We start from the raw sequence: 42177 nt of genomic DNA on the forward strand, positions 1-42177 counted from the left end.
CCGGGAATTTCATGATGTGAACGAACCCTCTGAAAAATTCAAATCTGGAGAGATCGGTTGCGAGTGCGTGTGGAGTATTTCAGCAGCCTGCTAAGCGGGTCCACTAGGCTGTAGCGGTAACCCTGATTCACAAACTCCACGGCAGCATTGCCGTTGGGGTAGAGGGTGTATGTGAATGCGCCTGCCGGTGGGCGCTTCGCTGACGGGTACGAGAACACCGTCTTGCCTGATTTGGACGCGCGGTACTGCATATAGCCTTGCGTGCGGTTCACAACACGCGAGGAGCACAGCGAATACTCACGCTTGCCCGCCGAGCACGACCATAGGGCGATCTCGTCTTTGGTGCAGAGAAGGCTGCTCGGGTAGTAGCGGCTATACGCCTGCCACGTTGCCTCGCGGATAGAGTCAACTGGTACGGCCCCCTGCGGAAACGCGGCCGACGCAAGCAGTGCCAGTGACGAGAACAGCAACGGCCGGATGATCTTGTTCATGGCGCCTAACGTTCGAGCTCAGCGGATGGCAAAAAACGCAGCTTTTTGACAGTCCGCTGGAGCGCAGTGTTAGCGAGCATTTGCAGCCGCACGAAAACGCCCAGACATTCTCAACCCATCGCGGATGTTCAAGCCCATGAGTGTGAGATTTGCGGCGCCCGCTAGAAGCTCAACACCCTGAACCAGATAGAAGGTGCTGTCGAATGTACCGGCAGCAGCCCAGCGGTTAAGAAAAATGGCGCACGGTATCAGCACTATGAGCCCATTTGCCGCAATGAAGGGCATTCTTTTTTTCTTGGTTTCAACGAGCCGCCCTTGACGAGACTTAGACAGAAAGAAACCGCTGCCTCCTGTTGCTGCAATGGCAGGCACCAGAATAAACAGGCCGGGCAGGACGATCAGGGCTTTGACAGTCGCTATGGCCTCGGTAGTGCCAAACAACTCCACGATGACTGTGGACAGGAAGAAGGTGGCAATTGTCAGCGTGGCCAACAACCCGGCGATGAAATGAACTTGTTTCGGCATCGTGTGATCTCCTGCTCGCTAACGTTCGAGCTAACCGGCCCGCGGAGGCAGGCGCCGCACACCAAGCTTACGCCGCCTGCCGTAGCGGGTCCGGTTGAGCGAGGGGTTATGTGTCACTCAGCCGCTCGCGCCAGTAGCCAGGTTTGCGCCTGGTCGGTGCAACGGCGACGACATAGATTTCACTTTCGTTGTGCAGATATACGAAAGAGAACTTGAACGTTCGGTCTACTATTCGGCGAGTATTTCGCTTGTACTTGGGCCAAGTCTCAGGCACATCCGCCGCCTGCCGCTCTGCGATGTGGACTGCTTTGTCGTACCGATCTGCCAGGCGAGTCTCAATGGAGATGTAGTACTCGACTTGGTTCAGAAACTCGGCACGGGCGTCCGGGTGATACCGGACTGTTCTCACCTTCGGATCAGACGGCGTGCTTCCGCATGGACGTCTTCAGCGGCGATGAGCTTCACGGTGCCCGCTTCGATCTCCGCAACCCGGCGTTCAATCTCAAGGTCCCACGCGGCGTCGGCTTCAGCGTCGGAGTCACCTTGCAGCGATTCCAAGAGTTCCTCGGCGAGCCGTGCACGATCATGGCTTGGTAGTGTCCTTGCGCGGGCAGACAGTTCTTCAACAAGTGTGGTCATGGTGGTCTCCGACGACTAGGGCCTAAGTCTACAGGCGCCGAGGTGCGCTGGCGTGTTCGTGACGCATAACACTTGAGTTAAGCGGCGCGCGGCATTTTCGCGCGTCCGCTTGGACGAACTGTTATGCGGCGTCGTCGGGATCTTTCCGCTCAGCATCAATAACAGTGTAGGTGGTTTTTGGATTCGGCTTTTTGCCGGTGATCTCTTCGTAAAGCACACCGGCGAACGCGGCGCCCGCGCCGAAGACGACCCAGAGTGGAACACCAATCGCAGTGCCTAATGCGGCGATGCCAGCACCTTGACCGCCGAATAATGCGATACTGGCGGCAGCACCGCCAAGGCCAAGTCTTGCTTTGAGCCCCCGCTCGTCCCAAGCGAGCCGTTTAGTTTCACGCGCGATCATCTTGACCGTAGGCAGCACTACCTTGCTCTGCGCAGTAAGCGAAATTGCTTGCTTCGCTTTTTGGACGACAGGCAGATCGATTGCCTTGAGCTCCAGTAAGCGCTCGATCCAGATTCGGAGAGCCTCCTTTTCTGCAGCATTGGCCGAGGCCGCAATTTTTACGGCAAGTTGCCTCCTTGTTTTCGAACTTTGGTCAGCCATGGATTTCCCCTGCCGCATAACGTAATGTAGATCGTCGGATAACTCGTGAGTCCGATGTTATCCGACAAAATAATCTTTGAGCTGCACTCTTGCCTGAGAGGGCCGCCCTCTGGAAGCCGCTTGATAACTGGCTTGCGGGCGATGTACTGATCATAAAAACAGCATCCAAATCGCCATGAACCCGGTCGCCTATCCTCCCCAGTCGCCACGCCTACTCGATCAGTTGAGCGAGGTGATGCGGTCCAGGCACGAGTGGCCGAGGAGTACGAATGCAGCACCCTCGGGACATGAGCGCTGCGGAGATACAGCCCGCCCGCTGGGCTGACTGCTCGCCCACTGAATCCTTGGTCATTCTGTTGCTACGCAAACAAAAAACCCGCACAAGGCGGGTTTCTGTAAGCAGCAAAGCGCGAAAACGTATCAGCGCTTGGAGAACTGCTTGGCGCGACGGGCGCCGCGCAGGCCCACTTTTTTCCGCTCCACTTCGCGGGCGTCGCGGGTGACGAAGCCTGCCTTGGAGAGTGCGGGTTTGAGGGTGGCCTCGTAGTCGATCAGCGCGCGGGTGATGCCGTGACGCACCGCACCGGCCTGGCCGGTTTCGCCGCCACCGTGGACGTTGATCTTGATGTCGAAGCTTTCGACGTTCTCGGTGAGAACGAGGGGTTGCTTGACGATCATGATGGAGGTCTGACGGCCGAAATACTGCTCGACGTCTTTCCCGTTGACCGTGATCTTGCCGGTGCCCTTCTTGATGAAGACGCGGGCCACGGAGCTTTTGCGACGGCCTGTGCCGTAATTCCAGTTTCCGATCATCGCCTGTCCTTAGATGTCGAGAGTCTTGGGCTGCTGGGCGCTGTGCGGATGCTCTGCACCCCCATAGACCTTGAGCTTCTTGATCATGGCGTAACCGAGCGGGCCTTTGGGCAGCATGCCCTTGACTGCCAGTTCCAGCGCACGGCCGGGGTGACGCGCCTGCATATCCTTGAATTTGGTGGCGTAGATGCCGCCGGGATAGCCGGTATGACGGTAGTAGGTCTTGTCGTTGGCTTTGTTGCCGGTCACGCGAATTTTGGAGGTGTTGACGACAATGATGAAGTCACCGGTATCGACGTGCGGGGTGTAGATGGGTTTGTGTTTGCCACGCAGACGGAGGGCCACTTCGCTGGCGACCCGACCGAGAACCTTGTCTGCGGCGTCAATCACGAACCACTCATGCACGACTTCGGCCGGTTTGGCGCTGAAGGTTTTCATGGTTGTTCCTATGAACGATGTTTGAGCGAGATATGAAGGAGCCCACCAGTGATGTGCCGCCACGAATCTCATCGATCGGTGCCGCGCCCACCGGCATGGGTTTTCTGGCCCCCGCTCGAAGCCAAACGCGCCATTATAGACAGGTGAGCGGGTTTGTCACTGGCAAGTGCTTGATTTTCTGGCGGGTTGTGGCCGGAAGGGGGCGGCAATGTCCCTGCTTCTTGTATTTGCAGGGGCAGGACCTAAACTATGCGGTTGATGCTGCATTGCAGCAATTGTGGTTCTTGCTTCTATTCAACAACATGACTCAGCCTCCCGAGACCGCCCCCTTGCAAGCCACTGGCAGCGCGTCGGCAGTCCCGCCTCGCGCTCAGCGCCTGTCCGCGCCGATCATCCCGATTCGCCCGATCGGGCCGGAACATCGTGCGCAGTTGCTGCGGCATTTTCTGGCGCTGGGGCCGGATGATCGCTATCTGCGCTTTGGCTACGCCGCGAGCGACGAGCGCGTGCGTCTTTATGTCGATTCCATCCGCTTTGAATCGGACGAGATTTTTGGCGTGTTCAACCGCAAGCTGGAGTTGCTGGCGGTGGCGCATATCGCCATCGAGCCGGGGCAGACGGAGCGGGCGGAGTTTGGCGTTTCGGTGCTGCCAAAAGGACGCGGGCTGGGCATCGGCACGCGGTTGTTTGCACGCGCGGCGGTGGACGCGCGCAACCGCGGGCTGCGGGTGCTTTACATGCAGTGTTTGAGCAGCAATGCTGCGATGCTCAAAATCGCGCGCCGCGCCGGCATGAAGGTGCGCAACGAGGGCGGCGAAACCGAGGCGCATCTGGAGTTGCCGGAAGACAACTACCAGAGCCACTTCAATGCGCTGATGGAAAACCAGACTGGCCAGATCGACTACTGGGTGAAGGCGGCAATGCGCCAATGGCGTTGTTTCTGGCTGTTTGGCCGCTGCACCGACACGGCCTGAACCGGCCTCACGGCAGCCAGCGGGCGACGGCCAGGGTGCGCCAGCCGTTGAACTGCTGCCACACGGCCATGGTGCTTCCCACCGCATTGACGGCCAGCGCGGGAAAGCTGGCCTGCACCGTAGCGCTCGGGTCGGACAAGGTCTGCGGCGCCTCCCAGCGCTGCTCGGCCGGGTTGTAGCGCGCGGTCTGCACCTGCATGCCGCCGGGCCCGTCTTGATACCAGGCGCAACGCACATTGCCCGCCGCATCGGTCACCAGCACCGGGTTGCCCGCGCTGCGCAACGCGGGGGCGTCGATCTGCTGCGGCGGCGACCAGCGAGCCGAGGCGGCATCCGTGCCAGCATCGCGCCGGGCGGCGAGTATGGCGTAGCGCACCGGGCCGCCCCGCGCCGACTTGGCCTGCTCCCACACCAACGTGAGATCGCCCGCGGCATCGGCGGTGAGCGCGGGCGAAAGCGCCGGGCCGGTGAAAGCCGTGCTGTGCTGAATCTTCGGCGCGCTCCAGCGAAACGCCGCACCGCTGCCCTCGGGCAGAAGCTGGTTGACGGCAATGCGCCGCATCGCATCCCGGCCCTGCACCCACGCAGCGACGATGGCCTCTTGCGGTGTAGCCGTGAGCGCCGGGGTTGTAGCGGCGACGCCCTCTGCGCTGAGACGCCGTGGCGCTCCCCACGACTGGCCGGAAGGCTGCAACGCCGCGGCAAACACCGCCTCGCGCCCGGAAGACCCCTGTTGCCAGGCGGCCACCACCCGCCCTTGCGGCGTGGCGGCAATCACCGGGTTGTAGGCATTGGCGGGGCCGCGATCAACGGGCTGCGCGGGCAGCCAGCGCAGCGCCGCCTGCTGCCAATGGGCGGCATAGATGGCGGTGTGATGGCCATCAGGCTGCTGCCAGGCCACGGTGACATTGCCCGCGGCGTCGGCGGCAAGTTGGGGATTGGTGGCGTTGCCGGGCAGCGCAGGTTGGTCGAGCCGCTGCGGGGCCTGCCACGCGCCGCCCTCGCTGCGCGCTGCAAATATGGCGTTGCGACCCGCCTCAGCCTGAAACCACACGACGGTGAGGCGCCCCTGCCGATCCGCCGTGATAGCGGGAATGCTCGATGCCCCGGCTTGCGGCCCTTGCACGTCGATGGCTTGCGGGCGGCTCCAGACCTGCGTGTCCGGGTTGAAGCGCGCGGCCAGAATGGCGCGGCGGCCCGCATCGTCCTGAAACCACACGGCGACGAAGCCACCGTCGGCCGTTGCCGCAACTTGCGTGCCGCTGACGGGCAGATCGACTTTATGCGCGGTGTGGCTGTCGTCGACCTGCACGGGCGCACTCCATGCGCTGCACGTCGTGGTGAAGCGGCTGCGCACGCGCTCTGGCGCATTCAGCAAGAGTGTGTAGGTGGTGCAGCCGACCAGGGGCACTGAGGGCTCGAACACCGCGCGGTCGCCTGAGGTGCGCACCAGACCGCGAACCGCAGCCCCGTCCGGGGCGAGCAACAGCAAGCGGTCTGCCGTGATGGCGGCCGTCTGCGCGGGGGCGGCAAAGCGAAAACCGGGCGTGACCGTGCGGGCCACATCGCTGGCGCCGGGGGCCGGCAAGGGCTCAGGTGCGCTTTGCGCGTTCGCCGTACCCGCAACGGCGCACAGCGCCACGATGAACGCGAACTGCTCGACCCAGCGCCAGCGCATCACAGCCTCCCCATGAACTTCATCAGCCAACGGGTACGCGGCCCGTAAGGCGGCGCGGCGAGGCCGACGCCGGAGAACCGCGTCTGAAACAGCACCGGCTTGAGCTTGCTGAACGTATCGAATCCCCAGCGGCCGTGATAGCTGCCCATGCCAGATGCCCCAACGCCGCCAAAGGGCAACGCGTCTTGCGCGAAGTGCAGCAAGGTATCGTTGACCGTCACGCCGCCGGCATGGGTGTGCAGCAGGGCATCGGCGGTGCGCTGGCGGTCGTGGTCGAACCAGTACAGCGCCAGCGGGCGCGGCTGGCTGCGCATGTGGGCCAGCGCCTGCGCCAGATCGTCATAGGCCACCACGGGCAGCAGCGGGCCGAAGATTTCTTCATTCATCAAGCGCACCGAGGTCGGCGTGTCGCACACCAGCGCGGGCGCGAGGCGGTGGCGCAAATCGTCGGCCTGCACGCCGTCGAACAGGGCATGTACCTGCGCCCCGGCGGCGCGGGCTTCGCCGAGCAGGCCGAGCAGACGGCTGTATTGGCGATGATCGATGATGCTGGTGTAGTCGGGGCTGCGCAGGCCGTCGGGATAGAGCTTTTGCGCCGCGGCGCGGCAGGCGGCAACCCAGTCAGGCTGCTGCGCGCGCGGCACGAGCACATAGTCGGGCGCGATGCAGGTCTGCCCGGCATTGAGCAGCTTGCCGTAGAGGATGCGCTGGGCCGCGTGCGCCAGGTCGTAACCCGGCGTGATGACGGCGGGCGATTTGCCGCCGAGTTCCAGCGTGACGGGGGTGAGGTTGGCCGCAGCCGCCGCCATGACGCGCTTGCCCACCCCGGTGGAGCCGGTGAACAGCAGGTGGTCGAACGGCAAGGCGCTGAAGGCCGCGCCGATTTCTGCATCGCCCTGCACCACCGCCACTTCGTCGGGCGCAAAGGTTTGCGCGGCCCGCTGCGCGAACACGGCGCTGAATGTAGGCGTGAACTCGGAGAGCTTGACCATCGCCCGGTTGCCCGCAGCCAGCGCTGCCGTCAGCGGCGCCACAGCCAGCACCAGCGGGTAGTTCCAAGGCGCAATGATGCCCACCACGCCCAGCGGCTGGGGCAGCACCCGCGCCCGGGCGGGAAAAAACCAGCGTGAAACGGGAGCGGCGCGCGAGCGCATCCAGCGTTTGCCGTGCTTGAGCGCATCGGCGATGCCTGTCAGGCTGGGCACGAGTTCGAGCAGCCCGGTTTCGGGTGGCGGGCGGCCGCCGAAATCGGCGTCGATGGCCTCGGCGAACTCGGCAGCAAAGGTGCGCAGCAAAGCCTGCAGTCGTTGCAGGCGGTCGCGTCGCAGCGTCCAGTCGGGGTAGGGCGCGGCGTCGGACGCCACCCGCAGCACGCTGAAAGTCTGCTGAAGTGAAGCGGCGAAATCAGGGGCGCGATCCATGAGCGGCGACAAGCGACAGGCGGGCGCAGAGCGCCGGAAAGGGCATGGTAAGCCGGTCGTCGGCACGATGCGCAAAGGCTTTCGTGCAGTCCCTGCAAAACCCTATTTCCGAATCGGGTATCAAAAAATAACATAGGCAGTATTTGCCTAAGCAATAAACTGCACGGCATGAATTCTTCCACCCCCACCCACACGACCGCGCCGCGTTTCTACGACGGTTCGGAGTATGCCAAGGACAGCTCGGTCGGCTTTCTGATGAAAGTCGCGCTGGCGGTGCTGGTGCGCAATCTGGAGCATCAACTGCAGGGGCTCGACCTCACCGGCTCGCAATGGCATCCGCTGCTGCATGTGCACCAAGGCTGCGACACCGTGGCGGCCTGCGCCCGCGAAATGCAGACCGATGCCGGCGCCATGACCCGCATGCTCGACCGTCTGGAAGCCAAGGGCCTGCTGGTACGGGAGCGCAGTTGCAGCGACCGCCGCGTGGTCAACCTCACACTCACCCCGCGCGGCGCCGAGGTGGCGGCGCAAATTCCGCACGTGCTCTCCGAGGTGCTCAACGAACATCTGCACGGCTTCAGTCCTAAGGAGTTTGACCAGTTGCTCGACCTGCTGCGGCGCTTCATCGCCAATGGCGAGGCGCTGGCCGAAACCAACAAGGCAGCCCCCGGCCCGCAACTGGTGATGCAGGAACGCGACCCCGAAGAAAACAACGACAACAACCCCTCCTGACCCGTTCTCATCATGCTCAACAGACCTTTAGTTCGATCCGCCGCACTGCGCCGTGCCGCGTTGGCCGCGCCGCTCTTGGCCGCCCTGCTGCTGGCAGGCTGCGCCAGCACCGAAGGCATCGCGCCCACGGCCCAGCTCACGCGTCCGCAGCAACTTGGCTTGCAGCCGGTGCAGACAGCCTTTCCCAAGGCCGACTGGTGGGCCGACTTTCACAACCCTGAACTCGACCGCCTGATCGCCACCGCCCTGACCGACAACCCCAGCCTGCAGGTTGCCCAGGCGCGGCTCGAACAGGCCCGTGCGCAGGTGCAGGGCGCGGACAGCGCGCTCAAACCCAAGCTGGGCGCCGCAGTCAGTTCCACTCGCCAGCAGTTCAGCAACAACTACATCTACGGCCCCTACGGCAGCAACTGGTATTACGACAATTCGGCGTTGCTGCAAGGCAGCTGGGAGCTGGACTTTTTCGGCAAGAACCGGCAGACGCTGCAGGCCGCCATCGGCGAGGCCCACGCCGCCGCGGCGCAGGAGCAGGCTGCGCGGGTGCTGCTCGCCTCCAATGTGGCCAGCGCTTATGTGAACCTTGCGCGGCTGATCGCCATTCAGAACGTGCTGCAGCAAACCCTGCAGCAGCGCGAGCACATGCTCAAACTGGTGCAGGACCGCGTGCGCGCCGGTCTGGAAACCACGGTGCAGGAGAAGCAGGCGCTGGCCGAAGTGCCGCAAATCCGTCTGCAGCTCGACCAGACTGCGGTGCAGATCACGCAGGCGCGCAACCTGCTGGCCGCACTCACCGGCCAAGGCCCGCAGGCCACGGCCACGCTCGCCCCGCAGCTCGCCGCCCTGCCAACCATGAACCTGCCCGACACGCTGCCCGCCTCGCTGATCGGCCGCCGCGCCGACATCGTCGCTGCGCGCTGGCAGGTGGAAGCCGCGCTGCACGGCGTGAAGGCGGCCCGCGCGGCGTTCTACCCCGATGTCAACCTCACGGCGTTCGCCGGGTTCTCTGCGCTGGGCTTCAGCCAATGGCTGACCGGCGGCAGCCAGACTCTGGGCGTCGGCCCCGCACTCACCCTGCCGATCTTCGAGGGCGGCGCGCTGCGCGCCCAGCTTCGCGGCAAATCGGCACAGGCGGACGCCGCCATCGCGCAATACAACGGCACGCTAGTGGACGCAGTGCATGAGGTCGCCGATGCCATCGCGGCGCGGCAATCCATCGGTCAGCAAATCGCGCAACAGCAGCAAGCGCTCGATGCCGCGCAGGACGCGCTGCGCCTGGTCGATCAGCGCTACAAGGCCGGGCTGTCGAACTACCTCACCGTGCTCACGGTTCAGTCGAGCGTGCTCAAGCTGCAGCAGGCCGGGGTGGACTTGAAAGCGCAGGCGCTGGCCGACGACGTGGCGCTGATTCGCGCCCTGGGCGGAGGCTACAGCGCGCCGAAGATGCCCGCGCAGGCTCCTGCGAAATCCTCCTGACCCACGCTTTCACTTCTCCCTCTAAAAACGAATCGAATCCCAACGGAGTGCATCCATGAGTACCCCAGACAACAACAAAACAGAAGGCGCGGCCCAGCCCGCCGAAAACAACAACGGAAATGGCAACGGCAAGGCCGCCAAGCGGCGGCAGTTGATGCTGCTTGCCATCGGTTTTTTCGTGATCGTCGGCGCCGTTTATGGCGGCTATCACTATTGGGAGTCCCTGCGCTACGCCTACACCGATGACGCCTATGTGCAGGGCAATCTGGTGCAGGTCACGCCCCAGGTGGGCGGCACGGTGATCGCCATCGACGCGGACGATACCCAGCTGGTCAAGTCCGGCCAGCCGCTGGTGCAGCTCGACGGCGCCGACACCCATGTGGCGCTGCAACAGGCCGAGGCCCTGCTGGCGCAGGCCGTGCGTCAGGTGCGAGTGAGCTTTGCCAACAACGGCACCCTGGCTGCCCAGGTTGCCGTGCGGCAGACCGATGTCAGCGTCGCGCAGGCCAATGTGGCCAAGGCCCAGGATGCGCTGCGCCGCCGCCAGGAGCTGGCGGGTACCGGCGCGGTCGGGGCTGAGGAACTGCGCCAGTCACAGATTGCCTTGCAGGCTGCCCAAGCCACGTTGACCACCGCGCAGGCCGGAGTGAAGGCCGCGCAGGAGCAACTCGCCGCCAGCGAAGCGCTGACCGCGGGCACGGTCATCGCCAACAACCCCTCGGTCAAGCTGGCTGCGGCCAAGGTGCGCGAGGCCTATCTGGCCTATGAGCGCACCACCATTCCGGCGCCGGTCGGCGGCGTGGTGGCGCGGCGCACGGTGCAGCTCGGCCAGCGCGTGGCGCCGGGCCAGCCGCTGATGTGGGTGGTGCCGTTGAACGATGTGTGGATCGACGCCAATCTGAAGGAAACCCAGCTGCGCGACGTGCGCATCGGCCAGAAGGCCACGGTGACCGCAGACACCTATGGCGGCAGCTTCACCTACACCGGCCATGTGGTCGGACTGTCGGCAGGCACGGGCGCGGCTTTTTCGCTGTTGCCGGCGCAAAACGCCACGGGCAACTGGATCAAGGTGGTGCAGCGCTTGCCGGTGCGCGTGGCGCTCGATCCCAAGCAAGTCGCCAGCCACCCGCTGCGCGTGGGTATGTCCACCGAAGTCACCATCGACATCAGCGACCACAAAGGCCCGCTGGTCATGGACGAGCCGCCCACCAAGCCCGCCGCCCGCACCGACGTTTACGCCGCCGACTGGCAGAAGGCCGACACCCTGGTGAACGCCATCATCGCCGCCAACGCCGGCGGCAAGCGCTAAAGAGGCCAACATGAAACAACCCCCTCGCTCGCTGTGCTCGCTGCCCCCCACGGGGGGTGTCAGCTCCTTCGGAACGGCCGTGCGGAGCAAGATGAAACAACCCCCTCGCTCACTGTGCTCGCTGCCCCCCACGGGGGGTGTCAGCTCCTTCGGAACGGCCGTGCGGAGCTGACATGGCCACTACGCAAGAAATCGAAGAAAGCGCGGCCGGCGCTTTGCCGAGCCCGCCGCCCGCCAAAGGCACGCCGACGCACATGACGCCCTTGACCGGCAGCGCGCTGGTGCTGGGCACCATCGCCCTGTCGCTGGCGACCTTCATGAACGTGCTCGACACCTCGATCGCCAACGTGTCGATTCCCGCCATCGCGGGCGACCTTGGCGTGAGTTCGTCGCAGGGCACCTGGGTCATCACCTCGTTCGGGGTGGCCAACGCCATCGCCGTGCCGCTCACGGGCTTTCTTACCCAGCGCTTCGGCGCGGTGAAGGTTTTTCTCACCAGCATTCTGCTGTTCACCCTGTTCTCGTTTTTATGCGGACAGGCGCCGAGCATCGAAATCCTCATCCTGTTCCGCGTGCTGCAGGGCGCCAGCGCCGGGCCGATGATTCCGCTCTCACAAACCCTGCTGCTCTCCAGCTACAAACCCGCGCGTGCCGGCATGGCCATCGCCATGTGGTCGATGACCACGCTGATCGCGCCCATCATGGGGCCGCTGCTCGGCGGCTGGATCACCGACAACATCTCCTGGCCGTGGATTTTCTACATCAACGTGCCCGTCGGCCTGATTGCCGCAGCTGTGACGGCGTCCATCTACCTGCGACGCGAAACGCCCATCCGCAAACTGCCGATCGACTGGACCGGGCTGGGGCTGCTGGTCATCTGGGTGGGCTCGCTGCAGATCATGCTCGACAAGGGGCAGGAGCTCGACTGGTTCTCCAGCCCGGTCATCATCGCGCTGGCCGCCGCAGCCGTGGTCGGCTTCGTACTGTTCCTGATCTGGGAAATCTACGACGACCATCCGGTGGTCGATCTCACCCTGTTCAAGATCCCGACCTTCACCATCGGCACCATTTTGCTGGCGCTGGCCTACGGCATGTTCTTCGGCAGTCTGGTGCTGCTGCCACTGTGGCTGCAGGAGTTCGTTGGCTACACCGCCACCGATGCCGGCGAGGTGCTGGCCTGGGTGGGGCTGTTCGCGCTGATTCTCTCGCCCATCCTCGGGCGCTATCTCCCGGTGCTCGATTCGCGCTGGGTCACCACGTTTTCCTTCCTGGTGTTCGCCATCGTGTTCTATATGCGCTCGCAGTTCACCACGGGCGACAGCTATTGGGAATATTCCATCCCCACGGTGATTCAGGGCATCGCCACGGCGACTTTCTTCATTCCGCTGCTGGGCATCATCCTCGGCGGATTGCCGTCGCACCGCATCGCGGCGGCGTCGGGGCTATCGAACTTCGCGCGCATCACCGCAGGTTCGTTCGGCACCTCGATCTACACCACCTGGTGGACCGACCGCGCCGATCTGCACCATGAACAACTGGTCACGCACATCTACGCGGGCAGCCCGGTGGTCGAACCCGTTTTGCACGGCATGCAAGCTCAGGGCTTCAGTTATGAGCAGGCCTTGGGTGTGATCAACCGCCTGATCGACCAACAGGCGTACACCATCGCTGTGGACGACATGTTCCGCCTCAGCGCCTGGCTGTTTGTCGCCATGATCGTGCTGGTCTGGTTCATCAAACCCTCCAAGAGCAGCGCCGGCGGTGAGGCCGCAGCAGGCGCACACTAAAAACAACTTTTTTCAAGAACCCCAAAGAGGTCTCCGATGAAAAAATCAACGTCTCAAAATTCCCCTCTTTTCAAGCAAGGTGCGAAGCGGCCCGGGCTCACCACGGCGGCGCTGCGCCGCGCGGCCCTCGCCGCCGCTCTGCTGTTCACCACGGGGCTGGGGTCGGCGCAGGCCGCCGAGCTTTCCGCGCTCTGGGGCATCGACAAGGGCGACAGCTACAGCAATGCGACGCTGGCCCTTCAATCCGGCCCGCTGTGGCAGCACGATTTCGCGCATAGCCGCCTCGACGTGGTGCTTGAAGCCTCGTTGGGACAAGTGAGCAGCTCGGAAGGCCCTGGCAGCCGTCACCTCACCCACCTCGGGCTCACGCCCTTTGCGCGCTGGTGGTTTGCGCCGCAGACGGCGATCGAATTCGGCATCGGCGCCAACCTGTTTTCGGGCACGACCCTGGGCGCCAAGCAAATCTCCACCGCCTACCAGTTCGGCGATTCCATCGGCCTGCTGCATCGCTTCGCGGGCACGCCCTGGACGCTGGGCGCGCGCCTGACCCATTACTCCAACGCCGATATCAAGCGCCCCAACCCCGGGCAGGACTATGTGCAACTGCGGGTAGGCTACAGCTTCTGAAAGGCCGGCGCAGGGCTGCGGCACAATGCAGTCGCCATGCTCGACAACCCGCCAGAACCGACCCGCATCATCGCCATCCGTCATGGTGAAACCGACTGGAACGCCGCTTCGCGCATCCAGGGCCATACCGATATTCCCCTGAACGCGCGCGGGCTGGAACAGGCCCGGCTGGCCGCCGGCGCCTTGGCCGATGAGCCCTTGGCGGCCGTGTACGCCAGCGATCTGCAACGGGCCTGGCAGACGGCGGAAGCGATTGCCGCGCCGCACGGCCTGAGCGTCGTGCGCGACCCCGGCCTGCGCGAGCGCTGCTTCGGCGCTTTCGAGGGCCACAGCTTCGCCGCGCTGGAGCCGCTGCACCCCGAACTGTGCGCCCGCTGGCGTCACCGCGACCCGGCCTTCGCCGCCCCCGGTGGAGAAACCCTGCGCGACTTCGCCGCCCGCGCCCAGACCGCCTTGCGGCAAATCGCCGCGCGCCACCCCGGTCAGCTCATCGTCGTCGCCGTGCATGGCGGCGTGCTTGACGCCTTCTACCGCGCCGCCACCGGGCAGGAACTGCAGGCGCCGCGCAGCTTCGAGCTGCGCAACGCCGCGCTCAACCGCCTGCTCTACGCCCAGGGCCAGCTCACCCTGGTGGGTTGGGGCGATACCGCTCATCTTGATCGCAGCCTGAACGAAGGTGTGGAATAGTGCCTGCTTCACCGTCTTTTCTGCGTCAAATCCAACAAGAAGAGTGTCACGAGTCGTTAGACTGCGAGCTTTGATCCCCATTCACCTCATCACGCCATGGCTGCTGCCCGCCCCCGACTGCTTTCATCCCTCTTGGGGCTCACCCTTGCGCTGAGCAGCCTTTCGGCCCAGGCCGGGCTGGGCCGTCCGTTGTCGGAAGCGACCCAGGACGGCACTCCGGTCAGCCAGGTGCAACGCATCGCAGCGCAGGCGGCGCCTGGCGCGGCCGCAACCAGCAATGCGTCGGCGGTTCAATCGCAAACCGTGCAAACCCCGCAGGGCGTGAGCGTGACAGAATATGCCAACGCGGCGGGCACCGTGTTCGCCATCACCTGGAAGGGGCCGTTCAAGCCCAATCTGCAACAACTGCTCGGCAGCTATTTCGCCCCCTACGTCCACGCCGCCCAGACGCAGACGCAACAGCTCAATGTCTCGCAGGTGGCGGGCAGCGACATCGTCGTGCACAGTGCGGGCCGCATGCGCGGCTTTCTCGGCGTCGCCTGGGTGCCCTCGCTGGTGCCCGCCGGGTTCGACCCCGCCAGCCTTCAGCCCTGAGGCCGCGCCGCCATGTTGACCGGACTGCGCTCCTGGCGCCTTTGCCGCCGCTTGATGCGTCTGGCCGCCCCCGCTGCGCTGGCTGGACTGCTGTTGACCGGCTGCGGAGGCGGCGGCAGCAGCGCGCCACCACCGCCACCTTCTGTCGCTCTGACCAACCCCGCAACGGGCAGCAATGTGGCGGCGGTCAGCATTCGCCAGCTCGAAAGCAATCAGGACACCATCACCGCCAATACGCCCTATGTCGATGTGAAGGTCTGCGATGCCAGCGGCAACTGCCAGACCATTCCCGACGTGATGGTGGATACCGGCTCGGCGGGGCTGCGGCTTTTTGCCAACAAGGTCGCGCTCAATCTCCCTGGCATTCCCTCGGGCGGCGGCACGCTGGCCGCCTGCGCCCAGTTCGCCTCGGGCTATGCCTGGGGCAGCATGCACCTGGCCACGGTGCAAATCGGCGGCGAGGTCACGACCACGGCGATCCCCGTTCAGTTCATGAATGACCCTTCCCTGCCCGCCGCGCCATCCGCCTGCGCAGCACAGGGCATCGACTTCGCCACCCGCTTCGCCCCGGTGGCCAACGGCATTCTGGGCATCAGCAACTTCATTCACGACTGCGGTGCTGGCTGCACCGCCGCCACCCCGGCCGCCGACCGACCTGCGATGTATTACCGCTGCGCGGGCGGCGCTTGCAGCGAGACCAGTGCCGAACTTTCGCAACAGGGCACCAACCCCATTTCCGCGTTTGCCGTGGACAATAACGGCAGCATCCTGAACCTGCCCGTAGTTGCGTTCGGTGGCGCTGCCAGCGCGACCGGCACGCTGGTGTTCGGCATCGGCACGCAACCCAACAACGCGCTGCCTGCGGGCGCCGAAATTTTCCCCATCGGGCAAGATGCCTACATCGACGGTCGCATTGATGGCGTGATGGGCCGCGGCTTTATCGACAGCGGCTCCAACGGCTACTTTCTCGACCTCGACCCCAGCGTCACCCGCTGCGCACCCAACGCCGCATTCAGCTGGTACTGCCCCAGCAGACCGGTTCCGCTCACCGTTCAGCTCAGCGGCGCCTCCAGCGAGCAGACCCTCGTCATCGGCAACGCGCAGACCATGTTCGACCAAAACTTCACTGCACTGCCCGCGCTCGGCGGCACCGCCGCCATCGCGAACTTCGCCGATCTCGGACTGCCGTTCTTCTACGGACGCCCCGTCGCCACCGGGCTCGAAGGCACCAACGCCAGCGCGCCCTATGGCTACTGGGCATTCTGAAGCCGATGGACACTGTCATCTGAGCTGCGGTTCAATGGTTTGGCGATGAACCCCGACTTGTATTTGACCTAGTGCAGTGTTTTACGCTTGATGGAACACATAAAACCGATGGATTTGGCGTCAGGGCAAGGCGCCTACCACAGCGATACCCGTAGGTATCGCGCGGATTGGCAACGCCGCCCTGGCGTCAAAGACGCGGTTTTATGTTCCAGATAGCGTGAAACACTGCACTACCCCCGAGGCCGCAACCATGCCGCAAGCAAGCCGATCCGCCTTTTCCCGCGCGCGATTTGTGATCGCCGCTTTCAGCACGACCCTGCTGCTCGCTGCTTGCGGAGGAGGCGGTGGCTCCGGCGGCACGGACAGCCCCTCACCAACACCGAGCTACAACACCGACCTCAGCAACATCAGCCCCGGCAACAACACCAACCTGGGCGGGGTTGCTGGTTTGCCCACCGCCACGGGCAGCAACGTCGTCCCCGTCAGCATTCGCCAGCTCGGCAACAACACCACCACGCTCACGGCGAACACGCCTTACGTCACCGTCACGGTCTGCGCGCCAGGCGGCAGTCCTTGCCAGTCCATCCCGGACGTGCTGGTGGACACCGGCTCGCAGGGGCTGCGGCTGTTTTCCGCTGCACTCAACAGCACTCAACTGAGTGCTCTGCCCCAAATCACCAACGGCAGCTCCACCTTGGCGGCCTGCGCGCAGTTCGCCTCGGGCTATGCCTGGGGCAGCATGCGACGCGCCATCGTGCAGATGGGGGGTGAGGCCACTACGACCGCGATCCCGATCCAGATCATGGATGACGCCACGCTGCCCGCCGCGCCCAGCAGTTGCAGCGGCACGGGCGGGGTCGATTTCGCCAGCGACTTTTCCGGCATCGCCAACGGCATTCTGGGCGTGAGCAATTTGAAGTACGACTGCGGCAGAGCCTGCGCCCAAAGCACCAACAACCCAGGGGTGTATTTCGCCTGCTCCGGCAGCACCTGCACGGGCGCTACGGTGGACACCTCGCTGCAAGGCATCAACCCCATCGCGGCATTCGCCACGGACAACAACGGCAGCATCCTCGCCCTGCCCGGCGTGCCGCTGCCCAATGGCGCGCCCAGTGTCGATGGCAAACTGATTTTCGGCATCAACACGCAAGCCAACAACACGCTGAGCGGCGCGCAGCTTTACCCGCTCGACAGCGCGGGCAATTTGTCTCTGACCCTGAATGGAACGGCTATGTCGGGCTTTGTCGACAGCGGCTCCAACGGCTACTACCTGGCGCTCAGCGGCGTGACGACCTGTTCACAGGCTTCGGGCTTTTACTGCCCGTCGCAGGCATTCAGCCTGGCGGCCAGTCTGCAGTTGGCTGACCGCTCCTATGGGTCGGCGCAAAACATCGTGATTGGCAATGCGCAAACCCTGTTCCAGACGCAAAACGCCGCCCTGCCCGCGTTGGGCGGAACGGCGGCCATTTCGGGTTTTGTCGATCTGGGGCTGCCGTTTTTCTACGGCCGCTCGATCGCCACCGGCCTCGAAGGCACCAACGCCAGCGCGCCGAACGGCTATCTGGCGTATTGAGCTCGCCGGACCTCAGCCGCCGAACAGATCGCCGCCCGGGCGCTGCGGCGCGGCCAGGCCGAGATGAGCGTAGGTAGCCGCGGTGGCAATGCGCCCGCGCGGGGTGCGTTGCAGATAGCCCTGCTGGATGAGGTAGGGCTCGATCACGTCTTCAATGGTGTCGCGCTCTTCGCCAATGGCGGCGGCCAGATTGTCCAGCCCCACCGGCCCGCCGTCGAAACGGTGCACCACGGCTTCGAGCAGTTTGCGGTCCATCACGTCGAAACCCAGCGGATCGACGTCGAGCATGCGCAGTGCGGCGTCGGCCACGGCGGCGCTGATCTGCCCGGCGGCTTTCATGTCGGCATAGTCACGCACCCGGCGCAGCAGGCGGTTGGCAATGCGCGGCGTGCCGCGGGCGCGGCGGGCAATTTCGGCCGCGCCGTCCGGGTCGATGACCGCCCCGAGCAACTTGGCCGAACGCAGCACGATGCGAGTCAATTCTTCGGCGGTATAAAACTCCAGCCGGGCGACGATGCCGAAGCGGTCGCGCAGGGGGTTGGTCAACATGCCCGCGCGGGTCGTGGCGCCGACCAGGGTGAAGGGCTGCAGGTCGATTTTCACGCTGCGCGCGCCCGGCCCTTCGCCGATGAGAATGTCGATCTGATAATCCTCCAGCGCCGGATACAGAATCTCCTCGACCACCGGCGAAAGACGGTGGATCTCGTCGATGAACAGCACGTCGTTGCGTTCCAGATTGGTGAGCAACGCGGCCAGATCGCCCGCGCGCTCCAACACCGGGCCGGAGGTCGAGCGCAGGTTGACGCCCATTTCCCGCGCCACGATGTGCGCCAGCGTGGTCTTGCCCAGACCCGGCGGGCCGAACAGCAGCACGTGGTCGAGGGCTTCTTCGCGCTTGCGCGCCGCGCCGATGAAAATGTCGAGCTGCTCGCGCACCCGTGCTTGGCCGACGTAGTCGTCGAGCTGCTGCGGGCGCAGCGCGCGCTCGGCCACGGCCTCCTGCGGCGACACGGCCGCAGCATCGATCACCCGCGCAGGGCTGGCGGCAAAGGCATCAGGTTGAATGGGCACGGCAGGCGATGCGAAGAACTGGAAATCCGCACAGCATAGATCAACCGCGCAACAACGCTTCTTCCGCCACGGCCAGCGCATCGGGCAGGCCGGAAAGCACCACGGTATCGCCCTCTTGCAACAGCAAGGTGGGAGCGGGTTTGAGCACCTGACCGTTGTTGCGCCGCACCTGCGTGACGCGCGCGCCCTCGCGGCTGACCGCGCGCAGCATCTGCCCCACGGCGGCGGCCTCGGCGGTGAGGGTGACCGACTGCAGGCGCGGCTGATCGGCGTCTTCCAGCGAGGCATCGTCGCTGCCGTGAAACCAGTCGCGCAGCAGGCCGTAGCGCTGCGCACGCGCATGCCGCACCCGTTTGAGCACGCGCGGCAGCGGCACGCCCACCAGAGCCAGGGTGTGAGAGGCCAGCATCAGCGAGCCTTCGAGAATTTCGGGCACCACCTCGGCCGCACCGGCCTGACGCAACTCTTCCAGCGGGCCGTCGTCCATGGTGCGCACCACCACCGGTACATGCGGCGCATGCTCGCGCATGAGATGCAGGATGCGCAGCGCCGAATGCGTCTCGACATAGGTGATGACCAGCGCACTCGCCCGCTGCAAGCCGGCCGCCTGGAGCGTGGCCAGCCGGGTGGAATCGCCATACACCACGTTCTGCCCGGCGGCCTTGGTCTGCGCCACCCGGTCGGGATCGAGGTCGAGCGCAAGGTGCGCAATGTGCTCGGTATCGAGCAGGCGCGCCAGATTCTGCCCGCAGCGGCCGAAGCCGCAGATGATGACGTGGTTCTGCGCCTTGATGGAACTGCGCGCGATATTGGTCAGCTGCAGCGAGGCGAGCATCCAGTCCGCCGACGACACCTTCAGCACAATGCGGTCGATGTACTGCCCCAACAAAGGGGTGTAGAGCATGGAAATGACCATGGCCGCCAGCACCGGATTGAGTACCTCGGGCGGAATGAGTTTGTTGCCCGAAGCGATATTGATCAGCACGATGCCGAATTCACCCGCGGGCGCCAGCCACAGCGCCACCCGCAGGCTCAGGCCGGGCGGCGTCTTGCGCAGACGCTCGATGCCGAACACCAACGCGGCCTTGACCAGCGGCGGCAGCACGGCCAGCAGCAGCACCAGCCACCACTGCGCCAGCACCAGTCGCCAGTCGAGCAGCATCCCGATGGTGATGAAAAACAGGCCGAGCAGCACGTCGCGAAAGGGGCGAATATCCGCCTCCACCTGCGCCTTGTAGGGCGTCTCGGCGATCAGCATCCCGGCGAGAAAAGCCCCCAGCGCCATCGACAGCCCGGCCATCTCGGTGATCCACGCCAGACCAAGCGTGAGCAGCAGCAGGTTAAGCATGAACAACTCGTCCGACTTGCGCTTGACCACAATGCGCAGCCAGGGCTGCAGCAGCCGACCGCCCGCCAACAGAATGACGCCCAGCACCAGCACCGCCTTGATCAGCGCCAGCGTCAGCAGCCAGGACAGATCGCTGCTGTGCGAGGCCATGGCCGGAATGAGAATCAGCAGGGGCACCACCGCCAGATCCTGAAACAGCAGCACGCCGATGACGTGGCGACCATGCGGCGAATCGAGCTCGATCTTCTCCGCCAGCAGCTTGACCACGATGGCTGTGGACGACATGGCAAACGCGCCGCCAATGGCAATGCCCGCCGCAATCGGTTGCGACCAGAACTTTGGCATGAACCAGGCGAACGCCAGACTGGCCAGCAGCACCACCGCCAGGGCCGAGAGCATTTGCGCCGCCCCAAGCCCGAACACCAGCGAACGCATGGCCTTGAGCTGGCCCAGACTGAACTCCAGCCCGATGGAAAACATCAGGAACACCACGCCGAACTCAGCCAGATGCTGCATGCCCGAAGTATCTCCGGCCAGCGCCAGCGCGTTGGGCCCGATGACCACGCCCACCGCCAGATAGCCAAGCATGGGCGGCATGGACAACGCACGAAACAAGGCCACGCCCAGCACGGCGGCAACCAGATAAAGCAGAGTGAGTTCGAGGCCGGTCATCTGTGAAAAAAAGGGTCGGGCGAAAATTTTGTATCTACTCGATACAGCATAAGTCATGCCCAATATCCCAACGCTGATCACATGCCGGTCAGAAGCCGATTACAATGAAAACGTAGTAACGCAAAAGTAGGTCGTTTTGAAGAAGATCGTCGAAACCCAATCCGTCTGCTCTGCAGCGGTTTGCGGCCTGATTGAATTCCCCAAGTGATTTCTGGCGTGTTTCTGCACTGCGCTGGCATGTTGCTGCGCAGCTCATTCACTTCTTTTTAGGAACTCAAAAATGGCTATGCAAACTGGCTCCGTCAAATGGTTTAACGAAAGCAAGGGCTTCGGCTTCATCGCCCAGGACGGCGGCGATGCCGACCTGTTCGTGCATTTCAGCGAAATTCAAGGCAATGGCTTCAAGACCCTGGCTGAAAACCAGCGCGTGCAATTCGAAGTCAAGCAAGGCCCCAAAGGTCTGCAGGCCTCGAATGTGACACCGCTGTGATCACGATCTGATCCCGCAAGGGCTCAAACAAAAAACCGCAGCCAAGGCTGCGGTTTTTTTATTCCCGATACGGGACAATGCACACAACAAGGAGCGCCATCATGCCCAAAGGTCAGCAACGGACAAACAAGGAAGTCAAAAAACCCAAGGCGGACAAATCTCCTGCCAAGCCGATCTCGCCACAAGCCATACGACCGGAAATTCAAACGATCGTGCCGGATCGTCACAAGAAAAAATGAGCGCCACGCCCTGCCGGGCGTTCTCTTTTCAGGGCGCGGGCTTGAGGCTCAGAATCCATTTCGCCAGATCGAGTGCCTGATGCGGATTCAGATAGCCGTCCGGGGCGTAAGCCGGCATCGGAATCACGCCCCATGTACCTTGATGACCGTTGAGAATCGCGTCTTGCAGAATGGCCGCGGCGTTGGGGTTGTGAGCGTAACGTTGCGCCACCGCGGTGTAAGCCGGCCCGACCTTATTGTGGTTGATGGCATGGCACGAAAAACAACCCTGCGACTCGGCCAGTTTTTGCATGTCGGAAGCCGAGGCGGCCCACGTGACGGAAACCGCCCCCCATGCGAGCGCGCCGCCGATGAGAATTTGACTCAGCTGAATCACTTGAATTGCTGCCCCATCGTGGCGCCCTTGGAGAGCTGGGTGAGATAGGCCACGAGGTCGATCATCTCGGGGCTGTTGTAGGCCGGCGGCTTGCCCATGATGCCGGCGCGCACGCAGTGCACGAGCTGCCGTTCCAGGGTGTAGACGGCATGTTTTTTGGCTTTGTATTTGGGGTATTTGGCCGCCGCTCCGATCAGGCTGGGCAGGTGAGCGCCCGCCGGGGTCGTGCCTTCGGTCTTGCCGCCATCGGTATGGCAGGCGGCGCAGGTCATGGCATGGCTGCTGAAGGCGTTGGGCGGCACCCAGGTCTGCTTGGTGCCGAAAGTGTCGTTGGCGAAGATCTGCGCGCCTTGCGCAGCGGCCTCGTCGATCGACGAGACTTTGGCGGTGGCGGTGAACTTGCCCGGCGGCGCAGTGGCCGCCGAAGCGTTTGCGGCGCCAAATGCCAGTGTGGCGGCAAACAAGGTGCAAGCGACTACGGGTGCGGCGAGCGGGCGTTGCATGATCGGTCTCCTCAAGTAAACGCAGGGGTGCTCAGGGGTGCTTGGCTGCCAACCTGCGCATATGGCCGATTGTGCGGCGTGACCGCGCGCGGCGCGGTGAGCAGATGCGTTCAGATGTTGCAGGGTGTTGTGGCCGACGACACTCCGCGGCGATCTGCCGTGCCTGTCGGTTGCCTAAGCCTGGCGCCGCGCGGCCAGACGTCATAGTCGTGTGGTGAAATGACCGAAGCGATTTTCAAGACCCCATGAACCTCCCGCTGATCTGGCCCCTCGTGCAATTTCTGGGGTGCGCCGCTGCCATTTCGGTGGCCGGATACCGGCTGGCCGTTGAAGGCGAGCGCATCGGGCTGGCCTGGGGCTTGACCGGCAGTTGGGTGGGGCTGGCGATGCTGGCTTCGGTCACCTCGCTGCCTGAACTGTTGACGGGCATCAGCGCCGTCACGCTGGCGAACTCGCCCAATATCGCGCTGGGCGACGCACTGGGCAGTTGCGTGATCAACCTCGGGTTTCTGGTGGTGGTCGATTTCGTGCTGCGCGACGAGCCGCTGTATCGCAAGGCCAGTTCGTCGCACCTGCTCTCGGGCGCGTTTGGCGTGGTGATACTGGGGTTTGTGGCTATGAACATCCTGCTGGCGGATACGCCCGGCTTCAGCCATCTGGCCGTGGAGGGCGTGGGCCTGTACAGCCCGGTGATCGTGCTGCTGTATCTGGTGGGCCTGCGCATGGTGTTTCAGCATGAGCGCGGTCACCCCGGCTCGAACGCCCGACGCCACGACTCGCCCGCGCAGGCCGTGCGCGCTTCATCGGTCAGGCAAAGTCTGTGGCGTTTTGGGGTCTCGGCGTTGGTGGTGGCCGCCGCCGGGGTGTGGCTGCCGGTTGCCGGCGCCCAGTTGGCCGATGCGCTGCAATGGAACCGCAGTTTCATCGGCACGCTGTTCATCGCGCTGGCGACTTCGCTGCCGGAGCTGGCGGTCACGTTGTCGGCGATCAAACTGCGGGCGCTCGACATGGCGGTGGGTAATCTGCTGGGCAGCAACCTGTTCAATGTGGTCATCATCGCCATCGACGATGTCGCGTATCGTCAGGGGGTGCTGCTGGCGCATGTGTCGTCGCTTCATGCCATCACGGCGCTGTCGGCGGTGGTGATGACGGGCCTGGCGATGATCGGCCTGTTCTACCGCCCGGAAAACCGGGTGCTGCGAACCGTGGGCTGGATCAGCATTGCGCTGGCAGCGGTTTATCTGCTCAACACCTACATCGTGTTTCTTTATGGCGCATGACCCCTCGCCCCTTGCTGCGCCTCATGCCTTGAGTGTGGAGGCTGTTGCTGCGGCGCTTGAGGTGCGTCCCGACCGCGGCCTGAGCCCTCCCGAGGTGCAGGCTCGCCTGGAAAAGCATGGCCGCAACAGTCTTCCGGAAACCGCACCGCGTGGATGGATGCGGCGGTTGATCGACCAGTTCCGCGACTTCATGATTCTGGTACTGCTGGGCGCGGCCGTCCTCTCGGGGCTGGTGGGAGAGCTGGCCGATACCGTCGCCATACTGGTGATTCTGGTGCTCAACGCCGTCATCGGCATGGTGCAGGAATGGCGCGCCGACCACGCCATGCAGGCGCTGCGCCAGCTCGCCGTGCCGCATGCGCGGGTGCGACGCAACGCTCAGGTCGAAGCCGTCGAGGCGCGCGATCTGGTTCCGGGCGATGTGGTGCTGCTCGAAGCCGGCGATGGCGTGCCCGCCGATCTACGGCTGATCGAAGCCGAGCAACTACGGGTGGACGAGTCGGCGTTGACGGGCGAATCGCTCAACGTGCAAAAGCACACCGCCCCCCTTGCCCAGAGCGACGATCTCGCCCTGGGCGACCGGCTGAATCTGGCCTTCAAGGGCACGCTGGTCACCAACGGCCGCGGCGTCGGCCTGGTGGTCGCCACCGGCGGGCACAGCCAGTTGGGGCGCATTGCCGCGCTGATGCAGACCGCGGGCGATCGCAGCACGCCGCTGCAACGGCGCCTGGCCGCATTCGGCAAGCGGCTGTCGCTGGCAGTGCTGGCGATCTGCGTGGTGATCTTCGCCACTGGCGTGTTGCGCGGCGAGCCGGTCTTGCTCATGGCGCTGACGGCCATCAGTCTGGCGGTCGCCGCCATACCCGAGGCACTGCCTGCGGTGGTCACGGTGCTGTTGGCGCTGGGCGCCCGCGCCATGGCGCGGCACAACGCGCTGGTGCGCAAGCTGCCCGCGGTGGAAACCCTGGGTTCGGTCACCACCATCTGTTCCGACAAGACTGGCACACTCACCCTCAACCGCATGCAGGTGCAGCAGGGGCAGACTTGGGGCGAACTGCCAAGCTCGATGCTGTGGACGGCAGCGGCGCTGTGCAACGACGCCCACGCAGCGCCGGCCAGCGGCCAGTGGCAGGGCGACCCGACAGAAACCGCGCTGCTCGATCAGGCCCAGGCCGAAGGCTTGGACGTGCTGGCGCTGCGGCGGCAGTGTCCGCGCCAGAGCGAGCTGCCTTTCGACGCCGAGCGCAAACGCATGACCACGGTGCATCATGCTGCGCAGGCCGCCGTCTGGCGCGGCTACACCAAAGGCGCGCCAGAGGCGGTGCTGCCTCTGTGCCAGGACGTACTGACCGCGCAAGGCCGCCAGCCGGTCGAGGCCGAGCGCGTGCTTGACGCGGCGCAGGCGCTGGCGGCGCAGGGCATGCGCGTGCTGGCCGTGGCGCAGCGCGAATGGACTGCCGCCCCCACCGTTGACGCCCTTGAAACCGGGCTCACCCTCGTCGGCCTGATCGGCCTGATCGACCCACCGCGAACCGAGGCCCGGGATTCGGTGGCGCAGTGCCTCACTGCGGGCATCGTCCCGGTGATGATTACCGGCGATCACCCGGCGACGGCTTTGGCCATCGCCCGCGATCTGGGCATCGCCAGCGCGCACAGCCGCGTGCTCACCGGCGCCGAGCTGGCTACGCTCGACGACGCGGCGCTGGCCGCCGTGGTGGAGGAGGTGCGCGTCTATGCCCGCACCGACCCGGCGCAGAAAATCCGCATCGTGCGGGCGCTGCAGCAGCGCGGCCAGTTCGTCGCCATGACCGGCGATGGCGTGAACGATGCACCGGCGCTGCGCGCTGCCGACATCGGCGTGGCCATGGGCCGGGGCGGCACCGACGTGGCGCGCGAAGCTGCCAGCCTGGTGCTGCTCGACGACAACTTCGCCACCATCGTGGCCGCCGTGCGCGAAGGCCGGCGCATCTACGACAACATCCGCAAGTTCGTGCGCTACACCATGACCAGCAACTCCGGCGAGATCTGGACGCTGTTTCTCGCCCCGTTTCTGGGCCTGCCCGTGCCGCTGCTGCCCATCCACATTCTGTGGATCAATCTGGTTACCGACGGCCTGCCCGGCCTGGCGCTGGCCGCAGAGCCCGCCGAGCGCGGGGTGATGCAGCGGCCGTCGCGCGCGCCGGATGAAAGCGTTTTCGCGCAGGGCTTATGGCAGCACGCACTGTGGGTCGGACTGCTGATCGGCGGGCTCTGTCTGGGCGTGCAGGCCTGGGCCTATGCACAAGGCAATCCGCATGCGCAGACTCTGGTTTTCGTGGTGCTGACCTTCACGCAGATGGCGCATGTGCTGGCCATCCGCTCCGAGCGCGACTCGCTGTTCACGCTGGGGCTGCGCAGCAATCTGCCCCTGCTGGGCGCGGTGACGCTGACCTTCGTGTTGCAGCTGGCCGTGGTGTATACGCCCGCGCTGCAATCCGTGTTTCACACCCAGGCGCTGTCGACCGGAGAACTCGCGCTGAGCCTGCTCTGCGCCGCCGTGGTGTTCGGTGCGGTTGAAGCCGAAAAAGCCTGGCGACGACGCGCCCCGGCCGGGCGAACGCCGCATCAGACGGTATGAATGATTGCGGCGTGGCGGATTCGTCCACACCCTCTCCGTCTTGATCCAAGGGGTCAGTTCGCCTGCATCGTCGCGCCGAAGTCGGCCGCCTTGGCGTTGTACAGGCTGGAAGTCACCAGAATGTCCACGCCGCTGGCGGCGTATTGCGCCGCATTGTCGGGGCGGATGCCGCCCGCCGCGTTGAGGGTCAGCCGGGGCTGCAACGCACGCAGCCGGGGCGCCAGCTCGGTGAGTTGCTCGGGCGACATTTTGTCGAGTTGCACGCCATCCGCGCCCGCGCGACAAGCGGCGAGGGCATCGTCGGCGCTTTCGGCCTCGATGAGCACGAATTTTTCCGGGCTGTGCGCCTTGGCGCGCGCCACCAGTTGCGCCGCATCCAGCCCCGGCAGAAAGGCGCGGTGCTGAGCGAACACGAGGATGGTTTCCGACAACCCCGCGCGGTGCACCATGCCACCGCCGCACAGCACGGCGTAGTGCTGCAGCTTGCGGGCGCCGGGATGCGCCTTGCGCGTGCCCGCCACCTGAATGCGCGGATTGCCCGCGCGGGCCGCCTTGACCATCTGCTGCGTGGCGCTGGCAATGCCGCCCAGATACTCGAGCAAGTTCATGCCCTGCTTCCAGGCGATGTGCAGCGCATGGGCGTTGCCATGCAGGCGCAGCACAGCCTGCCCCGGTGCGGTCGCGTCACCGTCCGCCGCCAGCGGCTCGGCGCGCAGCCCGAGCGACTGCGCCAGACGCAGCAGCGGCGCCATGCCCGCGAGCACGCCGTGCTGCCGCGCGGAATAGGTCAGATGGCCGGGTGCATCGGGCAGGGCCAGCGCCCGCGTGGTTTCGTCATGCAGCGGCAGGTCTTCGAGGATGATCTGGTCGATGTCGGCTTGGGTGAAATACATCATGCTTGGCTAGCTCCATGTTTTGCAGAAATCGCACGGCGACAAACAGCAGCAGGCTGAGTCCGCCCAGCAGGGCGCTGAGCACCCCGGCCTGGGCATAGTCGCCGGTGGTCACGGTGTTAAAAATCGCCAGAGACAGGGTTTCGGTGCGGCCGAGGATGTTGCCGCCGAGCATGAGCGAGATGCCCACCTCGCCCATGCCGCGCGCCAGGGCCAGCAGCAGCCCGCCCAGCAGCGCGGGCAGGGCGATGGGCAGATGCATGGTGAGGTACACATTGCGCGGCCCGCGCCCGAGGGTGAGCGCCACCTCGTGCCAGACCCTGGGATGCGTCTGCAGTGCAGTCTGCAAGGTTTTGACGGCCAGAGGCAGCCCGGCGATGAAGGCCGCCAGCAGCAGGCCCGGAAAGGTGAAAACGAACTGGATGCCGACGGCCTCCAGCGCCCGGCCCGGCAAACTCTCGCGTCCCAGCAGCCAGAGCAGGCCGAAGCCGATGACCACCGGCGGAAACACCAGCGGAATGGTGACCGCCGCGTCCAGCCAGGCCGGGCGCCGCAGGCCAAACTGCAGCGCGTAGCACAGCAGCACGGCGGCCACGGCGTAGGCGGGCAGGGCCAGCAGGGCGATCTTGGTGCTCAGCCACAGCGCCGCCCAGGCATCAGGGGTGAAAGCAGACATGCGGTGTTGTCAAAGCCGGTGTTGTCAAAGCCCGGCCTTGCGCAGGATGCCATGCGCTTCGGGGCTTTGCAGGAATTGCAGGAATCGAGCGCGGCTGGCCGCAGCGCCGGGCTGCGCGCCCTCCGCAGGGAAGGCGGCGACGATGTCGATGGGCGCGTAGCTGTCGGCCCCCGGCTGCAGTTCGATGTAGCCGCCAAGCTGCCCCTTGACCGCCAGCACCTCGGTGAGGTTGAGAAAACCGGCGTCGATCTGCCCCGAGGTGAGGTAGGCGCTGACTTGCGGCACGGTCTGCACGATCTTGAGCTTGTCCTGCAGCGGCGCCCACAGGCCCTTGGCTTCGAGCCACTGCTTCGCAGCGCGGCCATAGATCGCCTGCTTGGGATTGGGCAGGGTGATGGACTGCATCTCCAGCAGGTCGCGCACCGGATCGGTGATGGGCTCGGGGCTGCGCCGTCCCATCAGCTTGCGTCGCCACGCCAGCACGAGCTTGCCCTGGCCGAGCGTCTCGCGCTGCGGCAGGTTCAGGCCGTGCGCATGGTCGATGAAATCAGCATCGCCGATCAGCACGTCCACCCGGCCGCTGGCGCGCACCTGGGCAAAAATCTGCTCCAGATTGCCATAGCTGCGCTCCACCACGATGCCTGTCTCCCGGGTGAAGTCGGCACACAACACCTCCACCGGACGCTTGTAGCCCGCACCGGCCATCAGCAGCAAAGGGGTGGCAGCGGCAGCAAAGGCGCGCGGCAAAGGAAGGGCGGCGACCAGCAGCGACAAGCGCAGCAGATGGCGGCGCGATAGCAAGGAGGTGCTTGAGACGGACATACGTAACTTTCTTGGATGAGAAAAAGCAAATTTGGCAGGCGGCTAGGCCTGTCTGCTGTGGCGAAAGACCTTCCAGGCCGAAAACGCCAGCACTGCGGATAGCAAAGGGCCCAGGCCTTGCGTGGGCACAACGCCCACGAGCAGCCCGCCCAGCACCGCGCCAAACAGCGAGCCGACCGCCATAAGCACCAGCAAGATGTGCCGCTGCCTCAGCACCCGAAACGCCGCACTCTCGCGGTAGCGGGCGAAGCCCACGACCATGGTCGGCAGGCTGATGAGCAGCGACAGGCTGCCCGCCAGCTTCACGTCCACCCCCCACAGCAGCACGATAGCGGGAATCAGCAACTCGCCTCCCGCCACACCCATGACTGCAGCGATCATGCCGATCACCAGGCCGACCATCATCGCAACAGCAATATGCGCCCAAATGGGCAGCACCTGCTGCAAGGCCGGCAGGGCCTGTAGGCCAAATATCTGCTCCAGCGCCATGGCGCAAGCCAGGAACACCAGCAGGCCGAACAGCACCGCTTCAAGGGTGCGCCGACTCAGACGCATGGCCCAGCCCGCCGCCCACCAGGCGCCCGCCAGGCTGCCCGCGAGCAGATTGATGACCACGTCGCGATGCGGCCAGAGTTGTTCCAGCCCCACGGCGGGCAAACGCGACAGCACCGCCACGCTGACCACCAGCAGGCTCAAAGCCTTGTTGGCGATGACCGCCTCCAACGACACCAGGCCGAAAACGCCGATCAGCACCGGCAGGCGGAATTCGGCGCCGCCCAGGCCGATAAGCCCGCCCAGCACGCCGATGAGCAGGCTCAGTCCCAGCGCCTTGACGGCGCATGCGAAGCTGCAGGTCAGCGGCCGGGAGACGTCCTGTTGCGACTGCATGTTCAACGCTCCACCGACGCGGTCTTGATCAGCGCGATCAGCGCATCGCCCGGCGAAAGCGCCAGCGCATCACAGGCTCGTTGGGTAATTTCGCTCCACAGGCCCTGGCCGTCTGCGAGTTTGAGCCGCACCATGACATGCCCTGGGCGGCTGGGATGAAGGTTGTCAAGCCGCACGGGCAGATGGTTGAGGATGCTGATGCCCTGCGGTTCGGTGCGCGACAACGCCACGTCTCGCGCATAAATTCGCAGACGCGCTGCGCCCTCGATCGCAGCGCCAGGAAAAGTGAGCGTATGACCGTCGATCTGCATCTGCGCCAACCCCTCCGACAGAGGACGCACCGCGCCTTCGAGCACCGCCACCGGGCCAAGACGATCAAAAAGCGGCGAATCCGGACGCATGAGCGCCTCGTGCAGCGCCTCGATGCGCACGATGCGTCCGGCCTCCATGAAGACGACCCGTTGCGCCAGCCGCTCGATTTCCTCGGGTGCGTGGCTCACCAGCAACATCGGCAGGCGCTGTGTGCGGGCCAGTCGCGCAATGAGGTCGATCAGTTCATCCTTGGCCCGCCAGTCGAGCGCAGCCATCGGCTCATCGAGCAGCAGCAGGCGCGGCCGCGACAGCAGGGCGCGAGCGATGGCCACCCGCTGCTTCTCTCCGCCCGATAAGGCCGCGATGCGCCGGTCGAGCAAGGCTGCGATGCCCACATCCCCCGCCACCCGCTCAATGGAGTCGGGCGCCGCACCGACGGGTGCGCGCCGCGCAGCGAACTGCAGATTGCCGCGCACCGATAGATGCGGAAAGAGCGCCGCGTCCTGGAACACATAGCCCACATCACGCTGCGGCGCCGGGGTCTGTTTGGAACCGGACAACCATTGCGCGTTGCCGACGCTCAGGTTGCCGTGCATGTGCGCAATCAGTCCGGCAACAGCGCGTAGCAGCGTGCTTTTGCCGCAGCCAGAGCGCCCGAAAATCGCCGTAATGCCGTCGAGCGGCCAGGAAAATTCTCCGGTGTCGAGCGTGAAGGCGCCGAGTCGCGCCTGCAGATGACCGCTGAGGTGCGGTGTGGCGGCGCCATTCGTGCCATTTGCACTCATGCGCTCTCCCGGTTGCCGTGGCGGTACAGGCCATAAACGATGGTGAGCACGATGATGGCGAACACCAGCATCAGCCCCGAGAGAATGTGCGCCTGCGCATATTCCATCGCCTCAACGTGGTTGTAGATGTCGATCGACACCACGCGGGTTTTATCCGGGATGTTGCCCCCCACCATCAGCACCACGCCGAACTCGCCCACGGTGTGCGCGAATGTCAGCGTGAGGGCGACGATGAGGCCGCCGCGCGACAGCGGCAGCGCCACGTTGAAGAACCGATCCCACCATCCTGCGCGCAGCGTGGCCGCCGCGTCGAGCAGGTTGCTTGGCAGCGCCTCGAACGCGCGCAGCAGCGGCTGCACCATGAAGGGCAGCGAATACACCACCGACCCGATGATCAGTCCGATCTTGTTGAAGGTGAGTTGTCCCTCATAGCCCAGGCTGTGCAGGGTTTGCGTCACCCAGCCCTGCGGGTTGAGAAACATCAGCAGATAAAACCCCAGCACCACGGGCGGCAGCACCAGCGGCAGCGCAACCACCGCTTCGACGACAGCGCGCAAGGGCGAGCGCCAGTGGGCCAGCCACCAGGCCAGCGCCACGCCCGGAACCAGCAGGATGGCGGTGGAAATGCCCGCCACCTGCAGCGTCAGCCACAGCGGCGCGAGGTCCAGCGGATGACCGAGCAGGGTCACGGACGATCCAGGAGGGAGTTATTGCGGAATGGTGTAGCCGTATTTCTCGATCACCGTGCGCGCCTCGGGGCCGCGCAGAAAATCGAGAAAGGCCTTCACGTCCGCCTTGTTTTCGCCCGGCTTGAGCACGATGGCGCTCTGGTCGATGGGCGCGTAGTCGGCTTGCGGCGTCACCCACCATTGGCCCTTGCCCGAGCCGATGGCCTGCGACAGGGCGACGAAGCCGACCTGCGCGTTTCCGGTGGCGACGAAATCGAAGGTTTGCCCGATATTGGCGCCTTCGACGATCCTGGGCTTGAGGCTGTCATACAGGCCCATCTTGGTCATCGCCTCGATGGCCGCAGCGCCGTAGGGCGCGGTTTTGGGATTGGCGATGGAGAGGTGAGCGAAGTCGCCTTTGCGCAAAATAGCCTCGCCCTGCTCCTTGACCGGCAGTGTCGTGCTGTAGAGCACCAGTGTGCCACGCGCGTAAATGAAGTTAGTGGCCAAAAGCGCGAAGCCGTCCTTGGCCAGTTTGGGCGCCGTGGTGTCGTCGGCGGCCAGCAGGATGTCAAAGGGTGCGCCGTTGCGGATTTGTGCCGCGAACTGCCCGGTCGCGCCAAAGGCGTACTTCACCTCAATACCGGTCTTGGCCTTGAACGCAACGCCGATTTCCTCGGCCGGCTTCTTGAAGTTGGCCGCCACGGCCACGGTCAGCGTGTCCGCCTGCGCAGCAGCGCTCATGGCAAACGGCAAAGCAAGCAGCAGCGCGACGCGGCGCAGGGTTCGAGCCAATCGGTTCATGTTCTCTCCGTCAGGTTTAGTTACAAGGGATATAAAAAATCGGCTCCACGGCAAAGCCGGGAGCCGACAAGCGAGATGGGACGCTTAGTCCACCCCGAGGATGACATGGGTGGCCTTGACCAGCGCGCACACGGCGTCGCCAGTCTTGAGGCCCAGCGTTTTTTCACTGCCGGTGGTGATCATCACCACCAGTTCGGCGCCGCCGTTCAAGGCGAGCACCACTTCGGTATTCACTGCGCCCGTGCTGATGGATTTCACCGTGCCGCACAGGGTGTTGCGCGCCGAGGTCTGCGGCGCAGCGCCTTTTACCAGAATGGGCCAGGACGCCTTGATCAAGGCCCAGGCCTTTTTGCCCGCCGCCAGGCCGAGGCGATGTGCGCTGTCTTTGGTGACGATCGCCACCAGATGATGGCCGCCGCCGATATCGAGAACGACTTCTGTATTCACCGCGCCGTCGTGGACCGCGTGAATGGTGCCTTGAAGATGATTGCGTGCGCTGGTTTGCATGATGGTGTGCTCCGGAAAGGGGTCGGTAAGCCAAGTCGATGTATGCCAATGAATTGAATGAAGAGATCATTCAAGGCAAGAGCAGTGCACGAATATTACCCGAATCAATCGGAGAACATCTCCTTATAACTATGAAATTACAGAAAGAAACTGACTTCCAGCTCAGCGGTCGCCGCAAAGCGGCAACTTGCTTCGTTATGTTTTTTGAAATATATTGCTATCCTTGTTTTCCTGTCAAGTGCTGTTCCACCTCCAAGAGGCGCCTCCATGAAAAGACGTGAAGCCATCGGGTTCTTTGCGGCGTTGTTCGGGTCGGAAAAGGCCTGGGGCGCCCTGCCTGCGGCGTCGGCCGCCATGCCCAGTTCATCAAACGCGCCCGTGGTGCGCATGCCGCTTTCCAAGGGCGTAAGTGCGCAGGACTGTGTGCAGTCCATGCAGTTGCGCGCCAATCTGCTCAATATGAAGGAAGTGGGCGATCTGCCTTTGTCTGCGCAGGTGCAGGCCATGACCGGCAAGCCCCAGCGTCTGATCCGTGTGTTTCTGTTCTGCAACCCGCTTACGGCCGTGCAAATGGTGGAAGGGGTGGATGGCAGCATCGACTTCGCCGCCTACCTGCCCTGCCGCATCACTTTGGTTGAAGATGAGAACAAGCGGTATTGGCTGGTGATGATGAACCTGCAACCGCTGATCGACAGCGTGCCCGAGGGTTCGCCGCTGCGCACCAAGGCGGACGAGGTGGGAAAGATGTTGATGAGCATCATGCGCGCGGGAGCGAAGGGTTCGTTGTAAGGGAAGAGGAAGCAGGCTGCCTGCCCGCTTCGGCATGCAGCCTGCCTCAGCAAGCAGGCCCGGCAGCGCTCTGGAGACCCAGCTCGTTCACAGCCTGCACCACGCCTTGCGCGATGCGCATGGGGCGCTCGCCCAGACCGAAACACAACGCCGGGTCGTTGCGCGGATCGACTTCCGCCAACTTGGTTTTTGTCTGTACTTGTACGCCGGGACGGGTCAGTCCGCGCAGTACGCCCGACAGCGGCGCCTGCAAAAAGACACGCTCGCCTTGCGGTGCCTGAATCAGACCGATCTCCTCGCCTGCACCCACCTGCTCGCCAATCTGCCTGTTGGTCAGAAACACCCCCGCCGCGGGCGCATAGATCAGGCGCTCACGCCCGGCGCCAAGGATGGGCCGCGGTTCACCGGCCAGCGCACGCGTTGGTCCGCTGCGGATGACGCAACCCAGATCGTCGCCCCAGGCGGATTCGACGGCGTAGCTTGCATTGTATCCTGCTGTATATCCCGGGCCGATTCCGACCGACCTCGCGGCCAGCTTGCGCAGGTCGGGCCGATCTGCCACATGCTTGCGCAGCCGCGCATCCACCAAGGTGCCGATGTCAAGGTCGTCCAGCCATGACCGCAGATCCGGATCGACCACCAGCGGCAGCCAGGCGTTCTGCTGGAAAGCCTGCCAGGCCTCGTCCGGATAAAACACCCGGATCGCGCTCAACCCGGCAGTGGTGGCAACGCCGTCGAACACCGCGTCCGCCCAGCACATTCCGCGGCGCGGGGCCGTGGGTTGCGCCGACTCGACCAGCAGGACGGCACAGCCCTGATGATGCAGCGCATGCGCCACGGCGGTTCCCACATCGGATGCGCCCAGCACGGCGATACGCTCGATCGCAGGCCCCCATGCAGCTTGCGAGCCACTCGTGGAGGAATGCTTGATGGGCAGCAATTCTGAAGTAGACATGATGGGCGTTTGGACAAAGTTCGTTATATTCACGTGAATACTTTGATCATCATATTTCTCATCTCCCTGGAGAACAAGCCATGCGTTTTTTTCACCCCGCTCGAAATCAGCGTCCTCTAGCTGCGGTTCGTCCCCTGCTGTTACCGCTGGCGGCCTGTCTGCATGCCGGATTGGCCGTGGCGCAAACGTCGCCACAGAGTGCGCAGCCGGTGTTTCAGCTCGGGGAGGTGGATGTGCAGACCACTGCGGTCTCTGCACCGCCCCCCGGCGGCACGAGCAGCAGTGTGGTGACGCAACAGCAGATGCTCGACCGTGGTGCGCTCAATGTGGGCGAGGCGCTGTCCGATCTGCCCGGGGTGACGCCGGTGAGCATGGGCCAGCGCGGCGAAACGCAGGTGAACATCCGGGGGTTCGACTCCCGCCAGACCACGCTCAATATCGACGGCATTCCGATTTATGTGCCATATGACGGCAACGTCGATCTGTCGCGCCTGCTGACGCCGGGCATTTCGCAGATCGTCGTGACCAAGGGCCTGGGCTCGCTGATGTACGGGCCGAACAATATGGGCGGCTCGATCAATATCGTCACGCAGGCGCCCGCCAAAAAGCTCGAAGGCACGATCACAGGCGGCCTCACCGCCAATCCGCACAAGCTCTACGGCAACGACCTCTCGGTGCAGCTGGGCAGCCGCATCGACAGCCGCTGGTATGTGCAGGGCGGCGTGGCCAGCGCCAGTCGCAACGGCTTTCCCCTGTCGGGCAACTTCAAGCCGGTGGCTGCGCAACCCTCTGGCGACCGGCTCAATGCATCCAGCCACGACATCAACGCCAATCTGAAGCTGGGCTTCACACCGAACGCCACCGATGAATACGCGCTGGGCCTCTACACCGTCAACTCCGATAAAGACTCGCCGCCCTACACCGGCAACACAAAGGTGACCGGCCAACCCGTGCGCTATTGGCAATGGCCGCAGTGGAACAAGCAGAGCCTGTACTTCATCGGCAATACCGCGATCGGCGCGGGTTACCTCAAGACCCGGCTGTACCACGACACCTTCGACAACGAACTGATCTCGTTCGACAACGCCAGCTACGACACCACCAAGAAGCGCTACGCCTTCAACAGCAAGTACCGCGATTTTTCCAACGGCGCCACGGTCGAGCTCGGCCAGCCGCTGGGCGCGCAAAATTTTCTGAAGATTGCCGGCTTCTACAAGCAGGACGTGCACCGCGAATCCAACCTCGCCACCCAGGCCCAGCCTTATGCCACGCCCTGGCTGCATTTCGAGGCGCGCATCTATGCACTGGGCTTTGAAAACGCCTACAAGCCCACAGCGGCAGACACTCTCACTTTCGGCTATCGGCGCGATGAGCACCAGTTCAACCAGGCCGAGCAATACACCAACCAGGCGCAGACTCAGATCGGGCCGATGCAGGCCAGCCCGCAAGTGGGAGCGAACAACGCGCAGATCGTCTGGCGGCATAAGCTCTCCATGCACACCGAGCTGCGCGCGGGAATCGGGCAGAAAACGCGATTTCCCAGCATCAAGGAGGTGTACTCGTATCGTCTCGGCCAAGCCATCCCCAACCCGGCGCTCGGCCCCGAGCAGGCGCTCAACCGTGAGTTGGGCGTCTCGGGGGTAGCGCTGGGCGGAGTGAAATACGACGTCTCCCTCTACTGGGACTCGATCAAGGATGCGATTGAAAGCGTTGCAACCAGCACACCCGGCGTGAAGCAAGCGCAAAACGTCGGCACTGCGGCCAACAGGGGTTTGGATCTGAGCGTGCAGGCGCCCATCGGAAACGCCTGGATCGCCTCCGTGGCTTACAGCTATCTTGATGCCACGCTAGGCTCGCCGGGCCTCGTGGCCACAGGCGCGCCGCGCAACTGGGCCGATGTCGGCATCTCCTGGCTCCCCGGCGAAGCCACCACGCTGTCCGCGCATGTGCAGGCGGCGAGCAGTCGCCAGACCACGACCAACGGTCTGCAGCCGGTGGCCGGTTTCGCCGTGGTCAACCTGCGCTGGGCGCAACGCCTGACCCCGCGACTGACCCTCTACACCAATCTGAACAACGCCTTCGACCGCAACTATGAATTGAGCGAAGGCTTCCCCATGCCCGGACGCGAACTGCGGGTGCAACTCCAATACAAGCTATGAACAGGCTGCGCTGCGTCTTGCTATGCGGTGCGCTCGTCGCCACCAGCGCACTCGCCCAGGCCCAGACTCCGCAGGCCTGCCCCAGCGCCCCCAGCGGCCCCGTGTATGGCAGCAGCCCAGTCAACAACTATTTGCTGCTGTCACTGGCGCCAGACCGCATGGCCGGGCTGAACTTTTCGTGGAGCAAGCAGGCCGCGCAAATCCTGCCAAAAAACGTCCTGGATCTTCCCGTGCTTGGGGGCTGGTTCGGACAAGGCAAAACGGCCAATCTGGAACAGGTGCTGCGCGTACATCCCACACTGGCGCTGATCTCAGGAGCCACCGTGGGCGCGCAGGCCAGCACCGAGGCCATGCGAAAAATCGGAATGCCGCTCTGCCCGGTCAAGCTCGACACCCTGGCCGACTACCCCGCAGCGTTCCGGCAGGTGGGGCAGGCGCTGGGCATCGCAGCGCGTGGCGATGCGCTGGCCGCTGCCGCGCAGACCTCGCTGGACGAGCTGGCCGCCTTGCGCAAGCGCGTGGCACAGCACAAGCCGGTGCGTATCTACTACGCAGAGGGCGAAGACGGCCTGGCCAGCGAGTGCAGCGGCTCGATTCACGCCGAGGTGATCGACGCCATCGGCGCGCACAACGCCATTCATTGCGCCGACAACAGCCGCTTTGGCATGGTGCAGGTGAGCTTCGAGCAGATCATGGCCAGCGACCCCGACTGGATTGTGACCCAGGACGGCCCGGCCATGCGCGCCATCCAAACGGAACCGCGCTGGAAGCTGCTGCGCGCGGTACGCGACGGGCATGTGCTGTTTGCACCGCAAGTGCCATTTCGCTGGCTCGACCGCCCCCCTTCGTTCATGCGTTTCATCGCCGCACCCTGGCTGGCGAGCCGGGTGTTTCCAGCGGAGTATCAGGCGGCCTTTCGCCAGCCCATCATCGCACGCACCCAGCAGTTTTTTGCGCTGTTTCTCAACCACAAGCTGACGCCCGCGCAAGCCGATGCGATTGTGCGGCCCAAAGCCGCCGATTACCCAACCAAGTACTGAGCCATGCAAGCCTATGCCCTGCCGCAGATCGGCATGATGCTGCACATGCAGCCCTCAGGCGGCGAAGCCATCCCTGCGTTTCTGGCTAGCCGCGCGGCGCTGGTCGCCGATCTGGAGGCTGCTGGCGTGGAGGCGGTCTGGGTCACCGAGCACCATTTCGACCCGCAAAGCCTGAGCGCCTCGCCCTTGCTGATGCTGTCGCATTGGGCCGCGCACACGCAGCGCATTCAACTCGGCGTAGCGGCGGTGCTGCCCGCGGGTCGCAACCCGGCGCTTTTGGCCGAGGAGATCGCGCTGCTGTCCAACCTGGCGCCGGGCCGCATCGCCATCGGTTTTGCCAAAGGCGGGCCGTTCGAGGCGCAAAAGCGCACCTTCGGCTGGGGCAGCGATGCGGCGCGGGCCGAGATGCAGGCCGTGGTCGATGCAATGCTCAACCATTTGTCGCCTGCGCCAGATGCGGCTCCAGCCATGCCTGCCCTGCAGCCTCCGCCGCATCTGCCTGTGCCGTTGTTCATTGCCAGCCGGGAACCTGACACCCTGGCCTGGGCCGCGCAGCGCGGCCTGGGTTGGATGAGCGCACAGTTTTGGCCGCTGGATATGTATGACGCACAGGCCATCAACTGGGGAGTCGCCGCCAGACAGCCGGCTGACGCGGTGCTCGCCCGCGGTCTGTGGATCGACGATGACGGCGCGGCTGCCCGTCGGCATGCCCTGTCCTGGCTGGCCAGCTTTCGCGCAAGCAAGCAATCGCAGTGGAAGGTGGGATTTCGCGGCCCCCTAGCCGAGATGGACGAGGCCGAGAGCCTGGCGCGCATGATTGTGGGAACGCCGTCGGAGTGCGCCACCCAGTTGCGCGACCTGCTATTGCAGCGCTGTGTGCCACGCCTAGCGTTCAACCCCATGCACGAACTGCCGACCTTGCAGATCGAGCAAATGCGCCGCCTTCTGGGCGACGTAATGCCCATGCTTGCAACAGCGCCGCCTGTGCACGCCACCGGCCTATGAAGGCGATCGGCTGGCTGCTCGTTGCACTGATTGTGGTCGCCTCATTTTCTTTGCTGCTGGGGCGTTACCAGCCTTCGCCATTTGAGGCGGCGCTGCGGCTATGGCAAGGCATGACGGGCACGCCATCGGATCTGTGGAGTGTCATCACCGAACTGCGCGCACCGCGGGTGATCGCAGCGATCAGCATCGGCGCGGCGCTAGCGGTGTCCGGAGCGGCCTATCAGTCACTGTTCCGCAATCCGCTGGCCTCGCCCGAAGTGCTTGGCGGACTGGCAGGAGCTGCTTTCGGCGCTGCGCTCGGCATTCTGATTGGCCACACGTTGTGGCAAGTGCAATTCAGCAGCTTCGTCTTCGGCCTGCTGGCCGTGGGCATCACCTTGCTGCTGGCCCGCATGGTCGGGCAAGGCGGCATCATTGTTCTGTTGCTGGCTGGCCTGATCACTGGCGCATTTTTTACTGCGCTGCTGGCGGCCGTCAAATATGTGGCCGACCCCTACGACCAGCTGCCGGCCATCACCTATTGGCTGATGGGAACGCTCTCGAGCATTGACGCCAATCGTGTCTGGCTCACAGCGCCATTGATGTGGATCGCCACTGCCGCGCTGGTCATGCTCGGACATGCGCTGAATGTGCTCAGCATGGGCGACGAGGAAGCCGCGACGCTTGGCATGCCGGTGCGCAAGCTGCGACTGCTGATCATCGCCCTATCCACTTTGCTGGGCACGCTGTCAGTGACCCTGGCCGGCATGATTGCCTGGGTTGGGCTGCTGATTCCCCAGATCGCCCGGCTGATCTGGGGCGCGGATAACCGGCGGGTGCTACCGGCTTCTGCGCTTCTCGGCGCACTTTATGTGCTGATCCTCGACGATGCGGCGCGCACCATGTTCACGGTGGAACTGCCCCTGGGCATTCTGACCGCACTGGTCGGCCTGCCGGTGTTCGCGTGGGTATTGCGGCGGGTGGCAGCAGGCTGGACGGATTGAAGGGAGCACCATGATCGACGTCGAACACCTCCATGCCGGCTATGGACAGGAGCCGGTGGTCAAGAATGTAAGTCTGCGGCTCGCACCGGGCGAAGCCGTCGCCCTGCTCGGCCCCAATGGCTGCGGCAAGACCACGCTGCTCAAAACCTTGTGCGCCATCCATCCTCCACAGGCAGGTTCGGTGCGCGTTGACGGCCTGGATTTGGCCGCGTTGTCCGAGCCAGCGCGCGCACGCCGCATTGCCTACGTCCCCCAGCAGCACCGCCTGGTATTCGCCTACAGCGTGCTGGATGTGGTGATGATGGGCCGACTCGCCGGACGCGGCCTGATCGCACGTCCGGCGCCGGAAGACTTCGCCGCCGTGCAGTCCGTGCTTGCCCGGCTCGAGATCAAGGCGCTGGCTGCGCGCAGCTACGCCGCCTTGTCTGGCGGACAGCGTCAGCAGGTGCTCATTGCCCGCGCATTGGCGCAAGACGCCCCCTATCTGCTCCTCGACGAGCCCGCCAGCAGTCTGGACTACGGCAACCAGCTGCGGCTGCTCGAAGTGCTGAACCAGCTGCGCAGCGATGGCCGCGGCGTGCTGTTTACCACCCACCATCCGGACCATGCTTTTGCCGTCGCCTCCCGCGTCATCCTGATGCAATCCGGGCGCTTCATTGCCGAGGGCGCACCCGCGCAATGCATAAGCCGTGACCAACTGGCCCGCCTCTACGCCCTGTCACCCGAGAGCCTGGAGCGCGCAGCGACTGCGCACGACTGGTCGCGTCAGCACATCCACGCCTGACGCCCCGCCCTTCAGCTTGCTTCTATACTGGCCCACGCGCCGATTTGCCCTGGGCTTGCGGGCGCTTGATAAATACCGCTAAAACAGCGCAGACCACCGGCGGTTTTCGCTGCATTGCCAGCGCCGCCGGTTTTGTTTTTTCAGGAACACCCATGAGTGCTTCGCCCTCCGCCCTCGGTGACGTCACGCCGCAGCGCATGGCGTTCGAGCAGCCGCTGCCGCTCCAGAGTGGCGCGCAGTTGCCGCCTTACGAGTTGATGTTTGAAACCTACGGCACGCTCAATGCCGCGCGCAGCAATGCCGTTCTGGTGTGTCATGCGCTCAACGCCAGCCATCACGCCGCCGGCATGCATGCGGGAGCCCCCAAGAGCGTAGGCTGGTGGGACAACCTGATCGGCCCCGGCAAACCGCTGGATACCGAACGCTTTTTCGTCCTGTGCGTCAACAACCCCGGTTCGTGCTTCGGCTCCACCGGCCCGATGAGCCTCGACCCCGCAACGGGACAGCCCTGGGGCAGCCGCTTCCCCGTGGTGACGGTCGAAGACTGGGTGGACGCGCAGGCGCGGCTGCTCGACCGGCTGGGCATCGAGCGCCTGGCCGCGGTCATCGGCGGCAGCCTGGGCGGCATGCAGGCGCTGAGCTGGACGCTGCGCCACCCCGATCGCGTGGCCCACTGCGCGGCCATCGCCACCGCGCCCAGCCTGTCTGCGCAGAACATCGCCTTCAACGAGGTGGCGCGCCGCGCCATCATCACCGACCCCGACTTTCACGGCGGCGACTACTACGCGCACGGCGTCGTTCCCAAACAGGGTCTGGCGGTGGCGCGCATGATCGGGCACATCACCTACCTCAGCGACGACGCCATGGCGGCCAAGTTCGGCCGCGCGTTGCGCAATGGCGCACTGGGCTACGGCTTTGGCGTGGACTTCGAAATTGAGAGCTATCTGCGGTATCAGGGCGACAAATTCAGCGGCTACTTCGACGCCAATTCCTATCTGCTCATCACCCGCGCGCTCGACTACTTCGACCCGGCGCGCGCCACCGGCGGCGATCTGGCGCAGGGGTTGGCGGCGGCGCAGGCGCGCTTTCTGCTGGTGAGCTTCACCACCGACTGGCGCTTCTCGCCGCTGCGCTCGCGCGAGATCGTGCAGGCGCTGGTGACCAACCGCCGCGCCGTGACCTATGCCGAAGTCGATGCCCCGCAGGGCCACGACGCTTTTCTCATGGATCACCCGCACTACCACGGCGTCGTTCGCGCGTGGTTCGACCGCATCGCGCAGGAGCTTTCCAAATGAGCACTCCGCTAAGCGTGATTGCCGAGCTGGTGCCGCATGGCAGCCGCGTGCTCGATCTGGGTTGCGGCGATGGCCGCATGCTGGCACATCTGCGCGATACCCGCGACTGCAGCGGGCTGGGCGTTGAAATCAACCCTGAAAAATTGATCGCCGCCGCCGAAAAAGGCGTGGACGTGCTGCAGTTCGACCTGGAGCAGGGCCTGTCGATTTTCGGCGACGGCACTTTTGACGTGGTGCTGCAGATCGACACCTTGCCCAATCTGCGCCACACCGAAAACGCGTTGCGCGAAACCGCACGCGTGGGTCGGCTGGGCATACTCAGCTTCGCCAACTTCGCCCACTGGAGCATCCGCCTGCAGATCCTGACGGGCCGCCTGCCGGTGACGCCCGAGTTGCCCTACGAGTGGTACAACACGCCGAATCTGCGCGTGGCAACCTATGCCGACTTCGAGCGTCTGGCTGCGCACTGCGGTCTGCGCGTAGTCGACGCCTTCGGCGTGCGCAACAACCGTCGCATCACATTCGCTCCCGGCCTGCTGGCTTCAGAAGCGGTGTTTTGCGTGCAACGGGCGTAGCAGGGAGGGC

At 64.6% G+C, this 42177-nt stretch carries 43 protein-coding genes; 22 read left to right on the top strand and 21 right to left on the bottom strand.

Annotation, left to right across the window (positions count from 1 at the left end; all coding sequences use genetic code 11):
- Positions 1-38: 38 nt before the first annotated feature.
- From AC2VLV_RS00805 to rplM, 6 genes are all read right to left on the bottom strand, one after another.
- A complete protein-coding gene (locus tag AC2VLV_RS00805; protein ID WP_486988194.1) occupies positions 39-491 on the bottom strand; it encodes a hypothetical protein in 453 nt (150 codons plus the stop codon).
- Between the two features lie 69 nt (positions 492-560).
- Positions 561-1016 (bottom strand): hypothetical protein, encoded by a 456-nt coding sequence (locus AC2VLV_RS00810; RefSeq protein WP_486988195.1) that lies wholly within the window; start codon positions 1014-1016, stop codon positions 561-563.
- Positions 1017-1421: 405 nt separating this feature from the next.
- On the bottom strand, positions 1422-1655 hold the full coding sequence (locus AC2VLV_RS00815) for an addiction module protein (protein ID WP_486988196.1): 234 nt from the start codon (positions 1653-1655) through the stop codon (positions 1422-1424).
- Positions 1656-1776: 121 nt separating this feature from the next.
- Positions 1777-2259, bottom strand: a complete 483-nt coding sequence (locus AC2VLV_RS00820; RefSeq protein WP_486988197.1) for a hypothetical protein — start codon at positions 2257-2259, stop codon at positions 1777-1779.
- A 420-nt stretch (positions 2260-2679) separates the two neighbouring features.
- Complete coding sequence (rpsI, locus tag AC2VLV_RS00825) at positions 2680-3072, bottom strand: 30S ribosomal protein S9 (protein WP_013104414.1); 393 nt, start codon at positions 3070-3072, stop codon at positions 2680-2682.
- 9 nt (positions 3073-3081) lie between these two features.
- Positions 3082-3510, bottom strand: coding sequence for a 50S ribosomal protein L13 (gene rplM, locus AC2VLV_RS00830; protein ID WP_079418187.1), 429 nt, complete (start codon positions 3508-3510; stop codon positions 3082-3084).
- A gap of 302 nt (positions 3511-3812) precedes the next feature.
- Between rplM and AC2VLV_RS00835 the strand changes: the two genes are divergently transcribed.
- On the top strand, positions 3813-4484 hold the full coding sequence (locus AC2VLV_RS00835; RefSeq protein ID WP_486988198.1) for a GNAT family N-acetyltransferase: 672 nt from the start codon (positions 3813-3815) through the stop codon (positions 4482-4484).
- 7 nt (positions 4485-4491) lie between these two features.
- Here the strand turns inward: AC2VLV_RS00835 and AC2VLV_RS00840 are convergent, their stop codons facing one another.
- Both AC2VLV_RS00840 and AC2VLV_RS00845 read right to left on the bottom strand, forming a co-directional pair.
- Complete coding sequence (locus AC2VLV_RS00840) at positions 4492-6162, bottom strand: Ig-like domain-containing domain (protein ID WP_486988199.1); 1671 nt, start codon at positions 6160-6162, stop codon at positions 4492-4494.
- Positions 6162-7583 carry a coniferyl aldehyde dehydrogenase gene (locus tag AC2VLV_RS00845; protein ID WP_486988200.1) on the bottom strand — a complete coding sequence of 474 codons (1422 nt, stop codon included), beginning with the start codon at positions 7581-7583 and terminating at the stop codon, positions 6162-6164. The genes AC2VLV_RS00840 and AC2VLV_RS00845 overlap by 1 nt, the downstream gene beginning before the upstream one ends.
- A gap of 168 nt (positions 7584-7751) precedes the next feature.
- Between AC2VLV_RS00845 and AC2VLV_RS00850 the strand changes: the two genes are divergently transcribed.
- The 9 genes from AC2VLV_RS00850 to AC2VLV_RS00890 all read left to right on the top strand — a co-directional run bounded on the left by AC2VLV_RS00850 (position 7752) and on the right by AC2VLV_RS00890 (position 17631).
- A complete protein-coding gene (locus AC2VLV_RS00850) occupies positions 7752-8315 on the top strand; it encodes a MarR family winged helix-turn-helix transcriptional regulator (RefSeq protein ID WP_486988201.1) in 564 nt (187 codons plus the stop codon).
- Positions 8316-8327: 12 nt separating this feature from the next.
- A complete protein-coding gene (locus AC2VLV_RS00855) occupies positions 8328-9788 on the top strand; it encodes an efflux transporter outer membrane subunit (RefSeq protein WP_486988202.1) in 1461 nt (486 codons plus the stop codon).
- Positions 9789-9843: 55 nt separating this feature from the next.
- Positions 9844-11097 (top strand): EmrA/EmrK family multidrug efflux transporter periplasmic adaptor subunit, encoded by a 1254-nt coding sequence (locus tag AC2VLV_RS00860; protein ID WP_486988203.1) that lies wholly within the window; start codon positions 9844-9846, stop codon positions 11095-11097.
- 173 nt (positions 11098-11270) lie between these two features.
- Positions 11271-12884 (top strand): DHA2 family efflux MFS transporter permease subunit, encoded by a 1614-nt coding sequence (locus AC2VLV_RS00865; RefSeq protein ID WP_486988204.1) that lies wholly within the window; start codon positions 11271-11273, stop codon positions 12882-12884.
- A 36-nt stretch (positions 12885-12920) separates the two neighbouring features.
- A complete protein-coding gene (locus AC2VLV_RS00870; RefSeq protein ID WP_486988205.1) occupies positions 12921-13511 on the top strand; it encodes an acyloxyacyl hydrolase in 591 nt (196 codons plus the stop codon).
- A gap of 36 nt (positions 13512-13547) precedes the next feature.
- Positions 13548-14198, top strand: coding sequence for a histidine phosphatase family protein (locus AC2VLV_RS00875; protein ID WP_486988206.1), 651 nt, complete (start codon positions 13548-13550; stop codon positions 14196-14198).
- 96 nt (positions 14199-14294) lie between these two features.
- On the top strand, positions 14295-14792 hold the full coding sequence (locus tag AC2VLV_RS00880) for a DUF2844 domain-containing protein (protein ID WP_486988207.1): 498 nt from the start codon (positions 14295-14297) through the stop codon (positions 14790-14792).
- A 12-nt stretch (positions 14793-14804) separates the two neighbouring features.
- Positions 14805-16058 carry a DUF3443 domain-containing protein gene (locus AC2VLV_RS00885; RefSeq protein WP_486988208.1) on the top strand — a complete coding sequence of 418 codons (1254 nt, stop codon included), beginning with the start codon at positions 14805-14807 and terminating at the stop codon, positions 16056-16058.
- 250 nt (positions 16059-16308) lie between these two features.
- A complete protein-coding gene (locus AC2VLV_RS00890) occupies positions 16309-17631 on the top strand; it encodes a DUF3443 domain-containing protein (RefSeq protein ID WP_486988209.1) in 1323 nt (440 codons plus the stop codon).
- Positions 17632-17643: 12 nt separating this feature from the next.
- On the opposite strand, the gene ruvB is transcribed toward AC2VLV_RS00890, so the two are convergent.
- Together ruvB and AC2VLV_RS00900 are read right to left on the bottom strand one after the other, a co-directional pair.
- Positions 17644-18702: a Holliday junction branch migration DNA helicase RuvB gene (ruvB, locus tag AC2VLV_RS00895; RefSeq protein ID WP_486988210.1), complete on the bottom strand. Its 1059-nt coding sequence runs from the start codon at positions 18700-18702 to the stop codon at positions 17644-17646.
- A gap of 40 nt (positions 18703-18742) precedes the next feature.
- The gene (locus tag AC2VLV_RS00900; protein WP_486988211.1) at positions 18743-20722 is read right to left on the bottom strand and encodes a monovalent cation:proton antiporter family protein; all 1980 of its coding nucleotides are present in this window, start codon (positions 20720-20722) and stop codon (positions 18743-18745) included.
- Positions 20723-21008: 286 nt separating this feature from the next.
- Here AC2VLV_RS00900 and AC2VLV_RS00905 point away from each other — a divergent pair, with 286 nt between their 5' ends.
- Positions 21009-21212, top strand: a complete 204-nt coding sequence (locus AC2VLV_RS00905; RefSeq protein ID WP_486988234.1) for a cold-shock protein — start codon at positions 21009-21011, stop codon at positions 21210-21212.
- 101 nt (positions 21213-21313) lie between these two features.
- A complete protein-coding gene (locus AC2VLV_RS00910; RefSeq protein WP_486988212.1) occupies positions 21314-21451 on the top strand; it encodes a hypothetical protein in 138 nt (45 codons plus the stop codon).
- 28 nt (positions 21452-21479) lie between these two features.
- Here the strand turns inward: AC2VLV_RS00910 and AC2VLV_RS00915 are convergent, their stop codons facing one another.
- Positions 21480-21743 (bottom strand): c-type cytochrome, encoded by a 264-nt coding sequence (locus tag AC2VLV_RS00915; RefSeq protein ID WP_486988213.1) that lies wholly within the window; start codon positions 21741-21743, stop codon positions 21480-21482.
- 80 nt (positions 21744-21823) lie between these two features.
- Complete coding sequence (locus AC2VLV_RS00920) at positions 21824-22330, bottom strand: c-type cytochrome (protein ID WP_486988214.1); 507 nt, start codon at positions 22328-22330, stop codon at positions 21824-21826.
- Between the two features lie 245 nt (positions 22331-22575).
- Here AC2VLV_RS00920 and AC2VLV_RS00925 point away from each other — a divergent pair, with 245 nt between their 5' ends.
- Positions 22576-23610, top strand: coding sequence for a sodium:calcium antiporter (locus AC2VLV_RS00925; RefSeq protein WP_486988215.1), 1035 nt, complete (start codon positions 22576-22578; stop codon positions 23608-23610).
- Positions 23600-26227, top strand: a complete 2628-nt coding sequence (locus AC2VLV_RS00930; RefSeq protein WP_486988216.1) for a cation-translocating P-type ATPase — start codon at positions 23600-23602, stop codon at positions 26225-26227. The genes AC2VLV_RS00925 and AC2VLV_RS00930 overlap by 11 nt, the downstream gene beginning before the upstream one ends.
- 53 nt (positions 26228-26280) lie before the next feature.
- Here AC2VLV_RS00930 and modD read toward each other — a convergent pair whose 3' ends face one another.
- The 8 genes from modD to AC2VLV_RS00970 form a co-directional block, all read right to left on the bottom strand.
- Complete coding sequence (modD, locus tag AC2VLV_RS00935) at positions 26281-27123, bottom strand: ModD protein (protein ID WP_486988217.1); 843 nt, start codon at positions 27121-27123, stop codon at positions 26281-26283.
- Positions 27062-27796 (bottom strand): molybdate ABC transporter permease subunit, encoded by a 735-nt coding sequence (locus AC2VLV_RS00940; RefSeq protein WP_486988218.1) that lies wholly within the window; start codon positions 27794-27796, stop codon positions 27062-27064. Before AC2VLV_RS00940 ends, modD begins: the two co-directional genes overlap by 62 nt.
- A gap of 24 nt (positions 27797-27820) precedes the next feature.
- The gene (gene modA, locus AC2VLV_RS00945) at positions 27821-28618 is read right to left on the bottom strand and encodes a molybdate ABC transporter substrate-binding protein (RefSeq protein ID WP_486988219.1); all 798 of its coding nucleotides are present in this window, start codon (positions 28616-28618) and stop codon (positions 27821-27823) included.
- A gap of 42 nt (positions 28619-28660) precedes the next feature.
- Positions 28661-29506 carry a TSUP family transporter gene (locus AC2VLV_RS00950; protein ID WP_486988220.1) on the bottom strand — a complete coding sequence of 282 codons (846 nt, stop codon included), beginning with the start codon at positions 29504-29506 and terminating at the stop codon, positions 28661-28663.
- 2 nt (positions 29507-29508) lie between these two features.
- Entirely contained in the window at positions 29509-30603 is a 1095-nt protein-coding gene (gene modC / locus AC2VLV_RS00955; RefSeq protein ID WP_486988221.1) for a molybdenum ABC transporter ATP-binding protein, read from the bottom strand.
- Complete coding sequence (modB, locus tag AC2VLV_RS00960) at positions 30600-31292, bottom strand: molybdate ABC transporter permease subunit (protein WP_486988222.1); 693 nt, start codon at positions 31290-31292, stop codon at positions 30600-30602. The genes modC and modB overlap by 4 nt, the downstream gene beginning before the upstream one ends.
- A gap of 18 nt (positions 31293-31310) precedes the next feature.
- The gene (modA, locus tag AC2VLV_RS00965; protein ID WP_486988223.1) at positions 31311-32075 is read right to left on the bottom strand and encodes a molybdate ABC transporter substrate-binding protein; all 765 of its coding nucleotides are present in this window, start codon (positions 32073-32075) and stop codon (positions 31311-31313) included.
- A gap of 84 nt (positions 32076-32159) precedes the next feature.
- The gene (locus AC2VLV_RS00970) at positions 32160-32582 is read right to left on the bottom strand and encodes a TOBE domain-containing protein (protein WP_486988224.1); all 423 of its coding nucleotides are present in this window, start codon (positions 32580-32582) and stop codon (positions 32160-32162) included.
- Between the two features lie 267 nt (positions 32583-32849).
- Between AC2VLV_RS00970 and AC2VLV_RS00975 the strand changes: the two genes are divergently transcribed.
- Positions 32850-33371, top strand: coding sequence for a DUF302 domain-containing protein (locus tag AC2VLV_RS00975; protein WP_486988225.1), 522 nt, complete (start codon positions 32850-32852; stop codon positions 33369-33371).
- A gap of 46 nt (positions 33372-33417) precedes the next feature.
- Here AC2VLV_RS00975 and AC2VLV_RS00980 read toward each other — a convergent pair whose 3' ends face one another.
- Positions 33418-34326 carry a hypothetical protein gene (locus AC2VLV_RS00980; RefSeq protein WP_486988226.1) on the bottom strand — a complete coding sequence of 303 codons (909 nt, stop codon included), beginning with the start codon at positions 34324-34326 and terminating at the stop codon, positions 33418-33420.
- 80 nt (positions 34327-34406) lie between these two features.
- Between AC2VLV_RS00980 and AC2VLV_RS00985 the strand changes: the two genes are divergently transcribed.
- The 7 genes from AC2VLV_RS00985 (at position 34407) to metW (ending at position 42167) form a co-directional block, all read left to right on the top strand.
- The gene (locus AC2VLV_RS00985; RefSeq protein ID WP_486988227.1) at positions 34407-36485 is read left to right on the top strand and encodes a TonB-dependent receptor plug domain-containing protein; all 2079 of its coding nucleotides are present in this window, start codon (positions 34407-34409) and stop codon (positions 36483-36485) included.
- Positions 36482-37525 (top strand): ABC transporter substrate-binding protein, encoded by a 1044-nt coding sequence (locus AC2VLV_RS00990; protein ID WP_486988228.1) that lies wholly within the window; start codon positions 36482-36484, stop codon positions 37523-37525. The genes AC2VLV_RS00985 and AC2VLV_RS00990 overlap by 4 nt, the downstream gene beginning before the upstream one ends.
- Before the next feature lie 3 nt (positions 37526-37528).
- On the top strand, positions 37529-38530 hold the full coding sequence (locus AC2VLV_RS00995; RefSeq protein WP_486988229.1) for an LLM class flavin-dependent oxidoreductase: 1002 nt from the start codon (positions 37529-37531) through the stop codon (positions 38528-38530).
- Positions 38527-39513, top strand: a complete 987-nt coding sequence (locus AC2VLV_RS01000) for a FecCD family ABC transporter permease (RefSeq protein WP_486988230.1) — start codon at positions 38527-38529, stop codon at positions 39511-39513. The genes AC2VLV_RS00995 and AC2VLV_RS01000 overlap by 4 nt, the downstream gene beginning before the upstream one ends.
- A 10-nt stretch (positions 39514-39523) precedes the next feature.
- Positions 39524-40297 carry an ABC transporter ATP-binding protein gene (locus AC2VLV_RS01005; RefSeq protein WP_486988231.1) on the top strand — a complete coding sequence of 258 codons (774 nt, stop codon included), beginning with the start codon at positions 39524-39526 and terminating at the stop codon, positions 40295-40297.
- A gap of 152 nt (positions 40298-40449) precedes the next feature.
- Entirely contained in the window at positions 40450-41592 is a 1143-nt protein-coding gene (metX, locus tag AC2VLV_RS01010) for a homoserine O-succinyltransferase MetX (RefSeq protein WP_486988232.1), read from the top strand.
- On the top strand, positions 41589-42167 hold the full coding sequence (metW, locus tag AC2VLV_RS01015) for a methionine biosynthesis protein MetW (protein ID WP_486988233.1): 579 nt from the start codon (positions 41589-41591) through the stop codon (positions 42165-42167). Before metX ends, metW begins: the two co-directional genes overlap by 4 nt.
- Positions 42168-42177 lie beyond the last annotated feature (10 nt).

The sequence above is a fragment of the Thiomonas sp. TH-17 genome, assembly GCF_057473305.1.

Excerpts from the sequence above, each read along its gene's own strand:
- AC2VLV_RS00865 (WP_486988204.1), top strand. The coding sequence starts at position 11,271 with ATGGCCACTACGCAAGAAATCGAAGAAAGCGCGGCCGGCGCTTTGCCG.
- AC2VLV_RS01000 (WP_486988230.1), top strand. The coding sequence starts at position 38,527 with ATGAAGGCGATCGGCTGGCTGCTCGTTGCACTGATTGTGGTCGCCTCA.
- AC2VLV_RS00985 (WP_486988227.1), top strand. The coding sequence starts at position 34,407 with ATGCGTTTTTTTCACCCCGCTCGAAATCAGCGTCCTCTAGCTGCGGTT.
- modC (WP_486988221.1), bottom strand. The coding sequence starts at position 30,603 with ATGAGTGCAAATGGCACGAATGGCGCCGCCACACCGCACCTCAGCGGT.
- rpsI (WP_013104414.1), bottom strand. The coding sequence starts at position 3,072 with ATGATCGGAAACTGGAATTACGGCACAGGCCGTCGCAAAAGCTCCGTG.
- AC2VLV_RS00970 (WP_486988224.1), bottom strand. The coding sequence starts at position 32,582 with ATGCAAACCAGCGCACGCAATCATCTTCAAGGCACCATTCACGCGGTC.
- AC2VLV_RS00910 (WP_486988212.1), top strand. The coding sequence starts at position 21,314 with ATGCCCAAAGGTCAGCAACGGACAAACAAGGAAGTCAAAAAACCCAAG.
- AC2VLV_RS00855 (WP_486988202.1), top strand. The coding sequence starts at position 8,328 with ATGCTCAACAGACCTTTAGTTCGATCCGCCGCACTGCGCCGTGCCGCG.
- AC2VLV_RS00850 (WP_486988201.1), top strand. The coding sequence starts at position 7,752 with ATGAATTCTTCCACCCCCACCCACACGACCGCGCCGCGTTTCTACGAC.
- AC2VLV_RS00885 (WP_486988208.1), top strand. The coding sequence starts at position 14,805 with ATGTTGACCGGACTGCGCTCCTGGCGCCTTTGCCGCCGCTTGATGCGT.
- AC2VLV_RS00905 (WP_486988234.1), top strand. The coding sequence starts at position 21,009 with ATGCAAACTGGCTCCGTCAAATGGTTTAACGAAAGCAAGGGCTTCGGC.
- AC2VLV_RS00820 (WP_486988197.1), bottom strand. The coding sequence starts at position 2,259 with ATGGCTGACCAAAGTTCGAAAACAAGGAGGCAACTTGCCGTAAAAATT.
- modA (WP_486988219.1), bottom strand. The coding sequence starts at position 28,618 with ATGTCCGTCTCAAGCACCTCCTTGCTATCGCGCCGCCATCTGCTGCGC.
- AC2VLV_RS00870 (WP_486988205.1), top strand. The coding sequence starts at position 12,921 with ATGAAAAAATCAACGTCTCAAAATTCCCCTCTTTTCAAGCAAGGTGCG.
- AC2VLV_RS00940 (WP_486988218.1), bottom strand. The coding sequence starts at position 27,796 with ATGTCTGCTTTCACCCCTGATGCCTGGGCGGCGCTGTGGCTGAGCACC.
- AC2VLV_RS00915 (WP_486988213.1), bottom strand. The coding sequence starts at position 21,743 with ATGCAAAAACTGGCCGAGTCGCAGGGTTGTTTTTCGTGCCATGCCATC.
- AC2VLV_RS01005 (WP_486988231.1), top strand. The coding sequence starts at position 39,524 with ATGATCGACGTCGAACACCTCCATGCCGGCTATGGACAGGAGCCGGTG.
- AC2VLV_RS00995 (WP_486988229.1), top strand. The coding sequence starts at position 37,529 with ATGCAAGCCTATGCCCTGCCGCAGATCGGCATGATGCTGCACATGCAG.
- AC2VLV_RS00990 (WP_486988228.1), top strand. The coding sequence starts at position 36,482 with ATGAACAGGCTGCGCTGCGTCTTGCTATGCGGTGCGCTCGTCGCCACC.
- AC2VLV_RS00920 (WP_486988214.1), bottom strand. The coding sequence starts at position 22,330 with ATGCAACGCCCGCTCGCCGCACCCGTAGTCGCTTGCACCTTGTTTGCC.
- AC2VLV_RS00950 (WP_486988220.1), bottom strand. The coding sequence starts at position 29,506 with ATGCAGTCGCAACAGGACGTCTCCCGGCCGCTGACCTGCAGCTTCGCA.
- AC2VLV_RS00890 (WP_486988209.1), top strand. The coding sequence starts at position 16,309 with ATGCCGCAAGCAAGCCGATCCGCCTTTTCCCGCGCGCGATTTGTGATC.
- AC2VLV_RS00805 (WP_486988194.1), bottom strand. The coding sequence starts at position 491 with ATGAACAAGATCATCCGGCCGTTGCTGTTCTCGTCACTGGCACTGCTT.
- modA (WP_486988223.1), bottom strand. The coding sequence starts at position 32,075 with ATGAACCGATTGGCTCGAACCCTGCGCCGCGTCGCGCTGCTGCTTGCT.
- AC2VLV_RS00875 (WP_486988206.1), top strand. The coding sequence starts at position 13,548 with ATGCTCGACAACCCGCCAGAACCGACCCGCATCATCGCCATCCGTCAT.
- AC2VLV_RS00930 (WP_486988216.1), top strand. The coding sequence starts at position 23,600 with ATGGCGCATGACCCCTCGCCCCTTGCTGCGCCTCATGCCTTGAGTGTG.
- AC2VLV_RS00975 (WP_486988225.1), top strand. The coding sequence starts at position 32,850 with ATGAAAAGACGTGAAGCCATCGGGTTCTTTGCGGCGTTGTTCGGGTCG.
- AC2VLV_RS00815 (WP_486988196.1), bottom strand. The coding sequence starts at position 1,655 with ATGACCACACTTGTTGAAGAACTGTCTGCCCGCGCAAGGACACTACCA.
- AC2VLV_RS00860 (WP_486988203.1), top strand. The coding sequence starts at position 9,844 with ATGAGTACCCCAGACAACAACAAAACAGAAGGCGCGGCCCAGCCCGCC.
- metW (WP_486988233.1), top strand. The coding sequence starts at position 41,589 with ATGAGCACTCCGCTAAGCGTGATTGCCGAGCTGGTGCCGCATGGCAGC.
- AC2VLV_RS00925 (WP_486988215.1), top strand. The coding sequence starts at position 22,576 with ATGAACCTCCCGCTGATCTGGCCCCTCGTGCAATTTCTGGGGTGCGCC.
- modD (WP_486988217.1), bottom strand. The coding sequence starts at position 27,123 with ATGATGTATTTCACCCAAGCCGACATCGACCAGATCATCCTCGAAGAC.
- rplM (WP_079418187.1), bottom strand. The coding sequence starts at position 3,510 with ATGAAAACCTTCAGCGCCAAACCGGCCGAAGTCGTGCATGAGTGGTTC.
- AC2VLV_RS00835 (WP_486988198.1), top strand. The coding sequence starts at position 3,813 with ATGACTCAGCCTCCCGAGACCGCCCCCTTGCAAGCCACTGGCAGCGCG.
- AC2VLV_RS00880 (WP_486988207.1), top strand. The coding sequence starts at position 14,295 with ATGGCTGCTGCCCGCCCCCGACTGCTTTCATCCCTCTTGGGGCTCACC.
- AC2VLV_RS00980 (WP_486988226.1), bottom strand. The coding sequence starts at position 34,326 with ATGTCTACTTCAGAATTGCTGCCCATCAAGCATTCCTCCACGAGTGGC.
- AC2VLV_RS00900 (WP_486988211.1), bottom strand. The coding sequence starts at position 20,722 with ATGACCGGCCTCGAACTCACTCTGCTTTATCTGGTTGCCGCCGTGCTG.
- metX (WP_486988232.1), top strand. The coding sequence starts at position 40,450 with ATGAGTGCTTCGCCCTCCGCCCTCGGTGACGTCACGCCGCAGCGCATG.
- AC2VLV_RS00840 (WP_486988199.1), bottom strand. The coding sequence starts at position 6,162 with ATGCGCTGGCGCTGGGTCGAGCAGTTCGCGTTCATCGTGGCGCTGTGC.
- AC2VLV_RS00845 (WP_486988200.1), bottom strand. The coding sequence starts at position 7,583 with ATGGATCGCGCCCCTGATTTCGCCGCTTCACTTCAGCAGACTTTCAGC.
- AC2VLV_RS00810 (WP_486988195.1), bottom strand. The coding sequence starts at position 1,016 with ATGCCGAAACAAGTTCATTTCATCGCCGGGTTGTTGGCCACGCTGACA.